The following is a 57,671-nucleotide window of genomic DNA, read 5'->3' as shown; positions in this document are numbered from 1 at the left end:
TTTGAAGGATCAATTTTATCCACAATATAGTTGGACGATATTTTAAAATCTGACTGTGGAGCTATTGATTCTCCTCCATTATCACTGTTGAGGTCCATGGCATTCTTTTTATTGTATCTGTAAAATAAAGAGACGCTGTAGGCACTGTCTTTTTTCGGACCTTTATTATGCGTGAATATCAGTTTTTCATTGGCTTCCTGCCCCACATTATCCTTTACAGCATCAAACCAGATTCTTACAGAGTCTGATTTCGGAGTATGGGTTATTTTGACATCTTTCAGTTTCTCATTCAGCGACTGAACTTTCACGTCATCAGGATTCCCTTCGAATGTCATTAAAATTCCTCCTGCAATCTCTTTCATTTCAAGATACTTTACAGCCTTTTTGGAAGGGTATACTTTTAAATTCAATCCTGAAATAGATTTCTCAAAATTGATCGGATCTTTCTGGAATCCAACTTTTTCTTTTCCGGGGTCATACATTGAATTTCCATTCTCATCTTCAAAAGCAATAATTTTATATTTTCCAGGAGTCAGATAATTTAATTCATAATATCCATCTTCATCTACCTTGGTGATATAGTATGGCTTTTTCTTGTAATCCATTGTATCCTTTACCTGATACAATCCTACCACCAGCTTATTTTCTGTTGTAGTTCCGGTTTTCTTTTTAGTATCGAGCGCATCTTTTACTTCCCCACTGATATACAAATCATCCAATTTGTCTCCTGTAGAAAAAGCAAAATTAAAATATCTTAAGATATTGGACTCGTTATTATCAACAATTGAGTTTCCAAAATTGAAGTTATAAGTCGTATTGGCCTGAAGCGTATCTGACCATTGGATCAGCACAAACTTGTTGGCAATATTGGAAGGAAGAATCCTCGTGATCCCTTTAATGGGAGGTGAAATAATAAGGTTTTTATTGATATCCTTCAGCGTCACATATTCATCAAAATCCAAACGGAGCTGGTGAATATCTCTTTTGACATTAATTCTTGTTGTATCAATGTTTGAACTTAAAAACTTCGGTGCCAGAGTATCTTTAGGTCCTCCGACAGGAGATCCTACTCTTGCACATGAATGTACAAGAAAACAGATAACGAGTAATAAAAGAAACCTTTTCATGAAAATGTTTAGGCAAAAGTAAACATTATTCTCCAAAAACTTCCTGTCCGGAATTCAAAGTATCTTTATTGTCATGCATCACCGTATGCAGCTTCTCTTTCTGTAAAGGGAAATCTTCGAATAATCCGGATAATGCAAGAGCTGTATATACTTTGTTTGAATATTTGTTTCCGATAGCTACGATGGTAACCTTAGATTTTAAAAGATGGGCAAATACCGAGTTGGTACCATGCCACCATCCATTGTGATAAGTAAGCTTTTCACCGTTATCAAATATTTTCATTCTGAATCCTAAACCATAATTATTCATTCCCGCTTTTTCATTGCTGTAAGGAGTGAATACCATCTGCATCAGCTCAGGCTTCAGGAAATTTTTCGAAAACATGGCTTTTGAGAAATTGTACAGATCTCTTGGTGTAGTGTAGACATTTTTATCTCCATAAATCAGATCAAGTCTGTCTAAAGGATACAGCTTATTTCCTCCATAATAAAAAGACTGTGCTGCTGTTGGAATATCTTTTTCCTGAAAGATATACGTATTATTCATTTTCAACGGTGTGAAAACCATTTCTTTCATCGCCTGAGGAAAAGGAGTTTTGGTCACTTTTTCAATTAATAAAGCCAATAAAGCAAAGTTTGTATTGCAATACATAAATCCTGTATCCGTATCTCTTGCCAGATCAGGTTTATATTTAATGATCATATTCAATACATCTTCATTTGTTATAAATGGCTTGGAAAGTTCTGCCGGAGCCGGCTGTATCTTGGTAATAAAATATTCATATTTCGGAAGACCGCTTCTTTGATCCAATAAAGTCTGAACAGTAACATTGGGATAGGGAAATCCCGGAAAAAACTGCGTAAGGTGATCCGTAAATTTTATTTTTCCTGCCTCTATCAGCTTCATCATCGCCATTGCCGTTAAAGTCTTCGAAACTGAAGCAACGTGTAAAGGTGTATTTTTATCGATTGGCATTTGATTTCCTTCTCTTCCGAAACCTCTGTAATTTTCATACAGGATTTCATCACCTTTGGCAACAAGAATTCCACCGCTAAGGTTTCCTCCTTCCCATATCTTCTTGTAATACTGATCGATATAACTTACGGTAGTTTGTCTATTCAAAAGCTGTCCGTCCCCTTTTGTAAAAACATCACCCAGATCTACATTTCCATAGTTGGGCAGATTGGTTGTATTTTCAGCCGAAACTTCTTTGGCTTCAGACTTTTTTTTACAGGAAAATATCGATAATAAAACAGTTAGGATAAGTACAAAATTACGCGTCTTCATGAGATTCAAAAATGAGCGGCAATTTAATAAAACTCAAAATAAATAATAAATATGAGGTGGATATTATGAATTATTTAACATAAATGAATAGAGAATTAAAACTTGCAAGCGAAAAATCATAAAAAAGCGGATTCACATTTCGTAAATCCGCTTCTTTTACATTTTATTTTTTTTAAAATAGCTTAACAATGTGAAGCTACAATTTTGTCTACAATAAACTGAGCCAGCTTTTCTTTGCTCTGATGCGTCCAGCCTGCAATATGAGGCGTCACAATCGCTTTTTCTGATTCCAGAAGATATTTTAGATCTTCATTTTCGGATTCAATATTCTCGAAAGAAGATTTTTCATACTCCAAAACATCCAGACAAGTTCCTTTCACCTTTCCTGATTTCAACCCTTCTACTAAACTTTTAGTTTCAACATTTTTTCCTCTTGCTGTATTCACGAAATAGAAATCATTTTTCATTTCCTGAATGAATGTTTTGTCAATAAGGTAATGGGTTTCTGAAGTTAAAGGAATATGTAAACTTATAACCTCCGCAGATTGTTTCAATTCTTCCAGTGAGACCTGTGTGGCATATTCATCTGAAAGGCCCGGAAGAATATCATGGAAAATCACCTTACATCCGAATCCTGAAAGTCTTTTCGCAGTAGCTTTTCCCATATTTCCATATCCGATAAGCCCTACAGTTTTTCCCAATAGCTCATCTCCTCGGTTTTCTTCACGCTTCCAGATCCCGTTTTTCACTTCCTGAGAAGCAATAAAAAGTCTGTTCATGATCACCAGCAGCATTCCCACTACGTGCTCCGCCACAGAATCTCTGTTTCCCTCCGGAGAATTGATCAGCTGAATTCCCAGTTTTTCAGCAACAGGAATATCAATATTTTCCATTCCGGCACCTACTCTTGCGATGAACTTCAGATTCTTCCCTTTTTCCAGAAAGTTTTTGTCCAGTGGAATACGGCTTCTGATAATAATTCCGTCGTAGTTCTCAATTTTATCACAAACCTCATCATAAGACGATGTAAAATCCTCTTCTAAAATAAAATTCTGAGCCAAAAGCTGTTCAGTAATAAGAGGATGGTTTTTATCTAAAAGAAGTATCTTCATTTTTTATTAATGATTTTAGAGATAGGAACAGATTCCTAAATGATTACAATTTTATTCTACCGCAAAGTTCGCAAATTTCTGAAAAAACAAATGCTTTTAAGCTCGCAAAGGCGTTAGCACTCAGCAAAGTTTAAAAGCATTTTTATTGATAAAGTATATAAGATTACTTTTTATCTTTCTTAGACTCCTGTGGTTCCTGGAATAGTTTTTTAAGTTCTACAGATTCCAGAGGCTTCATTCTTCCGGAAAGGATTAATGAAAGTTCTTTTCTACGGAAGGCTGCTGCAAATCTTTCTTTTTCCTCATCTGTTTCAGGAATCATTTCCGGAATAGGAATCGGACGATTGAATTCATCTACTGCAACGAAGGTATAAATCCCTGCATTGGTATGAATTTTCTTCTGGTTAATCGGGTCATCCAACCACACATCTACATACACTTCCATAGAAGTAGAGAATGCTCTGGAAACTTTAGATTCCAATACCACTACACCTCCTTCCGGAATCGGATGGTTGAAAGATACGTGGTTTACAGAAGCTGTTACTACTCTTCTTTCACAGTGTCTAGCTGCAGAAATAGACGCACAACGGTCCATTTTTGCCAGAAGTTCACCACCGAAAAGGTTTCTTAAAGAGTTGGTTTCGTTCGGAAGAACGATATTGGTCATAATGGTCAGAGATTCTGACGCTTTTTTTATTTTTGCCATCTAGTCTTAGTGTTGTTTGGGACAGCCGGAGCAGGTTTCATTTCTTTTCCGACAGGTTTTACTAATGAATCTTTTTTCAAAGAATCTGAAACAGGTGTTTCCGGGGTATGTACCATCACTTTCACCGTATCTTTTACAATTCTATGGGTAGAGGTTTGTACAGAAACATTTTTGAAAGATTTTTTTCCAAAAAGAAGTTCCTGTTGGGTAAACGCCAGGTATACAATTCCAAGAACCGGAATAGCCAGAAGGAAAATCCAAAGAATTGTTTTTTTGAATTTAAAATCCTTTTCACGATTCACTGTGGTATTTACTTTCTCCCCGTTATTGATATCGGAGAACCTAATCTCTTCCAATCCGTAAAAGTCCGGACGTCCGGATTCTATTCTTTTTCCCTTGAAATGAGTGTGCCCTTCTTCAATGAAGACTGTTCCAAGGTTTTGAATTTCAAGAACCTGTTCGGCCTGAAGTTTTTTCTTCCAAAAATCAGTCTGAATTTTAAGATCACTTTTGGAAGCTTCCAGAGACATCTGTTTTTGTTCTGCAATAAAAGCAGCAAGATCTTCAGTCTGTACTTCGTAATCTATTGTAAATTCAATCTGACTGGCCGGAGGCAGAATGCTTCCGTTTTCAGAATTAATAATTGCCTTAGAATTTTTCAGTGAAAACACCCCAAAGCCTGGAACTGTGGTAGTTCCAAATTGTTTTAAGTATTCTAAAATATATGCTGAAATATTCATTTGGCAGCAAATTTATAACTTTTTCGGGACTTTTTGTAATATTTAATGGATATAAAAAAGACTGCCGAAACAGTCTTTTGATTATTATGTACAAAAAAAGGAATACGACTATTTAAACTTCTTTTTTTAAGTCTAAAAAGGATAAAACTGCTAAAACTAATTTATAAATCTGTATCCCTGATCTTTTGCTATTGTATTTTCCAGCTTACTCCAAACATAAAGTTGGTTCCTGCCTGTGAAAAATAATAAGGCTGTCCTTCATATACAGATCCGTTGTTCACATATTTCTTGTTGAACAGGTTATTCACCAATAGTTTTAATGCAATTTCGTTATTAGCAATTTTAAACTGATATTGCGCATTGAAATCTGTCAGGAAATAATCTTTAAGCTGAAGATTAGCATCTTCGGTATTATCCAGATATTGTTTTCCAACATACTGATTCATTAAAGCAAACTGGAAATTCTTTGTAGGATTAAATTTCAGGCTTACATTGGCAATTACATTCGGAGAGAATGAAATCTGGGTATTTCCAAGGCTCTTAGGAACATCTCCATTTTGAATATTGAAATCCTGGTTTCTGTTCTGACTTAACGTTACATTTCCTGAAACCTCCCATTGTTTCGATAATTTTGCCAAAGCACCTACCTCAATACCTCTTCTATAGCTTTTCCCCGAATTTGTTCTGATAAATGCTCCTACATTATTCAATTCTCCATTCAACACCAGCTGGTTCACATAATACATGTAATAAACATTGGCCGTCAATGAAACAATCCCGAACTGTTTTTCAAAACCTGCTTCAATATCATGAAGTTTTTCGGCTTTCACATCGTTATTCGCCATCAGGTCATCTCTGTTGGGTTCACGGTGAGCATGAGCGTATGAAAGGAATATTTTACCTCCGTCAATTCTGTAATTCACTCCGGCTTTAGGATTAAAGAACAGCCAGTTTTTACTTAAATCTGCTCCTTCATCATCACCAGCCGTCAGAATCTTTGTGTTGTAATTGATTTTCCTAAGTTGTAAATCTCCAAAGAATTCAAAATTATCCACTCTTAATAAAGCTTTTGCAAAACCTGACACTTCATTCTTTACAGAGCGGTTTCTGTAATATTCGCTTTCATCAATCTGAGGAAAAAATACTCCTGTCACATTTCCATAATGCCTTCCGTAATACTGATTGACAACGGCACCAAAGTTCAGATCTAAATTTTCAAACTTTCCGTACAAGGTAGAAACCATTCCGTAGAAATCATTATTCAGCCATTTTTTTCTGATAAAGTCTGAAGCTTTTATCGTTTGTCCTCCTTCTGTTATATTAGGAAGGTTATATCTTGAAAAAGGGTCTCCCTGCTTGTAGTTTTCATAATATCCTTTTCCTTTTGTATAATGGAATGTGGTTTCAAGATTCCAGCGGTCGCTGAACTTCTGTTCCCAAAGCAACTGATAATGGTTCTGTCTGTAATTATCCGTTTCATTATCATAGAAACTTACAATATTCTCCCAGTTGGCATCATAAATGGCTCCTGAAATATTGAATTTAGGATCCGTTTCCCAGGTTTTACGATCAATACCATTCCATGCCTGATACGTTTTCTCTTTTCCCCCAAAAGCCATTAAACGTAATTTCGTATTTCCTTCTTCAAATAAAGCAGTGAAATTATAAGAATGTAAGTTGGATGAAGCTCTGTCGATATATCCGTCAGAATGAATATGGGTATATCTTCCCATCACGGAAAGTCGGTTTTTCCAGAATTTCCCTGAGCCTATTTCAGCTGAATATTTATAGGTATTAAATGATCCGTAGCTGTCATCTGTTTTAAAATAAAACTTCTCTTCAGGATCTTTAGAAAGTACATTAATACTTGCTCCGAAGGCAGAAACCCCGTTATTGGAAGTTCCTACTCCTCTCTGAATGACAATCTGTGAGGCAGAACTTGTTAAATCCGGTACGTTGACAAAGAACGTTCCCTGACTTTCAGAATCGTTGTATGGAACACCATTCATCATGACATTGATGGCACTTCCTGAAACTCCACGGATTCTAAAACCGGTATATCCTACACCATTTCCGGCATCGGAAGTAGAAATAATGGAGGTTTGATTTTTCAAAAGAATAGGAAGATCCTGTCCCAGATTTTTACTGTCCAGATCTTTCTGTACATTGATGATTTCCTTTGCTACCGGCAGCCTTTTGGTAAAGTTGACTGCTTCAATTTCCCTCACCTTTAGGGAATCTTTATTCTGAGCCTGTATAAAAGCTACTGAGCCTACACTAAGCCCTAAAAAAAATAATCCTTTCATTCTATAAATCTTTAACATTTAATGAATAAAAGGGGTGATTATGAGATAATTGACAAATCGCAAACGATGCTGATGCTTATCGAATATTTATCGCTAATCATCCATCAATTATTTAAATGGTTCCCTAAACAGCATTACCTGTTCCAGGTTCATTGGGTATAATCTCAGCCTGTTAAAGCACCCCTTTATTTCAGCCGCAAAATTACAAAAAATATATGAATTGGAATTGGGGTTGTGAGATGCGGGATAACGGGTTACGAGGTGCGGGATTCGGGGTATTGAGTTTCGGTATACGTGGATGCTATGGAATGAAAAATAGGAGTTATCAAATAAATCATTCATCATTCATCATTAATAATTATTTAGTACGTTTTGTTGTTGGCGTCGATATAGTAGTAATTCGAGCCGTCTTTGGTCACTTCAAACATCTTGCCCAGTTTCCAGCTGAAATTTCTTTTAATATTGGAATATTCAAATGGAATGATAATCTTATTATTAACATCAATAATTCCGAATTTATCATTATTGGAAGCTACAATCATCGGGTTAGCCACATCATCCCCTTCCAAAATGAACAGATACTGATATTGAGGATAGATCTGATATTGTCTGTAATCGGCAGCATTCACAAACTTTGACTTTTCAATGATTCCGTAAAAACCATTGAGGATATAAGCCTGAAATAGCTGTTGTTTATATTCTTCAAATTTACACTTTCCAAAATCGGCTTCTTTGAATTGATATACTCTCTTCCCAGACTGGTCTACACGGTAAGAAATCATGTTTTTTTCTACCGTGGCATAGTCTTTTGTTCCGAATTTTCTGACCTTTTCATTAGGAGAATTCAGAAGGTTGCAGTCTTCATAAAAAAATACAGCAATATGATATTCCGGCTGGATAATAAATTTCCCGTTCTGGTTGACATACCCGAACTGATCTCCTTTTTTCTTAGGAATCAGGACAGGAAGATCTTTGTTGATCACTACCAGATCAGCATTAGGTTTATTAGCTGCAGCAGCTTTTTTAACTGTGCTTTTTGTTCCTTTCTTCACGGGAATTTTCTTCACAGATTTGGTCTGCGAGAAAACGAAAATCGAAATAAAAACACATAAAACATTCAGGATATTTTTCATATTCTCCATTTGTTTACAAAAATACGACCAAAAATAGATATTATAAAATTCATATTTATAAAGAATCTAAATAATTTCATTCTTATAAAATTGTAAAATTTCGTAATTTTGGGAACATTTTGAATTGTTTGATAATTTTAAAAAACTTTTGAAAAAGTGTAGATTATGCTGACTTTATTCGGTTAATGTTGCATCAAAATGCGGGAACTCAAAATGTCATTAATTGTATTTATACACACCAGTAAAGAAAAAGCAGGCCTACCTTTAATTTTGAAAGACCTTCTATTATGAGTATTTATAAGGATTACATCAAAGAGATTGAAGAAAGAAAAACCCAGGGGCTTCATCCTAAGCCAATTGATGGTGCTGAATTACTAAGCGAAATCATTACACAAATTAAAGATTCAGGTAATGCTGACCGACCGGATTCTCTTCAATTTTTCATTTATAACACACTACCTGGTACGACAAGTGCAGCGGGAGTGAAAGCAAAATTTTTAAAAGAAATTATTCTGGGTGAATCCGTAGTAGAAGAAATTTCCCCGGCATTTGCCTTTGAACTGTTATCTCATATGAAAGGAGGACCTTCTATTGAGGTATTGCTGGATCTTGCTCTGGGTAATGACGCGGCTATTGCTAAAGAAGCTGCCAACGTTCTTAAAACTCAGGTTTTCCTTTATGAAGCAGATACCAATCGTCTGAAAGAAGCATTCAACAGCGGAAACGAAATTGCAAAAGAAATTTTAGAAAGCTACGCCAAAGCTGAATTCTTTACTAAACTTCCGGAAGTTGCAGAAGAAATCAAAGTAGTAACATTCATCGCAGGTGAAGGAGATATCTCAACAGATTTACTTTCTCCGGGTAACCAGGCGCACTCAAGATCAGACCGTGAACTTCACGGAAAATGTATGATTACTCCTGAAGCTCAGGAAGAAATCAAAGCTTTACAGGCAAAACATCCTGATGCAAGCGTTATGCTGATCGCTGAAAAAGGAACAATGGGTGTTGGATCATCCAGAATGTCCGGAGTAAACAACGTTGCTCTTTGGACTGGAAAACAGGCTAGCCCTTATGTACCATTCGTAAACATTGCTCCTATTGTAGGGGGAACAAACGGTATTTCCCCGATCTTCCTTACCACAGTAGACGTTACCGGAGGTATCGGTATCGACCTTAAAAACTGGGTGAAGAAAGTGGACGAAAACGGAAACCCTGTTCGTAACGAAAATGGAGATATCGTTCTTGAGGAAGCTTATTCAGTAGCAACAGGAACTGTTTTAACAATCAATACAAAAGAAAAGAAATTATATAACGGAGATCAGGAATTGATCGACCTTACCAAATCTTTCACTCCACAAAAGATGGAATTCATCAAAGCAGGAGGATCTTATGCTATCGTATTTGGTAAAAAGTTACAGACATTTGCCGCTCAGCTTTTAGGAGTTGAAGCTCCGGTTGTTTTTGCTCCATCAAAAGAAATTTCTCATGAAGGACAAGGGCTTACAGCGGTAGAAAAGATTTTCAACAGAAATGCTGTAGGAACTACACCAGGAAAAGTTTTACACGCTGGTTCAGACGTTCGTGTACAGGTAAATATCGTTGGATCTCAGGATACAACAGGTCTTATGACTTCTCAGGAGCTTGAATCTATGGCAGCAACTGTGATTTCTCCGATTGTTGATGGTGCTTACCAATCAGGATGTCACACTGCTTCTGTTTGGGATAAAAAAGCTCAGGCTAATATTCCTAAACTGATGAAATTCATGAACGAGTTCGGTTTGATTACAGCCCGTGACCCGAAAGGTGAATACCACGCGATGACTGACGTTATCCACAAAGTTCTTAACGACATCACTGTAGACGAATGGGCCATCATCATCGGTGGTGACTCTCACACAAGAATGTCCAAAGGAGTAGCTTTCGGAGCTGACTCAGGAACTGTGGCTCTTGCATTAGCTACTGGTGAAGCATCTATGCCAATTCCTGAATCTGTAAAAGTAACCTTCAAAGGAAACATGAAAGAACACATGGATTTCCGTGATGTGGTTCATGCTACACAAGCTCAGATGTTGAAGCAGTTTGGAGGAGAAAATGTATTCCAGGGTAGAATCATTGAGGTTCACATCGGAACACTTCCTGCTGACCAGGCATTTACATTTACAGACTGGACTGCTGAGATGAAGGCAAAAGCTTCTATCAACATTTCTGAAGATAATACTTTGATCGAATCACTGGAAATTGCAAAAGGCAGAATCCAGATCATGATCGACAAGGGTATGGATAATCACAATAAAGTTCTTCAGGGATTAATTGACAAAGCAAACAAGAGAATCGAAGAAATCAGATCAGGAGAAAAACCTGCTTTGACTCCGGATTCAAACGCTAAATATTACGCTGAAGTAGTGGTAGATCTTGACGTAATTGTTGAGCCAATGATTGCTGACCCGGATGTAAACAATGACGATGTTTCCAAGAGATATACTCACGATACCATCAGAGATCTTTCTTACTATGGTGGTGAGAAAAAAGTAGATCTTGGTTTCGTAGGATCTTGTATGGTTCACAAAGGTGACCTTAAGATTGTTTCTCAAATGCTTAGAAACATTGAAAAGCAGCAAGGTAAGGTAGAATTCAGTGCTCCTCTTGTAGTAGCAGCTCCTACTTACAACATCATTGATGAGCTTAAGGCAGAAGGAGACTGGGAATTATTAGAAAAATATTCAGCTTTTGAATTTGATGATAACGCTCCAAAAGGAGAAGCGCGTGTTGAATACAAAAACGTAATGTACCTTGAGCGTCCTGGATGTAACCTTTGTATGGGTAACCAGGAAAAAGCAGCGAAAGGAGATACTGTTTTAGCGACTTCTACCCGTCTTTTCCAGGGAAGAGTAGTAGAAGATTCTGAACGTAAAAAAGGGGAATCTCTATTGGCTTCAACTCCGGTTGTTGTTCTTTCTGCGATTATCGGAAGAATCCCAAGCATTGATGAGTATAAAACGGCAGTTGAAGGGATTGACCTTACTACTTTTGTTCCTTCTATCAAAGAATTAACAAGTACAAGCGCTCACTAAGAGATTATTAATACGTCGCAAGACTATTAAAAGCTATAGAAATGGAAGATTTGGTCCTTAAGGATTTAAAATCTTCCATTTTTTTGTTTAGAACGTTTCTATTTTAAGATAATTACGTTTTTTTTTCGATAAAATCAGGAAAATAAATTCTAATTTTTCTTAAATTGAAAGTTATAAAATCTATTGATTTTAAAGTCAAAAACACCCTATTGATAGATTATAGGAACGTTTTTTGATGTACAAAAGAGTAATTTTTCTTTTTCAGACTGTAGGAAAAGAAGCTTTAACGGAAAAAGAACAAAATTAAAATACGATATGACTTTTGATATTGATATGATCAAAAAGGTGTACGAGCGTTACCCGGAAAGAATTGCTGCAGCAAGACAAATTGTGGGAAAACCTCTTACGCTTTCAGAAAAAATTCTTTACACCCACCTTTGGGAAGGAAATGCTACACAAGCATATGAACGAGGAAACTCTTATGTAGACTTTGCACCAGACAGGGTAGCAATGCAGGATGCCACAGCACAGATGGCGCTTTTACAATTCATGCAGGCAGGGAAAGCTAAAGTAGCGGTTCCTTCTACCGCTCACGCGGATCACCTGATCCAGGCAAAAGTAGGTGCAGACAAAGATTTACAGGAAGGGATCAACAAAAACTCTGAGGTATTCAACTTCCTGAGCTCTGTATGTGATAAATACGGAATCGGGTTCTGGAAGCCTGGGGCGGGTATCATTCACCAGGTTGTACTGGAAAATTATGCCTTCCCTGGAGGAATGATGATTGGTACCGACTCGCATACGGTAAACGCAGGAGGATTAGGAATGGTTGCTATTGGTGTAGGAGGTGCCGACGCGGTAGATGTAATGGCAGGAATGGCCTGGGAGCTTAAAATGCCAAAACTTATCGGGGTCAAATTAACCGGTAAAATGAATGGCTGGACTTCTGCAAAAGATGTTATCTTAAAAGTAGCAGGAATTCTTACTGTAAAAGGAGGTACGGGATGTATTGTAGAATATTTCGGTGAAGGTGCAGAATCTCTTTCTGCAACCGGTAAAGGAACAATCTGTAATATGGGTGCTGAAATCGGTGCTACAACGTCTACTTTTGGGTATGATGATTCAATGAGAAGATATCTTTCCGCTACAGGAAGACAGGATGTAGTAGATGCTGCTGATAGAATTGCAGAACACTTAACAGGTGATGCTGAAGTATATGTTAATCCGGAACAATATTTCGACCAATTAATAGAAATCAACCTTTCTGAACTTACGCCTCACTTAAACGGACCTTTCACTCCGGATTTAGCGACTCCGGTTGCTGAGTTCAGAGCTAAAGCTGAAGCTAACGGATGGCCGTTAGAAGTGGAATGGGCACTTATCGGTTCTTGTACCAACTCTTCTTATGAAGATTTATCAAGAGCTGCTTCTATTGTAGAGGATGCAGTATCAAAAGGGGTAAAACCTAAAGCAATCTTAGGAATCAACCCTGGTTCTGAACAGGTGAAATTTACAGCGGAAAGAGACGGTTTCTTAGATTCTTTCAGAAAATTTGAAAACGCAAGAATCTTTACCAACGCTTGTGGACCATGTATCGGACAATGGGACAGAGAAGGTGCGGAAAAAGGAGAGAAAAACTCTATTATCCATTCTTTCAACAGAAACTTTGCGAAAAGAGCTGACGGTAACCCTAACACCCACGCATTTGTAGCTTCTCCAGAAATGGTAGCTGCTGTAGCGATCTCAGGAAGACTGGACTTTAACCCGATTACTGATACTTTAACGAACGAAGCTGGCGAACAGGTAAAACTTAACGAGCCTAGAGGCTTCGAGCTTCCTTCAAAAGGATTTGCTGTAGATGATAACGGATATCAGGCTCCATCAGAAGATGGTTCAAGCGTTGTTGTTAACGTAAGCCCAACTTCAGACAGACTTCAGTTATTGGAAGAATTCCCTGCATGGGATGGTAAAAACATTACCGGAGCAAGAGTATTGATCAAAGCGTTCGGAAAATGTACTACTGACCACATTTCAATGGCTGGACCATGGTTGAAATACAGAGGTCACCTTGACAATATTTCAAACAATATGTTGATTGGAGCGGTGAATGCTTACAACATGGAAACCAATAAAGTTAAAAACGAATTAACCGGTGAATACGGCGAAGTTCCGGCTGTACAAAGAGCTTATAAAGCTGCTGGTATTCCAACAATTGTTGTAGGAGACCAGAACTATGGCGAAGGTTCTTCAAGAGAACACGCTGCCATGGAACCAAGACATCTTGGTGTGAAAGCTGTACTGGTAAAATCATTCGCGAGAATCCACGAAACTAACCTTAAAAAACAGGGAATGCTTGGAATTACTTTCGCTAATGAGGCAGACTATGACAAGATCCTGGAAGATGATGTTGTTAATTTCTTAGATCTTGATCAGTTCGCTCCAGGAAAACAACTGACTTTGGAATTCATTCATACTGACGGAACCAAAGATATCATTATGGCCAACCATACTTACAACGATCAGCAAATTGATTGGTTTAAGGCAGGTTCAGCGCTAAACCTGATCAAACAACAGGAAAAATAAGATTAATTGTTAGAATAATTAATAGAAAGGCGGCTTCAGCAGAAGTCGTCTTTTTTATTTCAACTTTCTTGAAATGAACTTTGGTACTTATTCCAAACCTTACAGGTTTTAGAAACCTGTAAGGTTTAACTCTCAAATGAATATCCTGATATTCTATCACTTTAATCTATCCAAAAGCGCCGCTCTATAGCTTTCGCCGATAGGAATCTCATATTCAGGAAGAATCACTTTTTTAGCTCCAATACTTTTGACTTTATCAAGGTTGACAATAAAAGATTTATGAATCCGGACAAATGTTTCAGGAAGCTGGTTTTCCATGGATTTAAGGGTATCCAGAACGATAAACTCATCATTTTCCGTCCGGATATTGACATAGTCTTTGATACTTTCAATATAAAGAATCTCCTGAAAGCCGATACGATGCCTCTGTCCCGAAGATTTTACAAAGAAATGGGTATTTTCTTCGTGAGCAAAAGAAAACCGCTCCTGAGCCTTTAATACACTCTTTTGAAATCGATCAAATGAAACAGGTTTCAGCAGGTAATCCACTACATTATGCTCATATCCTTCCAGGGCATATTCTGAATAAGCCGTTGTCAGGATATACTTTTGATCAGCTCCTACAATCTTCATAAAATTGATTCCTGTAAGCTCAGGCATCTGAATATCCAGAAAGATGAGGTCGGAATCATTTTTTTGCAGATACTCCAAGGCCAGAATAGGATTTTCTGTAGAAAAAACCAGTTCAAGAAAAGGTATTTTTTCTACATAATGTTCAAGAAGTGAGAGAGCCAGTGGCTCGTCATCTACAATGATGCATTTTATCTTATTCATCCCTTAAATCAATTTTTAAGTCTACAATAAATCCCGTCTCCGAATCTTTGATCTCAAGCTGATGTTTAGGATATAATATTTCCAGTCTTTTTTTCACATTCTGAATCCCAATCCCTGAAACAGTATCTTTCATTTTCTTTGTTTTAAAATTCAAAAGATGAAAATGCAGCACTTTATTATGATCTGAAATTTTCATTTCAAAACCTTTATCACGGAAATCACCATGTTTGAAGGCATTCTCAACAAAAGGAACCAACAGCATGGGTGAGATCTTCAGATGAGGGTGTTGAATATCTTTTTGTATACTCAACAGTTCAGGATTTCTAATTCTAAGCTTCTCCAGCGCAATCAGACTATCAATATAACCAATTTCCTTATCCAGAGAAATGGAGTCTTTTTCAAGATCTTTCGTGCTGTACCTCAGCAATTGTCCAAGTTCTTCAATGGCAGGAAGTGCTTTATCTGACTTTTGATAGACAAGAGAATAGATATTATTTAATGAATTAAAAATAAAATGAGGATTGATCTGCGTCTTCAACGCTTGCAGTTCTGCCTGCTTTTTTTCAATCAAAAGTTGTTTTTTATCATTTTCAGCAACACCGTATTTCTCCACGATCCACAGAATTCCTGCAATGAAAACGGTCAATGATGCATTGTAGATATTATCTGTCAAATAATATAAAAGTCCGGTATCTTTATTATAATTTCTGAATCCAAGGGTAACAGGAAGCAGTACTTCTTCTATTCCATACCGAATGACACCAAAGCTTAATATAGAGATCAAAAAAACTAAAACAGCAGAATAAAGTTTCTCCAGATTTAAAACTTTCGGAATAATAACCAGATACAAAAGATAAAAAGTAGAGATTTCAGTAATAAAATAGGTAAAGTTCAGCACATAGGTTTCAAATCCCCTTCGCTCAGGGAAAAAGAAATAAGGCGTAATGTTGTTTCCTATAAAATTGAAACTCCAATAAAAAATCTGAAGCCAGATAATTTGCTTTTTATTCATATTCAAATATAAATCTATACGCACAAATTTCGTCAACCCTTTTCGATAAAAACCCGTTTTTTTCCGATGAAACTATTTTGAGATGTGTAATCCAGGGCTTCATCTAAATGCTATTTTCAATCAAGGACTCTCCTTATACTTTTGTCAGAGAAATTTAACATAAAGATCATTTAATCTGTCATTGATAACCTATGAAAAAGCAACTTCTATTAATAGCTACACTTGTTTGTTCTACTATAACAGCACAAACAAAGGACACTGCTAACGTCAACAAAATTGAAGCAGTAACGGTGAATGGTAAAAAAGCTCTGGTAGAACGTAAAGTGGACCGCCTTGTTTACAACGTTCAGAACTCGATGCTTTCACAGGGAAGTTCAGGGACTGAAGTTTTGGCGGGGACTCCTTTATTGCAGGTGGATGAAAATAAAGGACTTCTTTCAATTGCCGGAAAAAACGGGGTTTCTGTAATGGTGAACGACCGGATGCTTAATCTTTCCGGATCAGAACTCATTAATTATCTGAGAAATATTCGTTCTGAAAATATTTTGAAAATAGAAGTGATCACGACTCCACCTGCTAAATATGAAGCCCAGGGAAACAGTGGAATTATCAATATCATTCTTAAAAAGAATCAGAATCTTGGATGGAGTGGCTATCTGAATACTAATTACACCCAGAGAACCTATGCCGGTTTCAGCAGTGTGGCAGGAGTAAATTATCAAAACGAGAAGATAAAAGCTTCTGTAAAGGTGACGGGCTATGACGGAGATAAAAGATCGGTAGAAAAATATAATATTATCGGCCAGAATTCTTCTGTCAGCAAGGATGATAGAAGAGATATGAATGACGGACTTGGTTTGAATGCCAATTTCGACTATTCTCTTTCTAAAAGTTCCCATATCGGACTGGTATACGATATTACAAAAGGACACACCAATATGGATATCAATTCGACACAAAGTTACTTTACAGAAGGTACATCTACTTTGCAAACAGAAACGGATTCAAAGCATCGTTCTCCTTTCACCACCCAAATGCTTAATCTCTATTTTGATCAAAAACTGGGCGAGCATACACTTAGTTTCGGAGTTAATTATTATGGAAATTTACCCGATACTGAAGTTAATTTTACAACAAAAAATCTTGCCAGTAATATCACGCAGATCGTTAGAAATCTCTCTTCGGTAGGTTATAAAATATATTCCGGGCAGGCTGACTTAACTTTAAATTTCAAAAAAATCCAGTTGGAAACGGGTGCAAAATACAGCCAGTTTTCTAATAATTCGGATATTGGATATTTTAATTTCACCAATGGGAATTATACCATAGATCCGGCAAAGAGTAATCTTTTTGATTATCATGAAAAGAATTATGCAGGTTATATCAGTGCCAGTAAGGACCTTGGTGAAAAATGGTCTGTAAAGGCCGGACTTCGTTATGAATATACCCAAACCAGCGGCTTTTCTCCTACTACCCAAGCAAAATCGGAGAATAATTACGGAAAGTTTTTCCCAACAGCTTATATATCTTATAAAGCCAATGAAAACAATCAGTTCAGTATTAATTATTCACGAAGAATCAACCGTCCTTACTTCCGGGCATTAGATCCGTTCCGATGGTATTCAAACCCTAATACCTATTATACAGGAAACCCAAGCCTGCAGCCATCTTTCAATCATAATATCGAATTCAATTATATTTTTAAAAGTAAATTTTCTGCCAACCTTTACTACCAGCGGACTACAAATAATTTTGACCAGATTTCCTTTCTGAATGGGATCAACCTTGTCAGCACCTATGAAAACTATTATAATCAGGATGTTTTCGGAATCAATCTCAATTACACGGACACCTATTTCAAAATCTGGGAAAGTAATATCTCTACCTCCTTCAGTTATAATGAAACTCAGATTACAAGATTCAATCTGGTTGCTAAAAACGGACAGTCATTGTATTTTTCTTTGAACAATACCTTCCAGCTGAATAAGGCAAAAACATTGATGCTATTTGCCAACTACAGGAACAATCTTCCTTCCAGAGACGGATATTTTTCTGCGAAAAACAGGGCAAGTCTGGATGCAGGAGTAAAGATGAGCTTTGCAGAAAAGGCTCTTCAGGTCAATCTTTCTGTAAGTGATATTTTCAGACAGTCCGGATTGAGGGCTGATATGTATTTTACCGACAACACGCAGTCATTCAACAACTATTGGGATGCCAGAAGAATGACACTCAGCATTACTTATAATTTTGGAAATCAGAAAGTAAAATCAAATAACAGGGCTGTTAATTTTGAAGAGAAAAACCGTGCACAATAATTTTATCCAACAACAATCATATTTTTTGAGATCATAAAATAGCCATAAAGAGAGATTGCAAAAAGCTTTCACTCCTTTACCTGACAGAGTTTCTATTCCTTTCTTTCTTTTTACAACATTAAAATTATTGCAACGGTTGTAACAAAATTCATTTTTTGTTGTCTAACAGAGTATTAGTAAAAAACAATATGAAAAAAACTATTTTCGCTTTATCGCTGGTAAGTTCTGTTTTTGTTTTCTCACAGGAAAAGAATACTACGGGTGCTAAAGAAAAACAAATTGAAGGTGTAGTGATCACCAAAACTAAAAAAGCCGTTGAACAAAAGGCAGACCGTACTATTTTTGACTTTTCTGAACAACCTCAGCTGAATAACGGAAACGTTCTGGAAGGAATTAAAAAACTTCCGGGACTTGTATCTACCGATATTGCAGGGATGATGTATCAGGGAAAAATGCTTGAAGTGTATCTTAACGGAAGACCTCTGAACATTACCTCCAATGAACTGAACTCTTTCCTTGAAGGAATGCCTGCCAACTCTGTAGAAAGAATTGAAGTGATCACTCAACCTGGTGCTGAGTTTCCAGCTACTTCCGGAGGTGCGATTATGAATATTATCACTAACAAAAACGCTAATAAATATTTAACCGCTACCTATTCCGGAAATTATTCTTTCACAAATTATGACAAATATAGAAGCAGAACGACTAATTCTGTTAATTTAAATGCCAGAAATAAATACTTCGGGTGGCAGCTGAATGTGGGGCAAAATTACCGTGAAAGTATGCTGAATGGCCAGCAGGATGAACTTTTGAACAGCCATACCGATCGATACGCACGCGGATATTTTGCCAAATCCGGATTGACTTTTGATTTGGGACAGGACAGATTATTATTAAACTACGATATTTATCACAATAATAACGACAATTACACTCTAAGTGACGGACATGGAGATTTACCTTTTAAGAGAAACCTAAAGGATCTAAGAGAAGCTTTTTATACTTCTTCGGATGTGGCTCATACCAATAATTGGAGACAGGAAGCTGTGGTAACCTATCAGAAACGTTTTGCTGATAAATCTCAAAAACTGGACTTCCAGTTTGGATATACAAGATCAGACAGCAAGTTTGCTCAGGATAATTATTTTCAGGATGGAACATTTGTAGACTATCCCACTGAACCTCTCGATAGCCCCACCAATGGATTAAAAGATATTCTGAACAATAAATCGGTTATGAATATTGCCAACTTCAAAGTAGATTACGCTCAACCTATCCAACTTCTTGATGGCGGAAAAGTAAGTTTTGGAGGATTATATGAAAGACAGGATTATGATACAGAAAGTTTTGGACTGACCAATCTGGAATATCAAAGGCAAACCGCTTCTACGTATCTAGAATTTCAGGCTAAACTGAAAAAGTTTGACTTTACATTGGGTTCCCGCGCTGAAAACTATGATATTTCAGGGATAACAAGATATTTTGATAAAGATGCAAAACTGGTAGAGGCTAATTTAATTCCCTTCAATAAGTTTAAATTTTTCCCAAATGCAAGCGTGCAGTATAACATGATGAATCAGGTTTATATTGCCGCCAATTATAACAGAAAAATCAGCTTACCTAGTATTTCTGCCCTGAACCCGAACAACGTAACATTCTCCGGACCCAGCACGGAAGTAAACGGTAACCCTAATCTGCAGCCTACTATTTTTGATAATTATGAATTGAAAATTTCAGCTTTTGATTATGCATTTATCGGATATAGTGTAAGTTCGGCAAGCAATCAGGTAGCGCAAATCATCCGAAAAGACGGAAGAAAGCTCTTCAACGAGCAGGTGAATATTTCGAATATGAAAATCCACAATTTCAACGTGGGATTACCGGTTCCTTTTATGATTTTCAGTAAGCCGTTTAGTGAGATCATGAAATTCAATTTCAATCCGGATAAAATTAATTTCATGTACCTATATGCAGGATATCAGAAACATGAAATCGATAACCTGAATAATAAAGGATTCTGGATTTTCAATATTATGACCCAGATTATTTTACCTAAGGACATCAAACTGACAGCCAACTACAGCTATCTGACTCCAAAGGCAGGATATTTTTATTTTACGGCAGAGAAACCATTCAGCAACTCGTTTGATCTTACGCTGACGAAGAAGTTTATGAACAACCGTCTTACCCTTTCTGTTTTTGCGAATGATATTTTCAACGGACAGGTAATGCAGGTACGTTCTAATCCACCATCAGGAAATCCGGTGATGATCTACAGTAAATATGACACGAGAAACTTCGGGCTTTCCATCAATTATAAAATTCCGACAAGAAATAAACTGGCAAAAGAGGATCCAAATATCCTGAACCAGACTAAAAAAGAAGATAATGGAGGCGTGATGCAGCAGGCACAATAATTCTTCCTTGTAATAAAATAAAAATAGGCGGTAAATAATTACCGCCTATTTTTTGTAAGGTAAGTTTTGGCTAAAGCCGATGGATCGTTTTATACAAGTAAGACGGGCTAAAGCCCGTTTCTATTGATAGTAAAATCGTGTTATTTGTGAAAACATTTGTGACATTCGTGTTTACATTTACATCAGAAATTTACCGTCTGAAATCTCCAGTTCAGCGTGTCTACCAATGTCAACTGATTTAAACTTACCGGAAGATCTGTTATGATTTTTAATACCTGAAGTGCCATCATACTGCCTATCATTCCGGGAAGAGCTCCCAAAACGCCAAGACTGTCACAATCCGGAAGATCTTCATCAAAGGGCGGTTCGGGGAAAATATCCCGTAAGTTTTTGCTTCCATTATGATTAAACACAGCAACTTGTCCTGAAAACCCTAAAATACTCCCGTAAACCAGAGTTTTATTCAGTTTCACGCAGGTATCATTCAACAGATATCTTGTTGAAAAATTGTCAGAACCGTCAACAATAATATCATACTGAGAAAGGAGTTCTTCAACATTTTCTTCATTGATTTTTTCTTCAATTCCTATCAAGTTAACCTGATGATTGAGTTCTTTCACAAAGGTCTCTGCACTTTTTACTTTGGATAGTCCTACCCTATTTTCAGTATGAATGATCTGTCTGTTAAGATTATGAAGTTCAACCTCATCAAAATCTGCAACGCCTAAAGTTCCTACTCCTGCAGCAGCCAGATACTGGATAACCGGACTTCCTAAACCTCCTGCACCGATGACAAGAACTTTGGAAGACCTTATTTTCTTTTGTCCTTCCAATCCTATCTCTTCAATAAATACCTGTCGGCTGTACCGCGAAAAATGATCTTCTTTTTTCATGCTTTATGATAATTGAACCATTAAGGTTTTTTAAGTTTTTAAGGAAAGTTAAGGTGAGCTTCGCTTGGAAAAGATACTGTCTTAAAAATCTAAGATTTTTCTTAATTCAACTTCACTTCTTCAAAATCCTTAATGATTTTAAAATTTTAAAATCCACTGTAAACGGAATCCCAATCCTTCATTACAGGATCATAGCCTGCTTTTTTGATCATGATTTTAATTTCATCCATACTTCGCTCGTCACTGGTTTCAAACTGTTCCAAAGATTCTTTATCCACCGCATATCCTCCGGGGTTTGTCTTTGATCCTGCACTCATAGCAGTTGCTCCCAGAGAGACAATATTATTTCTGAAGACTTCATTTTCTCTGGTAGATATGGAGATTTCAAGGTCTTCATTCCAGATTCTGTAGGCGCAGATCAATTGAAGAAGGTCTTTATCTTCCATAATAAAATTAGGTTCAATAATTCCTTCGGCAGGTCTGAGCCTTGGAAAGGAAACAGAAAATTTACTTTTCCAATAGTGCTTCTGAAGATAATCGATGTGTAACGCATTGAAAAAACTGTCTACTCTCCAGTCTTCAAGCCCAAGGAGAACTCCGAGTCCAATTTTATGAATGCCTGCTCTCCCTATCCTGTCCGGAGTTTCCAGACGGAAATGGAAATTCGATTTTTTACCTTTCGGATGGTATTCTCTATAGACATCCTGATGATAAGTTTCCTGATATACCAAAACGGAATGCACTCCCTCTTCATGAAGCAGTTTATATTCTTCTTCCAATAATGGCTGAACTTCAATAGAAATGTTGGAAAAATGAGGTTTTAACTTACGCACCGCATTCTGAAAATAAGGAACTCCTACTATTTTATTGGCTTCTCCACTTACCAGCAATACGTGATTCACTCCCATTGATTTCAATACTGACGCTTCAATCATCAGTTCCATATCAGAGAGTGTTTTCCTTTTCAGATTATTATCGAGGCTGAATCCGCAGTAGGTACAGATATTCTGACATTCATTACTGAGATACAGCGGTGCATACAACTGAATGGTTTTTCCAAATCGTTTTTGGGTGAGCATCTGCGTCATTCTTGCCATCAGCTCCAGTTCCTGAGAAGCGGCTGGTGACAGGAGATTCAGAAAATCGTCCAGAGTTTTATTCTTTTTTTGAAGACTGTATCTTACATCGGCCAGACTTACTTTTTCAAGCTTATTCTTTACCTCATCCCACTGATAGTTTTCAAAAACATCTTTAAAGCTTTTCATGAGTCTGATTTATTCAAATAAAAACGAAGTAAGCGGACTTGAAGCTTCAGCATGGTTGGCAATCGCCCCCAATCCGGATTCGAATGCTCTTCTTCCGGCAATCACACCTTCTTTAAAAGCAACAGCCATATTCAATGGATTTCCGGCAACCGCAATGGCAGTATTCACCAAAACAGCATCTGCTCCCATTTCCATTGCTTTTGCTGCATCTGATGGCGCCCCGATTCCTGCATCTACCACTACAGGAACATTACTCTGGCTGATAATTATTTCCAGAAAATCCTGTGTTCTTAATCCTTTATTCGTTCCGATAGGTGCCCCCAAAGGCATGACTACAGCTGTTCCTGCATCTTCAAGACGTTTACATAAAACAGGATCGGCATGAATGTAAGGCATTACAATAAATCCCAGTTTGGCCAATTCTTCAGTGGCATATAATGTTTCAATAGGATCTGGCAGTAAATATTTCGGGTCCGGATGAATTTCCAGTTTTACCCAGTTCGTTTCCAGTGCTTCTCTGGCTAATTGGGCTGCCAATACAGCTTCTTTAGCAGTTCTTGCTCCAGAAGTATTGGGTAAAAGGTGAACGTTGGTTTCTTTTAATGAATCAAGCAGATCGTCTTCCCTGGATTGGGCATCAATTCTTTTGAGCGCCATGGTTACCATATTGCTTTCTGATGCGATGACAGATTGTACCATATCTCTCATACTTCCGAATTTTCCTGTTCCTAAAAACAGTCTTGATTCAAAAATTCTTCCCGCTATTTCTAATTTCTGATTGTTCATATCATTACTTTTTTTAGTTCATTAATTAAGGTCGGTTGCTTGGTAATGAGCCCTGATACAGCAACACCATAAATCCCGATTTCCTGTAACGGTAAAATATCTTCAAGGGTAACGCTTCCGATGGCAAATATTTTAGGAATATCAATCGATTTTTCTCTTAATCCATCAATGATCGCCTGATAGCCTGCAAATCCAAGAACAGGACTTAGTTTTTCTTTGGTTGTGGTAAATCTCAATGGTCCTAAACCGATATAATCACAAGATTCTTCGATTCTTCGGATGACATCTGAAAGGGTATTCGCTGTTCCACCAATAATCTTATTTTCGCCTAATATTCGTCTGGCATCTTCTACAGCCAGGTCATTTAATCCTACATGCACACCATCTGCGTCAATTTCTTTAGCCAGATATACATGGTCATTGATGATACAAACCGCGTGATATTCTGAACAAAATTGTTTTGAAATTTCACAGAGGTTGATTAATTCGTTTTCAGAAGCATTTTTCCATCGAACCTGTACCCATTTGATCCCGTTGTCTAGGGCTTTCCGGATACAAAGTTCCTGTTCCTGAAGGGTATTTCCTTGTGAAATGTATTGTAATTTTTCCATGTTTCTATAAATGCGTCCCCAATAAAGAGGCATTGCTTTTTAAAAATTTTTCGATGTATAATTTCCCATTCCGGCAGGCCGTTTCCCTATTTTCTCCTTTCGCCAGTTCTGCTGTGATGGCTGATGATAACACACAACCGGAACCATGTTTAGGAAAATAGTTTGCACTACTTTCGGTTGGAGCTAAAAGAATCTCTTTTCCGTTTTCAACTAAAATATCCGTTCCTAAATGATCTTCCCGATGTCCTCCTTTGATGAGTAATGAGCATTGATTTGTATCTGGCAACAGAAGTTTTTCTTTTAAAACACTATATTCGTTATAATTAGGAGTTATTAAACTAAGCTTATTAACCGTACTTTTTAATTGATGAAGAGTTTCAATATCAAAAAAAGTGAATTCAGAAGTACTTTTCAGAACGGGATCCCACACGATTTTCACTTCAGGATTCCCTTTTTGAACTGTTCTTACAATCTTACCCAGAAATTCGGCATCCTTCACGAGCCCGATTTTAACGGCTGAAACGGGATAATTTTCCATCAGCACCTTAATCGCTTCAGTTACTTCATCTATAGGCCGCCATTCTAAACTCAGGCATTTCGAAGCAGTTTGCAAGGTTAAGGCGGTACAAACTCCAAGCCCCATCACTTTCAATTGCTCAAAAGTTTTACTATCTGATAATAAGCCTGCTCCCCCACTGGGATCGAAGCCTGCGATACTTATGACATAAGGACGTTCCTGCATTTTTTGAATACTTTTAAGGATTCTTCACTTTCCCAGATCGCACCTAATAAGGCTGCTCCATCTACATCTGATTCGAAAACTTTGGGAATATTATTCTGATCAATTCCTCCAAGGGCAATTAATTTGACATCCGGATTATTCCGGTATTTTATTTCTTCCTTTATAGTAGAATCCAGTCCATATCCTTTTTTAGAGATACTTGGAAAGAACGGGCTTATGAAAGCATATTCCCATTCTTTATCCAAAGTATTGTATGTTCCGATATTATGTACTGAAGTTGAAATTGTATTTTCTTTCATAAAAGATTTATACACTTTTTCCTTTCTATCAATCTCTCTGAAATGAAATCTTGAAATACTAAATTCCTTCCCAAGATCGTAATGCGTATGCAAAACCAGCTGTGAATGAAAGGTTTCATCAATCTGAGTGAGGAATTCAATCATTTCATTCCGGCTGATCCATGGTTTACGGATGTGAAGCAGATTAAGCCCTTCCTGAAACATTTGATTAATAAAATATGTTTCGTTCGGGACCATCAATTCAGGAGTGATGACCAGGATCATATATAAATTTCTTTTCCTTTTTCGATGAACTCCTGCGATTTATCCAGCATTCCCTGTTCGGCAGATTCACGAATTTCCTGAGTAATTTTCATAGAACAGAATTTCGGTCCGCACATGGAACAGAAATGGGCAATTTTTGCTCCTTCTGCAGGAAGTGTTTCATCGTGATAAGCTCTCGCCGTTTCAGGATCTAATGAAAGATTGAACTGATCTTCCCATCTGAATTCAAATCTTGCTTTACTTAATGCATTGTCTCTATATTGTGCTCCCGGATGACCTTTTGCCAAATCTGCTGCGTGAGCTGCAAGCTTATACGTAATCACCCCTACTTTTACATCATCTTTATTTGGAAGACCTAAATGTTCTTTTGGTGTTACATAGCAAAGCATTGCACAACCAAACCATCCGATCATTGCTGCACCGATTCCGGAGGTAATGTGATCATAACCCGGCGCAATATCAGTAGTCAAAGGACCTAAGGTATAAAATGGAGCCTCATGGCATTCTTCCAGCTGCTTTTCCATGTTTTCTTTGATCATATGCATCGGAACGTGACCTGGGCCTTCGATCATCACCTGTACATTGTGTTTCCAGGCAATTTTGGTCAGTTCACCTAAAGTTTCCAGTTCTGCAAACTGAGCCGCATCATTGGCATCTGCAATAGATCCAGGACGAAGACCATCTCCCAGAGAGAAAGCAACATCATATTTTTTCATAATCTCACAGATCTCTTCAAAATGCGTATACAGAAAGCTTTCTTTATGATGGAATAAGCACCATTTTGCCATGATAGATCCTCCTCTGGATACAATTCCGGTGACTCTTTTTGCTGTTAAATGAATGTATCTTAGTAAAACTCCTGCGTGAATGGTGAAATAGGAAACTCCCTGTTCAGCCTGTTCAATCAGGGTATCTCTGAAAATTTCCCATGTCAGATCTTCCGGAACTCCTTTTACTTTTTCCAATGCCTGATAGATCGGAACAGTACCAATCGGAACCGGACTGTTTCTGATGATCCATTCTCTTGTTTCGTGAATATTTTTCCCGGTGGAAAGATCCATAATAGTATCTCCTCCCCATCGGCAGGCCCATACTGCTTTTTCTACTTCTTCTTCAATACTGGATGAAACGGCACTGTTTCCAATATTGGCATTGATTTTCACTAAGAAATTTCTTCCAATAATCATCGGTTCACTTTCCGGGTGGTTGATATTATTGGGAATGATCGCTCTTCCCGCAGCAATTTCATCTCTTACAAACTCCGGAGTGATCTTACTTTTTGGAGTATTGGCACCAAAACTGTGTCCCGGATGTTGAAAAGCCATTTCTTTAGACACAGAATCTAGCTGTTCTATTCTTTGATTTTCCCTGATGGCTACATATTCCATTTCCGGAGTAATGATTCCCTGTTTGGCATAGTAAAGCTGTGTAACTTCTTTTCCTTCCTGTGCTACTTTAGGTTTATGATCATAGGAAAACCTTAGTTCATCCAGACGAGGATCGGCTAAACGGGCTTTGCCGTATTCAGATGTAATTCCGTCTAAGATATTCACATCATTTCTATCCAGAATCCATTGTTCTCTGATTCTTGGAAGCCCTTTCTGAATATCAATAACTGCATTTTCATCGGTATAAGGACCTGAAGTGTCATAAATGGTTACCGGAGCATTATGTTCAAAGCCGCCATTGGTTAATTTTGTGGGGCTAAGCTGTATTTCACGCATGGCTACATTGATAGGATGTATTTTCCCTTCAACATAGATTTTCTTTGAGTTCGGAAATGGCGAACATGTAATGGAGTGAGCCATAAGTATTGGTATTAAATATGAGAATTAACCGCCCTGAGTGGCAGTGATGATTAAAACTGAATCGTTGTTGTTAAGGATGGTTTCCGCCCAGACAGACAGGGGAATAATGCGGTTGTTGACAGCTACAGCAATACCTTTCTTTTTTCCAGGCAGCTCTATAGCCAGTAATGCTTCCAGATTTTCAGGAAGTACATCAAATGTTTTTCGGGTGTGGTTGATTATAAGTTCCATTCCTAATATTTTACATATACTTTAGGAATGGCCATTATTGTACAATAGAATGTACAGCAAAAGTCATCTACTTTTCCCTACGCTGGTATGATCCAGATCAGGTTCAAAGGGTAAAGTCTCAGTCTGTTGGTAACAGACACCCCTAAAGTCGGGAACGAAGTTAGACATTTTTTTAGAATGGGCAAAATCTGAAATAACTTTAAAGAAAAAAGACCATCTCAATTTTGAGACAGTCTTCATTTTTATTTTAAATAGTTCTTTAGTAAAAAAGCTTCAGGCTTCCATCAGAATTATATTGATTAGTCCAGTTTGATTGACTGAGAAAAAATTCGGAGCTATAAGGCTTAAACTCTTTTGAAATTTTTCTCTGAGGGTTATTTTTTGATAATGAAAAGTAGAAATACTCTTCAAAAATACCCAAATTCTTAAATGGATTTTGTACAGAATCAAAGTTATCAAATGTAATTTCATTCGTAATATAAGCATCAATGTTATTATGCTTTTCAGTTTTAACTGCCTTTTCTAAATTTCCTGAGTTATTATAAACAAACTTTTCTACGTAAGTCAAAATATAATCTTGCGGATCAGTTGGATCATACGGAACATTAGGATATTGTGTTAAAATTTCAGTTAACTTTCCTGAAGCATCATATGTATAGGTGAGATACTTATCCATATATGAATTATTAACCTGTGGAATAACTACTTTAATAACTCTACCTTGATTATCAAATTCAAACCTTCTTTCCTTCAACTGAACATTGAAACCAGGGTCAGAGCTGTAATCTTTCATAATTGCTGTATTTCCTGTGTAGGTTACCGCTGTATAAACAGATTTTGAATAAGCATAAGGAAACCCGGTACTTCCGGAAAGTTCCAACTTTCCTCCTATTTTTTTTATAATTCTTCCCTGAGCATCATATTCGAATATATAATTTTGCTCCGATCCATTAAAAACAGGTGACAAAACAGGATAATTCCACGATATTTTACTTGTATTTTCAGTAATCGTCTGTTGTGAATGATCAGGTGGCAATTCATCATTGTCTGAACAAGATGCCATAACCAGCAACGTGGTTAATAAAAGTGATTTGAATTTCATGGTATAGTTTTTTATGATATGCTTATTCTTCACAAGCTCTCCATATGGCATCATTCTGCGGAACAGGAGCTATGATTTCAATGTTTTCTTTGGTAACGGGATGAATAAACTCCAGTTTTCTTGCATGAAGGTTGATTCCCCCATCAGGATTGGAGCGCGGTGCTCCATATTTCAGATCACCCTTAATCGGAACTCCGGTCTTGGATAGCTGTGCTCTGATCTGATGATGTCTTCCGGTTTCAAGATCAATTTCAAGAAGGAGATAATTATCCAGTGTTTTGATCACATGATAGGTAAGAATAGCTTCTTTCGCCCCTTCAGTAGCTTTCGGAAAGACAATAGCCTTATTATTTTTTTCGTTTTTCTTTAAATAATGCACCAGTCTCTGGCTTTGCGGGATCATTTCTTTTCCAACAACTGCCCAATATGTTTTTTTCACTTCACGGTTTTTCACCATCTGCGTCAAACGGGAAAGCGCTTTGGAAGTCTTTGCATAGATCACCAGCCCGGATGTGGGACGGTCTATACGATGAACCAAGCCGAGAAAAACATTTCCCGGCTTAGCATCTCTTATTTTTATAAAATTCTTGATGGATTCTAATAGTGATTCATCTCCGGTCTTATCGCCCTGTACAAGCTGACCTACCTTTTTATTAATCACCAGAAGATGGTTGTCTTCATATATAATCTGCTCCTTCATACTTCTTCCGTCTATCTTCTTCTATTGGATAAAGACAGGATAATCCCTGCCAGAAGGCCTACCGTTTTAACCGCTGAAAGTTTTGACCCTTCCGGAATAAATGCTCCGAATACACAGATTGCTGCAGCAGCGTACATTGCATATACAAAGTTTTTATTCGTAAGCAATGGAGCCTGAATAAAGAAACTCGCTCCTATCAGCACATAGAATACTTTTCTTGAAAGCAATTGATTAATTTCCGGGGAGAACAGATTAAACCATCCCACAGCAAGACAAATTAATGCTGCGATAGATAATATTCCCTGGATAGATTGTTGGTTTTGCATAGATTAATAGCTTTCGTTTTCGTTTGGAAACTCTACACTTTTCACATCTTTTACATATTGAGAAACAGCTCCTGTAATTTCTGTGTAAAGGTCAAGGTATCTTCTCAGGAATTTCGGGCTGAAACCTTTGTTCATTCCAACCATATCATGATACACCAAAACCTGTCCGTCACAATGAGCTCCGGCACCGATTCCGATGGTAGGGATAGAAATACTGTCAGTAACTTTCTTCGCTAGATCCGCAGGAATTTTTTCCAATACGATAGAGAAACATCCTAGTTCTTCCAAAAGCTGTGCATCGGCGATCAGTTTTTCAGCTTCTGCCTCTTCCTTAGCTCTTACTTTATACGTTCCGAATTTATAGATAGACTGTGGTGTTAATCCCAAATGTCCCATTACCGGAATTCCGGCATTGATGATCTTTTTGATAGACTTGGAAATTTCTTTTCCGCCTTCAATTTTCACAGCATGTGCCCCACCTTCCTTCATCATTCTTACCGCAGACTCCAGTGCTTTTTCAGGATTACTCTGATAAGTTCCGAAAGGTAAATCTGCTACCACCAAAGCTCTGTCGGTTCCTCTTACCACACTTTGAGCATGATAGATCATTTGATCCAGCGTAATGGGTAATGTGGTTTCAAAACCAGCCATTACATTCGCTGCAGAGTCTCCAATCAAAATAGCATCTACTCCTCCTGCGTCAACCATCTTTGCCGTGGTAAAATCATAGGCAGTAAGCATTGTTATTTTTTCCTTGTCGAATTTCATTTTACGCAAGGTTTCAGTTGTAACTTTTTTAATTTCAGAGTGAACAGACATAATTTATCTATTTTTAAAAGTTAAAAAGTCGGCCTTGAGCCGACTTAAGTTTTTGTATGATTTATAAAACTACGTGACCGAGTTTCATGAGTTTGTCGTGATTTAAAATCTTGATATTTCTTCCATCTACTTCAATCAGGCTATCCTGTTTGAATTCCGAGATCAGACGGATGGCACTTTCTGTAGCAGTACCGATGATATTGGCAATTTCTTCTCTCGTTAAGGAAATCTTGATAAAGCCTTCAGGATCTACTCCCAGTTTCTGTTCCAAAAGCAAAAGAATTTCTGCCAGTCTTTCTCTTACGGTTTTTTGTGCAAGGAAAGTGATGGTATTGGAAGATTCTCCTAATTCGTATGAGATTTTCTGAAGCATTACGAAAGACAACTGTGGATCTACTTCCAGAAGATACATAAAGATATCTGCAGGTAAGAATACACATTCAATATCTGTCATTGCTTCCGCTTTGGCCTGGAAATTTTCCCCGCAAAGCAAAGAACGATAGCCGATGATATCTCCTTCTTTGATAAATCTTAAAATCTGATCTTTACCGAACGCTCCTGATTTCGAAAGTTTGGCAGCCCCTTTTTCCAGAACAAACACTCCTTTTGGAGTTTCGCCATCCTCGAAAATGGTATCATGTTTCTGAAAACTCAGTTTCTTTTTGCCATTAATGTATTTTTCAAAATCTGCGCTAGAAAGTCTTTCTTTAAATGATTTATCATTAAAAACTCTGGCGAACCTCTCTTCAATTGCTATCTGTTGTTCCTGCGGCATTTTATATGATATTTATCACAAAAATAGAACTTTTTAACGCGATAAACAAAAAAATTTGTTATAATTTTGTAGTTCAATATTTTATGGGGTGAGCGAGAACTGTTTTCATTGTGGTCAAGGGATAGAAAAAGAGAGAATTTTATTTGATGAAAAGACTTTCTGTTGTAATGGATGTAAGTCTGTTTACGAGATTCTAAATTTAAATCATTTAGGCAATTTCTACGAGCTTAATAAAGGAGCAGGGATTCGTCCGAATGATGAAAATTCTTCTCAATTTGATTATCTGGACACACCGGAAATCTTTGAAAAAGTCACTGATTTTTCTGAAGGAAGCACTAGTCTTGTGACTTTCAAAATCCCTGTCATTCATTGTTCTTCATGTATCTGGCTATTGGAAAGCCTTCATACATTAAACAAACATATTAAATATTCACAGGTTAACTTCACAAGAAAGACCTTACAGATCTCCTTCAACCATAACGATCTGAAATTAAGCGAACTCGCTAAATTCTTAACCAATCTTGGGTACAAACCTGTTATCAGCTTAGAAACCGCTGATAAAAATGAAGATCACCTTGACAAATCTTTACTGGTAAAGTTTGCCATTGCAGCGTTTGCTTTTGGAAACGGAATGTTCCTTGCCTTTCCCGAATATATAGGAGGGGAAGATTATTGGATGGAACATTACAGAGGCTTATTCAGAACTTTAATATTCCTCCTGGCAACTCCTGTTGTATTTTATTCAGCTTCAGACTATTATAAATCCGCCTGGTACGGTCTAAAAAATAAAATCGTCAACATTGATGTTCCGATTGTCTTAGGAATTTTTGTTCTCTACGGAAGAAGTATCTACGAAGTCGTAACAGATTATGGGCCAGGATATTTCGACACTCTTTGCGGGTTGTTATTCTTTATGCTTCTCGGGAAAATTTTCCAGAAAAGAACATACAGTGCTCTTTCCTACGACAGAGATTACAAATCTTTCTACCCGATTGCTGTAACGAAAGTAGACTTCGAAGGAAAACAGGATAACATTCTTCTTTCAGAGGTAAAAGTAGGAGACCGAATTCTGGTTAGAAACCAGGAAATCATTCCGGTAGATGCTATTCTGATCAACGGAGAAGGAAATATTGACAACAGTTTCATTACAGGAGAAAGTGAAAGTATCAGCAAACAGCCTGGTGATAAAATTTTTGCAGGAGGTAAGCAGATAGGATCATCTCTGGAACTGGAAGTTATCAAAGATGTAGACCAGAGTTACCTTACTCAGCTTTGGAACAAGGAAGCATTCAAGAAACATGAAACCGGACTTGATACGTTAACCAACAACATCAGTAAATACTTCACATTCATCATTTTAGGTATTGCTCTTGTTGCTGGAACTTATTGGGCATTTATTGATCTGGAGAAGATGTTCCAGGTTATTTCAGCCATTCTGATCATTGCATGTCCTTGTGCGCTTGCGTTATCTGCACCGTTCACTTTCGGTCACATTATGAGGATTTTAGGTCGAAATAAGTTCTATGTAAAAGATACTTTAACGATTGAAAAAATTGCTAAGCTGGACACGATTGTTTTTGATAAAACAGGAACCATTACCCACAGAAAAAAATCAAATATAAAATACGAAGGTTCCGAGATCAATGAATTTGATTCTCTGAATATTAAAACATTATTAAAGAACTCCAACCACCCGCTTTCAAAATCATTGTACGAATTCATTGAAGTGAACGATGAGTATTTCCCGGTAGAGAAATTTGTTGAAATTTCAGGAAAAGGATATGAGGCCAGTGTAAGAGGAAATCTGTATAAAATTGGTTCTGCCCGCTACAACAACCAGGAGCCTAAAAACCTTGAAACAGCGGTTTATATCAGCAAAAACGGAGAATATTTAGGAAAATTCATCTTTAAGAATGAATACCGTCCGAAGCTGAAAGAACTTTTCACTAAACTTACCAATTATAAAATATTTATTCTGAGCGGAGACAATTCCTCAGAAGAAAATCAGCTTAAAGAGCTTATCCCTAATTACAAAGGAATGGCCTTTAACCAGAGCCCGGAAGATAAGTTAAACTACATCAAATCCCTTCAGGATCAACACTTAAAAGTTGCAATGCTTGGAGACGGTCTTAATGATGCAGGTGCTTTAAAACAAAGTAATGTAGGAATTGCTATTGCTGACGATACGAACAGTTTTACCCCATCTTCTGATGTGATTATGAATGGAGATAAAGTGGTTACTCTGGACAATTACCTGAACGTTTGTAAGGGTTCTATTACCATTGTGAAAATGACATTTATAATCAGTTTTCTGTACAATATTGTTGGTTTAAGTTACGCTGTTACAGGGCATATGCATCCGCTCTTCGCTGCAATCATCATGCCAATCAGTTCGATTACGGTGGTTACCTTTACTACACTTTCAACCTGGATATTAGGTCGTAAACATTTCAAAAAACAGGCGTAAAAGCCCTTATTTAGACTGATTTTAAATTAGCTGAAATCGGCATTTCGTGATGAATGTCATTATTTTTCACTAAATTTGAACCCCGAAAATAGGTTAATTTTGTTGTCCAATGGATATTCTATATTTAATGATCCTCTGCAGTGTTTCTTTAGCTGCGATTTTCTTGGTCGTATTTATAGTGTATGCCCGAAAAGGACAGTTTGAGGATGATGAATCTCCTGCTGTCAGAATTCTTTTCGATGATGAAAAAGTCAAAGAAAATGATGAAACAGGCGACAAAAATAAAGACGAGAAAGAAATAGGAGAAAATAATAAAAATTGAGAAAAATAGTGAATAGTTGATATGGAAACACAGAAGTTTAGTTATGACAATAGTATTGTCCGTGCGTTCCTTTATGCGACCTTAGTTTTCGGTCTCATTGGATTTACGTTCGGGCTTACGGCGGCATTAATGCTTTTCTACCCGGAATTACCTGAATTCTTTTTCGGGACGGATGACACAACCATTAAAAGTTTGGCATCTGGTAATATTGAGGGGTTAATAAACACTCATGGTGCATTTGGTTTTGGTAGAATCAGAATGCTGCACACCAACACCGTAATCTTTGCATTCGTTTGTAACATTGTTTACACGGGTATTTATTACTCATTACAGAGATTATTAAAAACAAGAATGTACAGTGACACCTTGTCTTGGTTACATTTCTGGACCTGGCAGTTTATGATCGTTGCTACGTTCGTTACCTTCTTTATGGGGATCAATACCTCTAAGGAATATGCTGAACACGAGTGGCCGATCGACATATTGATCGCATTCTCATGGATCATTTTTGGTATCAATATGTTCCTGACTATTTCTAAGAGAAGAGTAAGACACCTTTACGTAGCTATCTGGTTCTATATCGGTACCTGGATTGCAGTAGCAATGCTTCACATCTTCAACAACCTTGAAGTACCTTTATCTTTCACAGGCTGGAAATCTTATTCAGCATATGCAGGGGTAAAAGATGCGATTGTACAGTGGTGGTATGGACACAATGCGGTTGCATTCGTATTGACAACTCCGGTTCTAGGTTTAATGTATTACTTCCTTCCGAAGGCTGCAGACAGACCGGTATTCTCTTATAAGCTGTCTATTATTCACTTCTGGTCATTAATTTTCGTATATATCTGGGCTGGTCCTCACCACCTTCAGTATACAGCTCTTCCAGCTTGGGCTCAGGCGGTAGGAACAGGGTTCTCTATCATGCTTATTGCACCATCTTGGGGAGGTATGTTAAATGGTCTTCTTACGCTGAGAGGAGCTTGGGATAAAGTAAGAGAAAATCCTATCCTTAAGTTCTTCGTAGTAGCTGTTACCTGTTATGGTATGGCAACGTTTGAAGGACCGCTTTTGGCAACTAAAAACATCAACAAAATTGGTCACTTTACAGACTGGGTTATCGGTCACGTACACTTAGGAGCTCTTGGATGGAATGGTTTCATGGCATTCGGGGTTATCTATTATCTGGTACCAATTATGTGGAGAACAAAACTTTGGTCTGTAAAATTAGCTAACTGGCATTTCTGGTTAGGTACTTTAGGAATTATCTTCTATGCAGTTCCAATGTATATTTCAGGATTTACACAAGGATTAATGTGGAAACAATTCAACCCGGATGGAACCTTATTATGGAAAAACTGGTTGGATACGGTAACGGCAATTATTCCTTACTTCAAAATGAGATTCGTAGGAGGTTTATTCTATATCTCAGGATCTATCCTGATGATTGTAAACATAATCGCTACAGTAAGAAAAGGATCATTCCAGAAAGAAGTTCCTGCTGAAGCTCCAGCGTTGGCAAACATCAGTAAAAACAGAAAAGAAGGAGAAGGTACTCACCTTTGGCTGGAAAGAACTCCGGTATTATTAGGTATCTTATCTTTCATCACGATATCAATCGGTAGTTCAATTGAAATCATCCCTACACTATCGCTTAAGAAAAGTGTACCTACGATTTCTGCTGTGAAGCCTTATTCACCGCTGGAACTTGAAGGTAGAGATATCTATATCCGTGAAGGATGTAACGCTTGTCACTCTCAGATGATCAGACCGTTCAGAGATGAGATTACAAGATTCAACGGTAAAAACGGACAATACTCCAAAGCTGGAGAATTCGTATACGACAGACCATTCCTATGGGGTTCTAAGAGAACAGGGCCGGATTTACATAGAGAAGGTGGTAAAAACCCAAGTTCTTGGCACTACAAGCACATGTACAACCCAAGATCTACTTCTGCAGGTTCTATCATGCCTCGTTACCCATGGTTAATTGCTACTGACTTAGACAGAACTAAGATGGTAGACAAAATGAAGCTGATGAAGAATGTATTCGATGTACCTTATACTAAGGCTGAAATCGATTCTGCGGATAAATGGGCTAACAACCAATCGGCAAAAATTGTGAAAGATATCTTCTCTGAAGCTAATGACCTTAAGCAGGCGTATGCTAAGAGACCTCAGGGAGAACTAGAGAAAAAAGAAATTGTAGCTCTTATTTCTTATCTTCAGAGATTAGGTACTGATATCAAAACAACTGAAATCAAAACAGCAAGTAATAACTAAAAAACATTAAAAGGTTCATACTATGATTCCTCAGAATTTTAAAGATATATTATCCAATACAGAAAACGCTGGTTTCTACCAGACGCTGGCTCTGATTTTCTTTATGCTGTTCTTCATCGCTTTGGTAATCTATGTTTTTAGCAGACCTAAAAAATATTACAAAGAAGAAGAAGAGGCACCTCTTGGGGATGATGAAGATGACGATTTTAATTTAAAAAATTAAACTATTTTTTATGAAACAAAGAACACCTGTTGTTATAAACATCTTAATAATAATCGGACTTTTAATAGTTTTTTATTATTTATTTGTACAGAGCTACGCGTTCCTTTCTTCACCTTACTTCTGGGGAACTGTTGTAATCGCCGGGATCCTTGCTTACATTCATGGAGCAATCGGAGACCTTATCGAGAACAACAAATTCAAGAAATTATCTCCTGAAGAAAAGGCAGCTTATTTAGCCGAAAAGAAAGTTCCTTATTTCAAAAGATTGTACCAAAGTGCATTCAAAAAGCAATCTGCTTCTGAAGAAAAGGATATCCTTATCGACCACGGTTTCGATGGAATCATGGAGTTGGATAACCAATTACCGAAATGGTGGGTAGGTTTATTCTATTTTGGGACCGCTTTTTGTATTGTATATATTGCAGCATACTCTTTCACAGACTTCGCTCACCCGTTAACCGAATATGAAAAAGAATATAAAGAACAGTTGGCAAGTATTGAAGAATATCAGAAATCTCAGCCTCCTGTAACTATTGAAACCGCTAAGTATTCAGCGGATAATATTGCAGAAGGTAAAGAATTATTCAAAACAAACTGTGCATCTTGTCACAAAGAAGACGGTAGTGGAGGTATCGGACCTAACCTTACTGATAACTACTGGATCAACCAGCCTGAGAAAACGTTATTCAAAAACGTATTCCATATGGACTGGAATGGTTCTCCTACTAACCCTGCGATGAGAGCATTCGGTAAAAACGGAGAAGTTTCAGGTGCAGAGATTGAGAAGATTGCAGCGTATGTATATCACATCAACCAGGAACAACCACCAGTGACTCCAGCTCAGGGAGGAGCAGCTCCTCAAGGAACTGAAGCACATTGGGAAAAAGAATAATTTAAAAAAATTAGAAAATATATGAAGAAACATAATTTGTTATTAGATTAAAATAGTAACGAATTATGTTTTTTCTTTTTTAAAACCTATTACATATGTCAGACATAGAAGAAATAGAAGTACGCGGCGGACAGGGACAGGTTCTGGACCCTGAGACTTATAGAGATTCTATAGGGACAATGGAGCAATCCGGAAAAAGAAGATGGGTATTTCCAAGGAAACCAAAAGGGAAATATACCAACTACAGAAACATTGTAAGTTACCTTTTATTAATTGTTTATTTTACATTACCATTCATTAAAATCAATGGCAACCCATTGTTGATGTTTAATGTAATAGACAGGGAGTTTTTCATCTTTGGACAGCCTTTCTATCCACAGGACTTCTTTATCCTTACTTTGGGTGCTATCGCCTCTTTAATCTTTATTATTGTTTTTACGATTGCGTTCGGAAGAATTTTCTGCGGGTGGATTTGCCCTCAGACAATTTTTATGGAATCGATCTTCCGTAAAATCGAATATCTGATTGAAGGAGACCGAAATAAGCAGATGAAGCTGGACAGACAGGAGTGGAACAGTGAAAAGATCTGGAAAAGAAGTTTGAAATGGACTGTTTATATTATCATTTCATTGGTGATCACTCACTTCATGTTCATGTATATTGTAGGATATGAAGAAGTATTTAAAATTGTTGGTGAAGGACCATTTGCACATCCTACCAATTTTATTGTAATGATTCTTCTTACCGCTGCATTTTACTTTGTATTTGCATGGTTCAGAGAGCAGGTTTGTACATTGGTTTGTCCTTACGGAAGACTTCAGGGTGTCTTGATCGATAAGGATACCATCAATGTATTCTATGATTTCAAAAGAGGAGAAAACAGATCTAAATGGAGAAAAGGTGAAGACAGAAAAGCTGCCGGAAAAGGAGATTGTATCGATTGCCACCAGTGTGTAGTGGTATGCCCTACCGGAATTGACATCAGAGACGGACAACAGCTGGAATGTATCAACTGTACAGCATGTATTGATGCCTGTGATGAAGTAATGGAAAAAGTAGGTCTTCCAAAAGGATTGATCCGCTATGCTTCTGAAAACGAAATTGAAAAAGAAACTCAGTTCAAGTTTACAGGAAGAATGAAAGGTTTCTCAGTATTCCTGTTCCTTCTTGTAGGATTCTTAGGATATCTTCTTTACAGCCGTGGTGAGATGGAGGCTAAATTCATCAAACCTGCGGGAAGTACATTCTTTGTGAGAGACGGTAAAATTACCAACACTTATAATTATACATTCCTTAATAAAACGAACGAGAAAAAAATCGTTACCATCAAAGTGATAGATCCGGCACATGGTGAAATTACCTATAGTGCATCGAGTAAGATTCAGGTAGACAGAGATAAAATTTCCAAGGGAACCATCAATATCAGCTTCCCGGAAAATGATATGAAACTCTCTAAACAGAATATTACTATCGGTGTTTATGATATGAAAGGTAAACTGATTGATTCATACCAGACTTATTTTGAAGGACCTTTTAAACTGCAATTTTAATTAGAAAAGAATGAAGAACTTTAGTTGGGGACACGGTGTTGTAATTGCATTATTAGCATTTATAGTTTTTATATTATCCATGATGTTTCTTTTCCCGAACGGGCAGAAGAACTCTGAAATGGTAACCGATAATTATTACGAAGAAGAGTTGAAGTACCAGGACGTGATTGATGCTAAGAAAAAAGCAGATGATCTTCAGGAAAAACCTGCATACAGCCAGGATACCAAAGGCATTACAATCACTTTTCCAAAAGAATATAATAACTCCAATACTACGGTAAAATTTGTTTTAAACAGAACCGACGACCAGAATTTAGACATTAAAAAATCTGTTCAGCTTGATGCCAGCCAGTCTTTCACAATTCCTGCACAGGTATTGAAAGTAGGAAACTACACCTTAAGATTAAGCTGGACAAAAGATAAAACAGACTACCGAATGGATTATGATGTGATATGGAAATAGGACTTATTGTATCGGCTATTGCTTTAGGCTTTGCTTCCGGATTTCACTGTATCGGAATGTGCGGACCTATTGCATTATCGATGGGATTAACCAAAAAACAGGCTGCCAATTTCTATCTTCAGAACCTTACTTATCAATTCGGAAGAATTTTCACCTATTCATTATTGGGTGCACTTCTCGGAATTATCGGACAGGGATTTGAAATGGCAGGCTTCCAGAAATATCTGACCATTACTGCAGGAGTTCTCCTGATTATTATGGCTGTATTTTCATTTGGCGGAAAGGATTTTGCTTCAAAAATTCCTTTTCTCTCCAAATTTCTGTACAGCGTAAAAATGAACCTGGGAAAACTTCTTCAGAAAGCAGATTACCGTTCAAGATTTACAACAGGCTTATTAAATGGTTTTTTACCATGCGGAATGGTGTATATGGCGCTTACCGCCAGCCTCGCAGGTGGAGGAATATGGCAGGGAGCTTTGTATATGGCTTTATTTGGTTTGGGAACCCTTCCGTTCATGTTTGCTATCGTTCTGGCCGGAAATCTGATGAATCAGGCCTTCAGAGTAAAAGTTTTAAAAGCCGTTCCGGTAATCATGATTATTTTGGGAGGATTATTCATTCTGAGGGGTCTTGAGCTGGGAATACCGTATGTTTCTCCGAAAGCGGAAGCTATGACAATTATTAAAGATCCGAACGGAGCTGTTAACTGCCATTAATTTGTATTTAAATTTATCATGAAGAAAACCATCATCTTATTTCTGATCAGTCTTTTTATACTGCAATCCTGCAGTATCAATTCTGAAATTGTCTATCATAAAGATGCGGCCTCCTCTTCTGTCACCGATATTGATACAAGAGAGTTTATGGCTGAAATGATGGCGATGACACCGGATTCATTAAAGCAGAAGGAATTTGGGGAAATGGACAGGCTTCCGACTACCTGGACAAGCATGTATGATCTTGCCAAAAAGGAAGGAAAGTTAAAAACCGAAAATCCGGACTCCATCAGAATCATGAAAAAAGTTTTCATGAAATCCACAAAGGAGGATAACAAGCTGGCAGGATTTTCTTTTAAAATGGAACATTTTACTCCCGAAGATTATTTGGTTTTGAAAAGTTTTACAAAGACTGAAAAAATCCCTTTAGATCAAAATATTTACAATAACTGGGATGGAAAAACGCTCACTATTGATACAGAAAATTTTAATCTTAGAAGTATTGAAGAGGCTGTAAAGACCAAAAGTTCAAAGGAAGAAGCTGAGAAAGTAGCCGGTATGATGGTAATGTTTTTCAAAAATATTGGTACAACCTTAAAATTTGAAAATAAAATAAAATCCATTTCAGGTAAACATGACTGGGTAAAACAGATTGACGACCATTCCATAAGAATAGACTATGATCTGAAAGCCATTTATGATAAAGATACAAAACTCAAAAACGAAGATAAAAAGATTACCATCGTTACAGAATAAAAAACAAAAACCACCGGAGATCGGTGGTTTTTTATATACTTAATCAAAAGATTCTCTTAGTTAATAACATCAAATCTCGCATATTCTGCAATCTTCTTAGGAAGCTTAATTCCTTCTGTAGTCTGGTTATTCTCCAGCAATGCGGCCATAATTCTTGGTAATGCCATTGCTGATCCGTTTAAGGTATGAACCAACTGAGATTTACCATCTCCCTTATAACGGCATTTCAGTCTATTGGCCTGGAATGTTTCATAATTCGAAACAGAGCTTACTTCCAGCCACATTTCCTGAGCGGCACTCCAAACTTCAAAATCATAAGTCATTGCAGATCCAAAACCTGTATCACCACCGCAAAGCCTTAAAACTCTGAACGGAAGTTCAAGATCGGTAAGGATTTCTTTGATATGCTCTACCATTTCTTCCAAAACAGCGTAAGAATTTTCCGGTTTTTCAATTCTTACGATTTCTACTTTTTCAAACTGGTGAAGGCGGTTCAATCCTCTTACGTGAGCACCATAGCTTCCCGCTTCTCTTCTGTAGCACTGAGAGAAGGCTGTATTCTTAATCGGAAGATCTTTCTCGTCAAATAATACATCGCGGTAAAGGTTTGTTACAGGCACTTCAGCAGTAGGAATCAGGTATAATTTATCTTCATTGATATAATACATCTGTCCTTCTTTATCCGGCAGCTGCCCGGTTCCAAAACCAGATGCTTCGTTGACAACGTGAGGAGGATTTACTTCTGTATATCCTTTTTCTACGTTTTTATCTAAGAAATACTGAACCAAAGCTCTTTGTAATCTTGCCCCTTTCCCTAAATACACAGGGAAACCTGCACCGGCAATTTTAACCCCTAATTCAAAATCAATAAGGTTGTACTTTTTCGCCAGTTCCCAGTGAGGAATAGCTCCTTCACCAAGACCTTCTACCGGATGAGACTGGAAAATGATTTCGTTATCATCAGCAGAAGCTCCGCTTTTTACCAATTCATTCGGAATATTGGGAAGCAGGTACAGAATATTCAGTAAGTCGTTTTCTTTGCATTCTAACTGGGATTTCAATTCTGAGCTCGACTCTTTGTATTGTGCTGTTTTAGACTTTGCAGATTCCGCTTCTTCTTTTTTCCCTTCTTTCATCAAAAGTCCGATTTCTTTCGAAATTTTGTTGATTTCGGAAAGCTGGGAATCTAGTTCAAACTGGATTCTTTTTCTTTCGTCGTCGGCAGCGATAGCCTCGTCTACCAACTCAAGATTTTTGAATTGTCTTTTCTTAAGACCTTCTAAAACGCGTTCTTTATTGTCGCGCAAAAAATTGACTTGTAACATTTTATTTAGATGTTAAATATTAGATGTTTAGCTCATAATAAGCTAACAATTATACAAATTTAAAAATTATTTTGTGATCGTAACGGTATTTATTGAAGTAGGTGCATCAGCATCTTTTGAAAACACTTCATTTCCGTCATACAAAACCTTTGAAACCTGAAAAGCCGTAGGAGTATTACGATATTGAACTTCCAATGTCCCTGTAACATTATCACTAACATTGGTACTCTTTGTAAAAGTAATTAACATTTTGGAATGGTAAGAAGTTCCTGTACCTGGTTGATCCGGGCTGATAGAATCCAGTCTCCTTCTTTTTGCTCCTGCAAGATATTCCATATAGTATAATGACTCGGGAGACGTTTTTAATGAAATACTTACCGGAGAAATATCTTTCGTTCCAAAAATATCATTCACGGAATATCCCGTATAAGATCCTGTAAGTTTACTGTTCAGAAGATCCTGACCCGCACTGTTTTTCATATAAATATTCAGCTCCTGATCTATTCTCTGCAAAGAATCATCATCATTTTTACAACTGATAAGTGCGAAAACTGCAACCAATATGCCCCAAAAATATTTCATCATAATACAAAGGTAAAATATTAATCTTTAGACTGCTTCTTTATTCTTCAAAATATTTCTGATACCATAGCTCAAAGGTAACCAGCTGCCATATTTTCACCCAATCATACTCATGTTCCTGATGATTCCACCACTCATCAATCACTGCAGCGTTAAAGAAATTTCTCTTTTTTAAGCTTTCAAGATTTTCAACGATAAAGTCTCTTACTCTTTTTTCGTTTTTAATGAAATGACTGACAGGAAATGAAAATCCTTTTTTAGGCATATTCAAAACTGCCTGAGGAAGATATTTTTCAGCGGTTTTACGTAATAGAGGTTTATTCTGAACTCCATTAAATCTAATATTCTGTGGAAGTGCAGATACATAATCTATCAGGCTATTACTCAGATAAGGATAACGGAATTCCACGCTGTATTTCATGGCACTGAGGTCATCCCGGAAAACATGGTGGGAGGAAAGTGAATATTTCATGTCATATTCAAAATACCCGGCATAGTTTTTTGCTTCTGAAAGGTGGTATTTTGAAAGATGTAAATCTATTTTACTATAGATATCCGGGTTTATAAGACTTTTAACTTCCAACGGTCTCATACTGATCTGACTTTGTCTGAAAAAATCAAACATGTGATCTTGGGAAAAATAGTTTTTAACCCGCTGTGAAAATTTATCTTTTGTAAAAATAAAAGGATTTACAAAATTGAAATTCCTCATCATAAGCCATTTATTCAGCTTCAGCGTATGGGAATAGCCGGCAAAAAGTTCATCAGCTCCATTTCCGCTTAATACAACTTTAAAGTTTTTATCATGAGCGTATTTTGCAGCGTTGATCAACACTTCAAAACTGCTGTAAGGCTCTTCAAAATGCTGGATATTTTCTTTAAGGTGTTCCAGTGCTTCTTCATCACTCACCTCTTTTATCTCATGCAAAACATCAAAATGTCTGGCGGCTATAGAGGCATTTGTAACTTCTTCTTCAGAAAACGGATAAGAGATTGTGTATGTATTAACATCAGCATTAAAAGGTTTTGATTTTGAAGCAATTAACGTCGAATCAATTCCACCACTCATCATAATAGCCACAGGAACATCCGCATATAATTGTTCAGAAATACTTTCAGAAAGAAGTTCATCTAATTTTTTTACCGCTTCTTCTTCGGAAATATCGTTTGAAAGTGGTGAAGGTAATTTCCAGAATTTTTCTTTGGAGATCTTATAATCCTTTAAATCAATAGTCATAAAAGAAGCAGGTTCCAGGGAAAAAATATGCTGAAAACAGGTTTGCGGAGCCAATGTTGTCTGAAAAAGAAAATTGGTATAGACTCCATTCCAGTTGATTTCAGCTTTTACCAGTTCATTTTTCAGTAATGCTTTTATTTCTGATCCCCAAACCAGTCCATCCTTACTGTGATGATAAAAAAGAGGTTTCATCCCCACTCTATCTCTTACCAATATCAGTTTTTGTGAGATAAGATCTACGATACAGATTGCAAACATTCCATCCAGTTTTGCAAAAGCAGAGTTTCCCCACTCCTGATAGGCTTTGAGAATTACTTCAGTGTCTGAAGTACTGTGGAAAGAATACCCTAAAGATTCAAGTTCTTTCCTTAATTTTTTAAAATTATAGATCTCTCCGTTAAAGGTAATGATGATCTGCTCATTTTCTGAGAGCATAGGCTGATGCCCTTTTTCAGACAGATCAATAATGGATAATCTACGGAAACCCAAGGCAATATTAGAATTTCCGTCTTTTAAAACCGGAAACTGTTCTTTAATTTTTTGCGTGGAATCATTCCCTGAAAAAGAAATTCCCTGATCAGCACTGTATAACCAGAATCCTTCATCATCCGGCCCGCGATGTTTGATCGCCTGACTCATTTCCAGAATATTTGTTGAGGAAATACTTTTATGAAATGAATAATAACCGGTGATTCCGCACATAGTAAAGGATTAATAGATATGTAAAAATAGGAAAAATGACATTATGGTAAGGGGAGCTCTGAAGTAATTATTTCTTTAAAAGTTTTTGCCTTAAAAGCTGTATTTCTTCTTTTGTAATCATATAGTCTTTCAAAGTAAACGGAGTAGAATTATAAAACTTTCTGAACAACAGAAAAGCAGAAACAAAATAGGACGATGTAGTAGCAACACAAGCGCCTATAATTCCCCATCTTGGTATTGCAATGAAAGAAAATACAACGGTAACCACAAGGCCTACAATTGATTTGACATTAAGAATTTTCAGTTCTCTCATTCCTGAAAAGTAGTGTCCCACCATATCACTTAGCGCAATAGCAAAAATTCCCGGTGATAAAAGGAGCATGATTTCTTTGGTATCTCTGAATTCTTTTCCGAAAATCATCTCATAAACCTGAGAGGGTATAATAATGATTCCCAGCACAAAACCAATCATCAGAAAAAAGGTCAGCTTTAAAGATTGTTTGGTTTTCTCAATAGATTCTTCCCTGCTTTTACTATTGACAACATCCGAGTATAGAATCACTGCAATACTGCGGGTAATAGTCCATATAGCTTCCGAAAAAGTAACTCCGATAGAGAATATTCCAACACTGGCGATGCCTTCAAAATATTCTAAGAAATAAAACGAAAGCCTGTAATTCAAAAACTGAACAAAAGCACTCAATTGAGTTTTCCAGCCATATTCAAACATATTTCTTCCTACCTCTTTACAGAATGATATTTCAGAAATATTGCATTTTTTGATAATCTGAAAGAAACTAGTGAGGAAAAGAAGCGCCAGACAGCCAATCTGTGCAAGAAAATACACAGTAACATCTTTCTTTCCAAACCCATACACCAATATTCCTATAAAGATAATATGGACCAGTTGCTGTAAAACAGTATACACATTAAATCTTTTAATGTTCTGTGTTCCAATAAACAAGCTGATATTGGTAGATAAAAGTGAAGAAAAAACAGATATTCCGATCAGATACAACAGATATTCACCCTGGATAGAAGCTATACTGAATAAAAACGGGATCAAAAGCCCTGTCAAAAGAGACCACAGATAGGCATACAATAAAACCTTTTCTATTTTGAATCTTGAGGCGAAATAAGACGCACTGCTTCCGGAAAAGATACTGCTGAAAAAGCTTACTGCTGCAGCATTCGCCACCACAATAGAAATGGTTCCCTTACCCTCACTTCCCCACATATTCGTAGAATAGATCACCAGGCCGAAACTCAGGATCAGAATAAGAAAGCGTGAGACAAATGTTTTAACGATAGTAAGCTGCATGGTGATTATTTATCAATAGATTTTTTTACAAAATCAACGAAGGAATCTTTTATGAGTTCCCAATTATATTTTTCTTTAAATTCTTTTCGTGCATTGAGTGCGTGGGAATGATACAATTTAGGATTCCTGATATAATTAATGATCACTTCTGAGACTTCTTCAGCATTATGAGGCTCTACCAGGCTACCAAACGAAAGCTCTCCCATATGCTTCCGGATTCCTTTCAAATTTGAATAAATGACGGGTTTTCCTGCTCCCATAAAATAAAACAATTTTATCGGCAGAGAATGGTTATTTTCAAAGTTAATTTCCCTGAGATCAAAACATAGATCCGCATCAGCAAATGCTTCTGTAAATGTTTCAAAACTTGTTGGTTTTCTGATCTCAATATCATCAAAAGAATAGCTCTTCAATAATGATGAAAAGTAGAATTCATCGCTTTTCTGTACCGTTGAGCCAATAATCAGAATCCTGATATGGAGTGCAGGCAGTTTTTGACGAAGCCTGTCTATTGCCTTAAAGAAATTTTCAATTCCTTTATCTTTAGAAATCTGACCGGTATAGCATAACTTGATGACGTTCGGATCGAGTTGCTTTATACTTTCATTGATGTAAATAGAATCCGGATAATAAGGAACAACAATCTGTTTTTTAAAGCCAAAAAAATGAGCTAAAGGAAACTTTTTTGTGGTTTCTCCAAAAATGAAATGAGTACTTAAAAATCCAGCATATAGCTGAATAAGAGAAAACTTTATGGCCTGAAAAATGCTAGCCGGAAATCTGTACTTTTGAAGCATTGACATGGAAGGATACCATTCTGTAACGTCATAGATACAACTTATCTTATGCTCTTTTACAAATTTCTTTACTGCTACAACAGCCAATGGTTCAGAACAAATGATACATTCGGGATGAAAAGTATTGCAAACTTTACTGAAAGTTTCCATTTTAGTTTCTATACTTTCTTCCAGAATGGCAAAAGATTCTATTTCAATCCCTTCTATATAGCCTTTATACTCTGCATATAAACTGCATATTTTCACTTCATACCCATTATCTCTAAGAGCTTTCGCCTGATGATAAAAAATACGGTCATCATTATAGCTGTGGGAAGTCGTTAAAAAAAGTACTTTAGGCATTAGTCACTGCTCGAATCTATACAAATATACATTAAAACAAAAAAGTGGAAATATATTTTCCACTTTATGATTATTCTTTTGTATCAGCTTTACAGCGATTATTTTATAGAAGCCGCCCAACTCTTCTCCAAAGGAAGAAGGAAGTGGCTTAAAAAGTCAAGATACGTATTTTTAGAGAAGTCAAAAACCTGGATATCTTCTGCAAGTTCTCCGTTTCTCAACTTTGTTTTAAAATCAATTAATTTTAAAGTCTTCACTTCACCATTCTCCACAAAGCTTGCTTTCATCCTATCAAAAAGGCCTAATTGATATTCTTCATCAATTTCTCTCATCACCTTTCCTAAAGCATCAATGCTGCATCCTGAAGCCATTTCCTTTTCTTCATCCACACACACGATGATAAACTGATTCTTCTCAATTTTAAAGGAAGAAGAAAGGGGTTTTCCATGAGCAGCCCACGTTGCAAGGAAATCAAATAGTTTCTCCGTAATGGCTTTTGCTTCTTTTGTTTCGAAAGGTCTTGAAGCCGGGTATATAATGACTCTGTAGTCGTTGGTTTCTACAATATTAGATTCTTCGATTTTCATAATGTAAATATTTATTTTTCAAGGACTTATCAAGTATAATAAATTCTGATCACTGACCAGAACATCAATTTAACGCTGATTGAATATCCTTATCATCTTAAATACAAAATTACGCAATTTTCCCGAGTTTAAGATCATTGTATTTTTTACTCAACACATAGAGCGTCATAATGAAAAGGGGAAAAATGAATGGAAAGAAAAACCTTAATGCAGCAGACTGCGGAAAGAAGAAGAACTTGATATAGACATTCACCACGAAAAGAATGGAAATCATTCTTACCCATGCATCTTTGGAACGCCAGAAGATAATTCCAATCATAATGGCTAAGGATAAAGTTACCTTTTTGAAATAAATAATCTTGATGTAAATGATACTGAGATAGTCCATTAGACTAACGTCTATCGGGTGTGTTGAAATAATAGGTCTTCTATCGATAAAAGTGTCATAAAAGAGATCTTTCCATCCCGGATAATGATAAAACTTAATGATGGCCAGATACATGACCAGAAGAACTATTCCCTGTACAATAAAAGACACATCAATTTTCTTTTCCTGAAAATAATGGAAAAAGAAAACAGCGATAATATATGTCAGGGTGAATGTAATATAATCCGGCCGTATAAAGGTAATAACGAATAGAAGTACAAACATGGCCCATTTGCTCCATTTTTTAAGTAAACCGATAATAAAGATCAGCATAAACTGAAAAATAAACATATCCGGCGTAGAGACCCTTGACATGTACGTCATTGGTGGTAAAAGCATTGCTGCAATGGTTAATACGATAGCAAGCCAGTATTTTTTCGGGAACAGGAGTTTTAGAATATAAAATAATAATATTCCTGAAAAAAAGTAAGAAATAAGACTGGTAAACAATACGGCCATTGGCGATGATAGTCCAAGCTTATAAAACAGGGTGATCACAAGAATATACCCTACTTTGATCTGAAAATAGGGTAATTGTTCTGTAAAAGATTGTGTATTTTTTACGAAAAACTGCCTGGGAATGTCCCATTGCTTTATTCCGATAATGTCCGTATAATGTTCTGCAGGAGCCTCTTTTTTTATTTCCTCATACGTAAGGATCCGAACTTTATCAGGAGAATCCGGGAACTCGGAAGTATACATACATCCCATATAGCCCGGCATGTCCCAATCATATACTCTGTTTTGATAATTCCAGAATGTAAGAAGAGCAAGTATCGAAAGGATAAACAAAAAGGAGAGTCTCCATTTCAGCTTCATAAACCTGTATAAGATGTCAGTTATAAATCTTCTGCTTCAGCAAGAAGTTCAACGATATCTTTTACGGCAACTTCTGTATTTTTGTTAAAGTGTTTTACACCATCCGTCATCATGGTATTACAGAAAGGGCACCCTGTAGCAATTACCTTAGGTTCAAAAGATAAAGCTTCTTCCGTTCTTTCAATATTGATGTCTTTCTTTCCTTTTTCAGGTTCTTTAAACATCTGTGCACCACCTGCTCCACAGCAAAGACCATTGGTCTTGCAGCGTTTCATTTCTACAAGCTCAGCGTCCAGTTTCTCCAGAAGCATTCTTGGAGCTTCATATTCGTCATTGGCACGTCCCAGATAACATGGATCATGGAAAGTAATTTTTTTCCCTCTGAATGCACCTCCTTCAATCTTCAGTCTTCCTTCTTCCATTAAGGTTTTAAGGAACTGAGTATGGTGTACCACATCAAAGTGTCCGCCAAGGCTTGGATATTCATTTTTAAGGGTATTAAAACAGTGCGGACAAGCCGTTACGATTTTCTTTACTTCGTAAGCATTCAATACTTCAATATTGGTAAGTGCCATCATCTGGAATACAAATTCGTTTCCGGCTCTTTTTGCAGGATCTCCGGTACAGCTTTCTTCCTGTCCCAGAACTGCAAATTCAACTCCTATTTTATTTAATATCTTGCAAAATGCTTTCGTAATTTTTTTAGCACGGTCATCAAAACTTCCCGCACATCCAACCCAAAATAAAACTTCAGGGGCTTTTCCTTCGGCAGCATATTCTGCCATTGTTTTTATAGTGAAATCCATTCTAAATCAAATTTATCAATATACCAATGTAACAGTTTACCAATGATTGTTACATCGTTACATTATTTACATTGTTACATTAATTTTCGTTTGCCCAGTTCAGACGGTCAGCCTGGTTGTACTGCCATGGAGCGGCATTGTTTTCCACGTTTGTCATCATCAGATTCAGTTCCTGTGGAGCAGCAGACTGTTCCATCACCAGGAATCTTCTCATTTCAAAAATAATGGAAAGCGGATCAAGCAATACCGGACAGGCTTCCGTACATGCATTACATGTGGTACAAGCCCAAAGTTCTTCTTTTGTAATATAATCGTTCAACAGTTTTTTACCGTCATCAACGAATTTTCCGTTTTGATCAATGTTTCGTCCTACTTCTTCCAATCGGTCTCTGGTTTTCATCAGGATCAATCTCGGAGAAAGTTTTTTACCGGTAATATTAGCCGGACAAACAGAAGTACAACGTCCGCATTCTGTACATGAATAAGCATTCAGCAATTGTACCTGATTCAGATCAAAAATATCTTCGGCTCCAAATTTAGAAGGGACATCAGCCTCAGCTCCTTCAGCCGGAGCAGCATACGGATCTGCATTAGGATCCATCATTAATTTGATCTCCTTTGTTACAGACTCAAGGTTGTTGAATTTTCCTTTTTTATCAAGATTGGCATACCATGTACTTGGAAATGCCAGGATAATATGTAAATGTTTTGAATAATAAAGATAGTTCATGAAGAAAAGAATCCCTACAAAGTGGAACCACCATGCAGCTTTTTCTGTGAACATTAAAAATCCGCTATCAAAGTTGAAAATTTCTAAGAACGGAACAAACGTCATCTCACTGATCGGGAAACTTCCGTGCTCCGGTAAAACACCTCTTGATTGTAAAATAAAATCTGAAGCATTCATCATAAAGAAAGCCATCATTAAGGCGAATTCAATAATCAAAATCCAATTGGCATCATTTTTTGGCCAACCGAAAAGTTCTTTCATCGTCAATCTCTTCACTCCGTAAAAATTTCTACGGATAAAGAAAATGACAACCCCAACCACCACTAAAAGTGCCAGCACTTCTAATGTTGCAGTAAAGAAACTATAGAAGGTATGCCCGAAAATGCTTGATAAAAAGCGGTGGGTCCCAAATATTCCATCAACAACAATTTCTATTAATTCAATATTAATAATCACAAAACCTACATATACAAAAAGGTGTAAAATTCCTGCAACAGGACGTGCTGTCATTTTACTCTGTCCCATGGCTACACGGGCCATCGTTTCCCAGCGCTCTCCTTTTCTGTCGTTTCTATTGATTTCGTGACCTAACCTGATATTTCTGTAGATCTTCTGGAGACTTTTGGCAAACAGCCCAAATCCCGCCACTAATAAAATCAGGAAAATAATGTTATCGATGTACTGCATAAGGCGTATTAGTCTTTGTTATTTTTACCGAAAACCGAGAAGTTGATATATCTCTTCGGATTCGCTTTCATATCTTCGATTAATGTATTCAGATTGGAAGAAGCTGAATTCAGGTTGTTGTACAGTTGATCGTCCTTCATCAGTTTACCTAAACTTCCTTCTCCTTTATCAATACCTCCAATCACCTGATTCAATTTTCCAACGGTAGCATCCAAATTGGCAATTGTAGCATTCAACTGTTTCGTATCAATGCTCTGAGCCAGATTTCCATACTTATCTAAAGTTACTTTTCCACTCTGCATCGTAAGACTTGCGTCATCTAGCACTTTTTGAAGTTTTGGATCATTGTGCCCTACCAGTGTATTTACACTTCCTGCTGTAGACTGCAACGCTCCTACTGTTTTGTTAAGGTTGGCTAATAAAGCTTTTATTTCAGCTCTGTTTTGAGCATCAAAAACCTGATTGGCATTGGCCATTAAAGAGTCTACTCTATGCAAAACCACCTGTAGCTGATCTTTTACCGGACCAACCTGAGAAGAAAGACTTCCCAACGTTCCCAGTTTAAAAGCTCCTTTTAAGGTATCTCCGTCTTTTGCAGTCGGTCCTCCATACATAAGGTTTACTCTCATTTCTTTACCGGACATTAATCCCGGTTCAAAGATCTCCAATGATGAGTTTTTTGAAAATTCGAATTTGTTGTCAACGGTAATTTTTACGACAAAATTAATCTTTCCATCTTTTGAGGTGATAGGAATAATCTTATCTACCTGCCCTACTTTCAGACCATTAATAGACACTGCCGCAGACTGCGCCAGACCTTCTACATTGTCATATTTTGCGTAAAATATATTGTCGGTAGTAAAAAGGCTTTTCCCTTTCATAAACTGAAACAACACCACAAAGCCTACGATAGCTAGAAGTGCAATCACACCAGCTTTTAATTCTTTACTGAACTTCACTTGCTAATTTTTTTCTAATAAGCAAATATAATACATTTTAAATAAATCTTTTCCTTTATTATTCTGCCATAAATACAAAAAAAGCGACAAAAAATTTTGCCGCTTTTTATATCATTGAAATGAATTTCTTATTGTTGCTGATTTCCCAGCTTGTTCCAGATCTCGATTCTGTAATCTTCGATATCTGCATTGTCCTGAAGACTCTTCATCCAGGCCTGTCCGAACATTCCTGCATTTCTCTGAGTAAGAGATTCTGTAAACTGCTTAAGATCTCCAGGCTGTTTGTTTACAGTTTCTGACTTCTTGATCAAAACATAAACTCCTGTTCCACCTTCAACCGGGTTGGAAAGTTTACCTTTTGCAACACCGAATGCTGCACCGGCAACTTTAGGTTCCATAGCACCTGCTACTGAAGGATTCAATAGGTTCACCTGAGCTGATTGTTTTGGAGCGGCAAACAATTTAGCAATCTGATCTAAGCTTGAAGCTTTTGCTGCTGCTATTTTATCAGAAATTTGTTTGGCTGCCAGTTTATTTTTAACGATAACTTCGATCTGATCTCTTACAGATTCAGGATCTGCAAGACCAGCGTCCTGTTTTCCATTCAGATACACTACAATTTTATCACCTGTTCCGTCTACTGTAAATAATTCAGTATCTCCTTTCGATCTTTTCTTATCAAAAGCCCATGTAAGGATATCAGCATCTTTTTCAGTACCTAAGCCCTGAAGCTGACCTTCAAATCTTTTTGCTGCTTTTGGATTAGAGAACTGGTAGTTTCCTTTCTTAGCAATGTTCACGAAATCGTTGAAAGATTTCCCCTGAACCTGCTGAATGAATTTTCTTGAGTTTTTGTCTGTTTCAGCCTCAGTAGCATCTGAAGGTTTGATTGCTTTCACAAGGTTAGCAACTTTATACCCCATTGATCCTGATTTTTTATCTTCAATATTGATGATATGGTAACCGAACTGTGTTTCTACTACTCCAGTAGCTCCTTTAGGATTGTTTGCAAGATAAGCAAGGAATTCCGGAACGAAAGGTGTCTCTGGTGTTGTCCAACCAAGGCTACCTCCCTGAGCTGCAGAATTCGGGTCGCTTGAAAGCTTAAGGAATTCTGTAAATTTAGCAGGAGTAGCTTTTACAATTGCACCAATTGAGTCTGCCAATTTCTTAGCCTGCTCTTTGGTTCTAGTAACTCCTTCACCTGCAGGGCTTCCTTTGAATGCAATAAGGATATGTCTGGATAAAGTAGAATCTGAAGGTCTTTTACCTACCAGTTTAGAAACTACATATACATCTTGTTCTTTATAAGGACCAAAAGTCTGACCTACTGCTGCTGCAGTGATCTGATCTTTGATTGTTGGAGGCAATTGAGCAGGATTCAAATACTGAGGATTGAATGGTGCATCAGAATTTGCTGCTACAAACATAGAATCGTTTTTAGTATTCTGGAAGTTTTCAGTTCCTCCACTAGCATCTGTACCTCCTGAATATAATTTTGTAATTTCTTTCAGAGCTGCTGCATCATCTGCTGCACTTGGTTTAGATGGGAAAAATACGATACCGATATTTCTGCTTGGCTCAGCTTTGAACATTACAGGGTGCTTCTTGATGTAATCAGCAAGATCCTGTGTGGTAACATTGATCTTTGTTTTTTGAAGATAAGCCGTATAATCTACTTTTACAAAGTCGATATCTGCAAGCTGATCTCTCTGCTTCATCAATTCTTCAGCTTCTTTCTTACCTGTGGTAATCCCTGCTGAAAGATTAGTAAACACCTGTCTTGCCATTAGTCTGTACTCGATAGTCTTTCTTGTTTTCAACCACTGAGTATATCCCTGAGGATTGGTGTTTTGTAATGTTTCAATTTCTTTTTTAAGCTCTTGAGTTTTAAAATTACCTTTCTCATCAAAGAACTGTTGATTCTGAGCAAACATCTGATCGTACTGGATCTGATTCCAGAAATAATCATCAGTCATTTCAAAGCCAAGCTTCTCAAACTGTTGTTTGATAAGTTTAGATTGTACAAGTAACTGCCACGCCTGCTCTTCAAGACCGTTTTTCGGACGACCTTGCTGTTCAGCCTGCTGCTGCAACACGAAAAGCTGATCATTGAACTCTTCGCGGGTGATTTTCTCACCATTTACTTTTCCTAAAACGTCAGGATTCTTACCAAAAACCTTGTCGATACTATCGGGGTTCACCAGGAACGCCAAAAGCGCTAAGGCTATTACTCCCATTAAAAGCCAAGGCTTACTCCTAATCTGTCCTAAAATTGCCATTTTATAAATTATAGTTTTTTATCAGTTTGCGAAAATACACATTTTTAAGAAATTACAGAAACAGAACTGCTTTATTTTGATTTTTAATGCAAAGATTATCTAAAAAAGGAAATTTTGACCGTATTTTTAAGTAAAAAACAAATGGCATAAGTATTGTGCATTTTTAGAATATTATAATATGCCACACGTTTTCAGAGTATATTATAAAAATTTCCTTTAACGATAAAAAACGAAAATGACAATTTGTCATTCGATTGACTATGACAGAATTTGAAGATATAAGTTTAGAAGAAATGATCAGTGACGGATTTGATATCGTAACTGAAGAAATCAATCTTTCCGACTTCGCAGAGACTGATAAAAATTCCGAACAGAAAATATTCCCTATACTTCCCGTAAGAAATATGGTGATGTTCCCCAATGTGGTAATTCCTATTACTGCAGGGAGAAAAACGTCTATTCAGCTTCTTGAAGAGGCACAGAAAAACGGTGATTTTATTGGCATTGTAAGCCAGAAAAATTCGGAGCTGGAACAGCCGACCGAAAAAGACATATACACTACCGGTACACTGGCAAAGATTATTAAGATCATTAAGCTGCCGGAAGGTAATATTACAGCTATTACCAAAGGGTTTCACAGATTTAAGATAAAAAAAATCATTGATAACCAACCCTATTTCAAAGCTGAAATATCAAAATTAAAAGATACACGACCTAAAGATCAGGAGGAGTATGAAGCATTACTGGAGAACATCAAAGATCTTGCTTTAAAGATTATTGAACTGGATCCTAATATTCCTAATGCCGCCAACTTTGCGATCAAAAATATAAACAATAATGATGATCTTCTGAATTTCATCTGTACCAATGCTAATTTTTCTTCGATTGCAAAACAAAAGCTGCTTGAAGAGAAAAGTCTGATGACGAGAGCCAACCAATGCTACGAGCTGATGCACGAGGATTTCAGAAAACTGGAACTGAGAAATCAGATTCATCAGAAAACTTCAAAAGATTTAGACAAGCAACAGAGAGAATACTTCCTGAATCAACAAATCAGAACAATCCAGGAAGAACTGGGCGGCGGACCTGAAAGTGATGTGGAAGATCTGATTGCCAAGGCTAAAACAAAAAAATGGAGCAAGGAGGTAGAAGAGCATTTCCAAAAGGAAATTAGCAGGCTTCAACGTCAGAATCCTAATTCTCCGGACTATAATGTTCAGAGAAACTATCTGGATTTCTTTACCGATCTTCCCTGGGAAACTTATACAAAAGATATTTTTGATATTGCAAAAGCTGAAAAAGTACTTGATAAAGCACATTTCGGTCTGGAAGATATCAAGAAAAGAATTCTGGAGCACATGGCTGTTTTAAAATTAAAAAACAACATGAAGTCTCCTATTCTACTATTGGTGGGACCTCCGGGTGTGGGTAAAACCTCTTTAGGAAAATCTATTGCTGATGCTTTAGGAAGAAAATATGTAAGATTATCACTAGGTGGTCTTCATGACGAGAGTGAAATCCGCGGACATAGAAAAACATATATCGGAGCTATGGCGGGAAGAATTTTACAGTCTATCAAAAAATCAGGTACTTCAAATCCTGTAATTGTTCTTGATGAGATTGATAAAATCGGACAGGGTCTTCATGGGGACCCAAGCTCAGCACTCTTAGAAGTTCTTGATCCAGAGCAAAATAAGTCTTTCTATGATAATTTCCTGGAGATGGGTTATGACCTTTCAAAAGTAATGTTCATTGCGACTGCCAACTCACTTTCAACCATACAGACGCCTCTTTTAGACAGAACCGAAATTATTCAGATTGCCGGTTATACTTTGGAGGAAAAGATTGAGATAGCCAAAAGACATCTGATCAGGAAACAACAGGAGGAAAATGGTCTGGATGCGAAATCATTCAAACTTGGAAATGCAGAACTCAAACATATTATAGAAGCTCACACTTCTGAAAGCGGAGTGAGAACCCTGGAAAAAAGAATTGCAGCCATCGGAAGATGGGTAGCACTACAGACAGCTTTGGTAAAGGAGTACGATCCAAAAATTTCAGTGGAAAAAGTAGATGAGATCCTTGGAGTTCCAAGACCGAAAAGCTTATCTGAAATCACTGGAGTTCCGGGTGTGGTAACCGGTCTTGCATGGACAAGTGTAGGAGGAGATATCCTTTATATTGAAAGTATTTTAAGCAATGGTAAAGGAGCGTTAACCATGACCGGAAACCTGGGAACGGTAATGAAAGAATCTGCGACTATTGCTTTGGAATATATTAAAGCTAAGCATGATGAACTGGGTATTCCTCAGGAAGATATTGAAAAGAAAAACATCCACGTACACGTTCCTGAAGGCGCAACGCCAAAAGACGGGCCGTCTGCTGGTATTGCGATGCTGACATCAATGGTTTCTTCGTTTAAAAACAAGAAAGTAAAACCTCACCTTGCCATGACAGGAGAAATTACCTTAAGAGGGAAAGTATTACCTGTAGGCGGAATCAAAGAAAAGCTTCTTGCCGCAACAAGAGCAGGAATCAAAGATGTTATTCTTTGTGAGGCCAACAGAAAAGATGTGGAGGAAATCAAAAAAGATTATCTGAAAAATCTGAGAGTACATTACGTCAACAGAATGGAAGAAGTTATTGACATCGCCATTGAAGAATAAAACAACTTATAACATATTAACTTCTCAATAAAGAAACACGTTCTGATATTCAGGGCGTGTTTCTGTTTTAGATAAAAAATCACAATCAACCTGACTGGGTGGAATAAAATTTGATACAATCCAAGAGAATCCTGAAGGTTTGAATAAAAAATTTTTCAATTTGGAAGGGTTTTCTTATTTTTATTCCACACCGCATATTTTTAGATTATGAATTTTCTTAGACTTCCTTTCCTTGTCAAGCTTACGCTTGTGGTGGTTTCCATCATTGGACTTGGCTATCTTCTGGCATTGGGACAGAGTATTTTAGCTCCGTTTTTCCTGGCATTCCTTATGGCAATGCTGTTTCTGCCTGCAGCTACTTTTATGGAAAGAAGACTAAGATTTCCAAGGTCTATATCGACCATGACTTCAGTATTCATTATGCTGATGATTTTAGGCGGTATTATTTATTTCTTTACCAATCAG

48 protein-coding genes and 2 riboswitches (2 of these 50 running past the window's edge) are annotated in these 57,671 nt (G+C 37.1%); of the genes, 15 read left to right on the top strand and 33 right to left on the bottom strand.

Going from position 1 to position 57,671, the window contains the following annotated elements; translation table 11 throughout:
- The 7 genes from RAH34_RS15530 to RAH34_RS15500 all read right to left on the bottom strand — a co-directional run.
- A protein-coding gene (locus tag RAH34_RS15530) for an Ig-like domain-containing protein (RefSeq protein ID WP_306596715.1) crosses the window boundary here: on the bottom strand, positions 1–1,127 show its 5' portion. 652 nt of this gene lie to the left of the window's left edge; the window shows 1,127 of its 1,779 coding nt (coding positions 1–1,127); it begins with the start codon at positions 1,125–1,127; its stop codon lies off the left edge, out of view.
- A 25-nt stretch (positions 1,128–1,152) separates the two neighbouring features.
- Positions 1,153–2,415, bottom strand: a complete 1,263-nt coding sequence (locus RAH34_RS15525; protein WP_306596714.1) for a serine hydrolase — start codon at positions 2,413–2,415, stop codon at positions 1,153–1,155.
- Between the two features lie 182 nt (positions 2,416–2,597).
- A complete protein-coding gene (locus RAH34_RS15520; RefSeq protein ID WP_306596713.1) occupies positions 2,598–3,527 on the bottom strand; it encodes a 2-hydroxyacid dehydrogenase in 930 nt (309 codons plus the stop codon).
- A 163-nt stretch (positions 3,528–3,690) separates the two neighbouring features.
- Positions 3,691–4,233: an acyl-CoA thioesterase gene (locus tag RAH34_RS15515; protein ID WP_105702355.1), complete on the bottom strand. Its 543-nt coding sequence runs from the start codon at positions 4,231–4,233 to the stop codon at positions 3,691–3,693.
- On the bottom strand, positions 4,221–4,973 hold the full coding sequence (locus tag RAH34_RS15510; RefSeq protein WP_306596712.1) for a hypothetical protein: 753 nt from the start codon (positions 4,971–4,973) through the stop codon (positions 4,221–4,223). Before RAH34_RS15510 ends, RAH34_RS15515 begins: the two co-directional genes overlap by 13 nt.
- Positions 4,974–5,161: 188 nt before the next feature.
- Positions 5,162–7,279, bottom strand: coding sequence for a TonB-dependent receptor (locus RAH34_RS15505; protein ID WP_306596711.1), 2,118 nt, complete (start codon positions 7,277–7,279; stop codon positions 5,162–5,164).
- A gap of 103 nt (positions 7,280–7,382) precedes the next feature.
- A riboswitch (TPP riboswitch) is annotated at positions 7,383–7,474 on the bottom strand.
- Positions 7,475–7,641: 167 nt separating this feature from the next.
- Entirely contained in the window at positions 7,642–8,412 is a 771-nt protein-coding gene (locus RAH34_RS15500; protein ID WP_228412018.1) for a WG repeat-containing protein, read from the bottom strand.
- Positions 8,413–8,699: 287 nt separating this feature from the next.
- Between RAH34_RS15500 and RAH34_RS15495 the strand changes: the two genes are divergently transcribed.
- Both RAH34_RS15495 and RAH34_RS15490 read left to right on the top strand, forming a co-directional pair.
- Positions 8,700–11,483, top strand: coding sequence for a bifunctional aconitate hydratase 2/2-methylisocitrate dehydratase (locus tag RAH34_RS15495; protein ID WP_306596710.1), 2,784 nt, complete (start codon positions 8,700–8,702; stop codon positions 11,481–11,483).
- 315 nt (positions 11,484–11,798) lie between these two features.
- Positions 11,799–14,066, top strand: coding sequence for an aconitate hydratase (locus RAH34_RS15490; protein ID WP_306596709.1), 2,268 nt, complete (start codon positions 11,799–11,801; stop codon positions 14,064–14,066).
- Between the two features lie 156 nt (positions 14,067–14,222).
- Here the strand turns inward: RAH34_RS15490 and RAH34_RS15485 are convergent, their stop codons facing one another.
- Together RAH34_RS15485 and RAH34_RS15480 are read right to left on the bottom strand one after the other, a co-directional pair.
- The gene (locus RAH34_RS15485) at positions 14,223–14,900 is read right to left on the bottom strand and encodes a LytTR family DNA-binding domain-containing protein (RefSeq protein ID WP_306596708.1); all 678 of its coding nucleotides are present in this window, start codon (positions 14,898–14,900) and stop codon (positions 14,223–14,225) included.
- On the bottom strand, positions 14,893–15,912 hold the full coding sequence (locus tag RAH34_RS15480) for a sensor histidine kinase (protein WP_306596707.1): 1,020 nt from the start codon (positions 15,910–15,912) through the stop codon (positions 14,893–14,895). Before RAH34_RS15480 ends, RAH34_RS15485 begins: the two co-directional genes overlap by 8 nt.
- Before the next feature lie 191 nt (positions 15,913–16,103).
- Here RAH34_RS15480 and RAH34_RS15475 point away from each other — a divergent pair, with 191 nt between their 5' ends.
- Together RAH34_RS15475 and RAH34_RS15470 are read left to right on the top strand one after the other, a co-directional pair.
- Positions 16,104–18,227, top strand: coding sequence for an outer membrane beta-barrel family protein (locus RAH34_RS15475; protein ID WP_306596706.1), 2,124 nt, complete (start codon positions 16,104–16,106; stop codon positions 18,225–18,227).
- A gap of 188 nt (positions 18,228–18,415) precedes the next feature.
- Positions 18,416–20,644, top strand: coding sequence for an outer membrane beta-barrel protein (locus tag RAH34_RS15470; protein WP_306596705.1), 2,229 nt, complete (start codon positions 18,416–18,418; stop codon positions 20,642–20,644).
- A gap of 182 nt (positions 20,645–20,826) precedes the next feature.
- Here the strand turns inward: RAH34_RS15470 and RAH34_RS15465 are convergent, their stop codons facing one another.
- From RAH34_RS15465 to RAH34_RS15405, 13 genes are all read right to left on the bottom strand, one after another.
- Entirely contained in the window at positions 20,827–21,537 is a 711-nt protein-coding gene (locus RAH34_RS15465) for a HesA/MoeB/ThiF family protein (RefSeq protein WP_306596704.1), read from the bottom strand.
- Between the two features lie 146 nt (positions 21,538–21,683).
- Positions 21,684–22,802: a 2-iminoacetate synthase ThiH gene (gene thiH, locus RAH34_RS15460; protein WP_306596703.1), complete on the bottom strand. Its 1,119-nt coding sequence runs from the start codon at positions 22,800–22,802 to the stop codon at positions 21,684–21,686.
- A gap of 9 nt (positions 22,803–22,811) precedes the next feature.
- A complete protein-coding gene (locus RAH34_RS15455; RefSeq protein WP_306596702.1) occupies positions 22,812–23,588 on the bottom strand; it encodes a thiazole synthase in 777 nt (258 codons plus the stop codon).
- Positions 23,585–24,199 carry a thiamine phosphate synthase gene (locus tag RAH34_RS15450; protein WP_306596701.1) on the bottom strand — a complete coding sequence of 205 codons (615 nt, stop codon included), beginning with the start codon at positions 24,197–24,199 and terminating at the stop codon, positions 23,585–23,587. Before RAH34_RS15450 ends, RAH34_RS15455 begins: the two co-directional genes overlap by 4 nt.
- Positions 24,200–24,203: 4 nt before the next feature.
- Positions 24,204–24,941, bottom strand: a complete 738-nt coding sequence (locus tag RAH34_RS15445) for a hydroxymethylpyrimidine/phosphomethylpyrimidine kinase (protein ID WP_306596700.1) — start codon at positions 24,939–24,941, stop codon at positions 24,204–24,206.
- Positions 24,917–25,504, bottom strand: a complete 588-nt coding sequence (locus tag RAH34_RS15440; RefSeq protein ID WP_306596699.1) for a thiamine phosphate synthase — start codon at positions 25,502–25,504, stop codon at positions 24,917–24,919. Before RAH34_RS15440 ends, RAH34_RS15445 begins: the two co-directional genes overlap by 25 nt.
- The gene (gene thiC / locus RAH34_RS15435; protein ID WP_114821653.1) at positions 25,501–27,312 is read right to left on the bottom strand and encodes a phosphomethylpyrimidine synthase ThiC; all 1,812 of its coding nucleotides are present in this window, start codon (positions 27,310–27,312) and stop codon (positions 25,501–25,503) included. The genes RAH34_RS15440 and thiC overlap by 4 nt, the downstream gene beginning before the upstream one ends.
- Before the next feature lie 24 nt (positions 27,313–27,336).
- The gene (gene thiS, locus RAH34_RS15430; protein WP_129040755.1) at positions 27,337–27,543 is read right to left on the bottom strand and encodes a sulfur carrier protein ThiS; all 207 of its coding nucleotides are present in this window, start codon (positions 27,541–27,543) and stop codon (positions 27,337–27,339) included.
- 57 nt (positions 27,544–27,600) lie between these two features.
- A riboswitch (TPP riboswitch) is annotated at positions 27,601–27,697 on the bottom strand.
- A gap of 105 nt (positions 27,698–27,802) precedes the next feature.
- Positions 27,803–28,645 (bottom strand): hypothetical protein, encoded by an 843-nt coding sequence (locus tag RAH34_RS15425; RefSeq protein WP_306596698.1) that lies wholly within the window; start codon positions 28,643–28,645, stop codon positions 27,803–27,805.
- Positions 28,646–28,667: 22 nt separating this feature from the next.
- Positions 28,668–29,345 carry an RluA family pseudouridine synthase gene (locus tag RAH34_RS15420; protein ID WP_114821650.1) on the bottom strand — a complete coding sequence of 226 codons (678 nt, stop codon included), beginning with the start codon at positions 29,343–29,345 and terminating at the stop codon, positions 28,668–28,670.
- An 11-nt stretch (positions 29,346–29,356) separates the two neighbouring features.
- Positions 29,357–29,671, bottom strand: coding sequence for a hypothetical protein (locus RAH34_RS15415; RefSeq protein WP_114821649.1), 315 nt, complete (start codon positions 29,669–29,671; stop codon positions 29,357–29,359).
- Between the two features lie 3 nt (positions 29,672–29,674).
- Entirely contained in the window at positions 29,675–30,490 is an 816-nt protein-coding gene (gene panB / locus RAH34_RS15410) for a 3-methyl-2-oxobutanoate hydroxymethyltransferase (protein WP_114821648.1), read from the bottom strand.
- Positions 30,491–30,551: 61 nt separating this feature from the next.
- Positions 30,552–31,265 (bottom strand): Crp/Fnr family transcriptional regulator, encoded by a 714-nt coding sequence (locus RAH34_RS15405; protein ID WP_034692595.1) that lies wholly within the window; start codon positions 31,263–31,265, stop codon positions 30,552–30,554.
- Positions 31,266–31,353: 88 nt separating this feature from the next.
- Here RAH34_RS15405 and RAH34_RS15400 point away from each other — a divergent pair, with 88 nt between their 5' ends.
- The 9 genes from RAH34_RS15400 to RAH34_RS15360 all read left to right on the top strand — a co-directional run bounded on the left by RAH34_RS15400 (position 31,354) and on the right by RAH34_RS15360 (position 40,937).
- Complete coding sequence (locus tag RAH34_RS15400; protein ID WP_306596697.1) at positions 31,354–33,732, top strand: heavy metal translocating P-type ATPase metal-binding domain-containing protein; 2,379 nt, start codon at positions 31,354–31,356, stop codon at positions 33,730–33,732.
- Positions 33,733–33,841: 109 nt separating this feature from the next.
- Positions 33,842–34,054: a cbb3-type cytochrome oxidase assembly protein CcoS gene (ccoS, locus tag RAH34_RS15395; RefSeq protein ID WP_034692599.1), complete on the top strand. Its 213-nt coding sequence runs from the start codon at positions 33,842–33,844 to the stop codon at positions 34,052–34,054.
- A 21-nt stretch (positions 34,055–34,075) separates the two neighbouring features.
- Positions 34,076–36,337 (top strand): cytochrome-c oxidase, cbb3-type subunit I, encoded by a 2,262-nt coding sequence (gene ccoN / locus RAH34_RS15390; protein WP_306596696.1) that lies wholly within the window; start codon positions 34,076–34,078, stop codon positions 36,335–36,337.
- 22 nt (positions 36,338–36,359) lie between these two features.
- Positions 36,360–36,560, top strand: a complete 201-nt coding sequence (locus RAH34_RS15385) for a cbb3-type cytochrome c oxidase subunit 3 (RefSeq protein WP_002983870.1) — start codon at positions 36,360–36,362, stop codon at positions 36,558–36,560.
- Positions 36,561–36,570: 10 nt separating this feature from the next.
- Complete coding sequence (locus RAH34_RS15380; RefSeq protein WP_306596695.1) at positions 36,571–37,452, top strand: cbb3-type cytochrome c oxidase N-terminal domain-containing protein; 882 nt, start codon at positions 36,571–36,573, stop codon at positions 37,450–37,452.
- Positions 37,453–37,547: 95 nt separating this feature from the next.
- On the top strand, positions 37,548–39,002 hold the full coding sequence (gene ccoG, locus RAH34_RS15375) for a cytochrome c oxidase accessory protein CcoG (RefSeq protein WP_306596694.1): 1,455 nt from the start codon (positions 37,548–37,550) through the stop codon (positions 39,000–39,002).
- Between the two features lie 10 nt (positions 39,003–39,012).
- Positions 39,013–39,465: a FixH family protein gene (locus RAH34_RS15370; RefSeq protein WP_114821645.1), complete on the top strand. Its 453-nt coding sequence runs from the start codon at positions 39,013–39,015 to the stop codon at positions 39,463–39,465.
- Entirely contained in the window at positions 39,456–40,181 is a 726-nt protein-coding gene (locus RAH34_RS15365; RefSeq protein WP_034692613.1) for a sulfite exporter TauE/SafE family protein, read from the top strand. Before RAH34_RS15370 ends, RAH34_RS15365 begins: the two co-directional genes overlap by 10 nt.
- A gap of 18 nt (positions 40,182–40,199) precedes the next feature.
- Positions 40,200–40,937: a hypothetical protein gene (locus RAH34_RS15360; protein WP_114821643.1), complete on the top strand. Its 738-nt coding sequence runs from the start codon at positions 40,200–40,202 to the stop codon at positions 40,935–40,937.
- 56 nt (positions 40,938–40,993) lie between these two features.
- Here RAH34_RS15360 and serS read toward each other — a convergent pair whose 3' ends face one another.
- The 11 genes from serS to RAH34_RS15305 all read right to left on the bottom strand — a co-directional run bounded on the left by serS (position 40,994) and on the right by RAH34_RS15305 (position 54,540).
- Positions 40,994–42,262: a serine--tRNA ligase gene (gene serS / locus RAH34_RS15355; RefSeq protein WP_306596693.1), complete on the bottom strand. Its 1,269-nt coding sequence runs from the start codon at positions 42,260–42,262 to the stop codon at positions 40,994–40,996.
- A gap of 66 nt (positions 42,263–42,328) precedes the next feature.
- On the bottom strand, positions 42,329–42,847 hold the full coding sequence (locus tag RAH34_RS15350; protein ID WP_114821641.1) for a hypothetical protein: 519 nt from the start codon (positions 42,845–42,847) through the stop codon (positions 42,329–42,331).
- Between the two features lie 37 nt (positions 42,848–42,884).
- Positions 42,885–44,783: an asparagine synthase (glutamine-hydrolyzing) gene (gene asnB, locus RAH34_RS15345; protein ID WP_306596692.1), complete on the bottom strand. Its 1,899-nt coding sequence runs from the start codon at positions 44,781–44,783 to the stop codon at positions 42,885–42,887.
- 67 nt (positions 44,784–44,850) lie between these two features.
- On the bottom strand, positions 44,851–46,104 hold the full coding sequence (locus RAH34_RS15340; protein ID WP_306596691.1) for a lipopolysaccharide biosynthesis protein: 1,254 nt from the start codon (positions 46,102–46,104) through the stop codon (positions 44,851–44,853).
- Between the two features lie 5 nt (positions 46,105–46,109).
- Complete coding sequence (locus RAH34_RS15335) at positions 46,110–47,243, bottom strand: glycosyltransferase (protein WP_306596690.1); 1,134 nt, start codon at positions 47,241–47,243, stop codon at positions 46,110–46,112.
- Between the two features lie 98 nt (positions 47,244–47,341).
- Complete coding sequence (locus RAH34_RS15330; protein ID WP_034692627.1) at positions 47,342–47,830, bottom strand: hypothetical protein; 489 nt, start codon at positions 47,828–47,830, stop codon at positions 47,342–47,344.
- Positions 47,831–47,939: 109 nt separating this feature from the next.
- Complete coding sequence (locus tag RAH34_RS15325) at positions 47,940–49,076, bottom strand: hypothetical protein (RefSeq protein WP_306596689.1); 1,137 nt, start codon at positions 49,074–49,076, stop codon at positions 47,940–47,942.
- Positions 49,077–49,096: 20 nt separating this feature from the next.
- A complete protein-coding gene (locus RAH34_RS15320; RefSeq protein ID WP_034692631.1) occupies positions 49,097–49,882 on the bottom strand; it encodes a (Fe-S)-binding protein in 786 nt (261 codons plus the stop codon).
- Between the two features lie 79 nt (positions 49,883–49,961).
- A complete protein-coding gene (locus RAH34_RS15315) occupies positions 49,962–51,299 on the bottom strand; it encodes a (Fe-S)-binding protein (RefSeq protein ID WP_306596688.1) in 1,338 nt (445 codons plus the stop codon).
- An 8-nt stretch (positions 51,300–51,307) separates the two neighbouring features.
- Complete coding sequence (locus RAH34_RS15310; RefSeq protein WP_306596687.1) at positions 51,308–52,258, bottom strand: MlaD family protein; 951 nt, start codon at positions 52,256–52,258, stop codon at positions 51,308–51,310.
- Between the two features lie 128 nt (positions 52,259–52,386).
- Positions 52,387–54,540, bottom strand: a complete 2,154-nt coding sequence (locus tag RAH34_RS15305; protein WP_306596686.1) for a SurA N-terminal domain-containing protein — start codon at positions 54,538–54,540, stop codon at positions 52,387–52,389.
- 260 nt (positions 54,541–54,800) lie between these two features.
- Between RAH34_RS15305 and lon the strand changes: the two genes are divergently transcribed.
- Entirely contained in the window at positions 54,801–57,206 is a 2,406-nt protein-coding gene (gene lon / locus RAH34_RS15300; protein WP_306596685.1) for an endopeptidase La, read from the top strand.
- Between the two features lie 207 nt (positions 57,207–57,413).
- Positions 57,414–57,671, top strand: partial view of an AI-2E family transporter gene (locus tag RAH34_RS15295; RefSeq protein ID WP_114821632.1) — the start only. The gene runs 855 nt beyond the window's last position; only the first 258 of its 1,113 coding nucleotides appear in the window; the start codon lies at positions 57,414–57,416; the stop codon falls past the right edge of the window.

It is taken from the genome of Chryseobacterium sp. WLY505, assembly GCF_030846215.1.
Classification (GTDB): domain Bacteria; phylum Bacteroidota; class Bacteroidia; order Flavobacteriales; family Weeksellaceae; genus Chryseobacterium.
Note: the sequence above shows the minus strand (reverse complement) of the source record. Positions and strands in the feature narration are given on the sequence as shown.

Coding starts and splice junctions, on each gene's coding strand:
- RAH34_RS15445 (WP_306596700.1), bottom strand. CDS start 24,941: ATGCAGGAACGTCCTTATGTCATAAGTATCGCAGGCTTCGATCCCAGT.
- RAH34_RS15320 (WP_034692631.1), bottom strand. CDS start 49,882: ATGGATTTCACTATAAAAACAATGGCAGAATATGCTGCCGAAGGAAAA.
- RAH34_RS15455 (WP_306596702.1), bottom strand. CDS start 23,588: ATGAACAATCAGAAATTAGAAATAGCGGGAAGAATTTTTGAATCAAGA.
- ccoS (WP_034692599.1), top strand. CDS start 33,842: ATGGATATTCTATATTTAATGATCCTCTGCAGTGTTTCTTTAGCTGCG.
- RAH34_RS15465 (WP_306596704.1), bottom strand. CDS start 21,537: ATGAAAAAAGAAGATCATTTTTCGCGGTACAGCCGACAGGTATTTATT.
- RAH34_RS15305 (WP_306596686.1), bottom strand. CDS start 54,540: ATGGCAATTTTAGGACAGATTAGGAGTAAGCCTTGGCTTTTAATGGGA.
- RAH34_RS15370 (WP_114821645.1), top strand. CDS start 39,013: ATGAAGAACTTTAGTTGGGGACACGGTGTTGTAATTGCATTATTAGCA.
- RAH34_RS15475 (WP_306596706.1), top strand. CDS start 16,104: ATGAAAAAGCAACTTCTATTAATAGCTACACTTGTTTGTTCTACTATA.
- RAH34_RS15480 (WP_306596707.1), bottom strand. CDS start 15,912: ATGAATAAAAAGCAAATTATCTGGCTTCAGATTTTTTATTGGAGTTTC.
- RAH34_RS15505 (WP_306596711.1), bottom strand. CDS start 7,279: ATGAAAGGATTATTTTTTTTAGGGCTTAGTGTAGGCTCAGTAGCTTTT.
- thiH (WP_306596703.1), bottom strand. CDS start 22,802: ATGAAAAGCTTTAAAGATGTTTTTGAAAACTATCAGTGGGATGAGGTA.
- RAH34_RS15495 (WP_306596710.1), top strand. CDS start 8,700: ATGAGTATTTATAAGGATTACATCAAAGAGATTGAAGAAAGAAAAACC.
- RAH34_RS15510 (WP_306596712.1), bottom strand. CDS start 4,973: ATGAATATTTCAGCATATATTTTAGAATACTTAAAACAATTTGGAACT.
- RAH34_RS15440 (WP_306596699.1), bottom strand. CDS start 25,504: ATGATCCTGGTCATCACTCCTGAATTGATGGTCCCGAACGAAACATAT.
- RAH34_RS15385 (WP_002983870.1), top strand. CDS start 36,360: ATGATTCCTCAGAATTTTAAAGATATATTATCCAATACAGAAAACGCT.
- RAH34_RS15525 (WP_306596714.1), bottom strand. CDS start 2,415: ATGAAGACGCGTAATTTTGTACTTATCCTAACTGTTTTATTATCGATA.
- RAH34_RS15365 (WP_034692613.1), top strand. CDS start 39,456: ATGGAAATAGGACTTATTGTATCGGCTATTGCTTTAGGCTTTGCTTCC.
- asnB (WP_306596692.1), bottom strand. CDS start 44,783: ATGTGCGGAATCACCGGTTATTATTCATTTCATAAAAGTATTTCCTCA.
- ccoG (WP_306596694.1), top strand. CDS start 37,548: ATGTCAGACATAGAAGAAATAGAAGTACGCGGCGGACAGGGACAGGTT.
- RAH34_RS15485 (WP_306596708.1), bottom strand. CDS start 14,900: ATGAATAAGATAAAATGCATCATTGTAGATGACGAGCCACTGGCTCTC.
- serS (WP_306596693.1), bottom strand. CDS start 42,262: ATGTTACAAGTCAATTTTTTGCGCGACAATAAAGAACGCGTTTTAGAA.
- RAH34_RS15420 (WP_114821650.1), bottom strand. CDS start 29,345: ATGAAGGAGCAGATTATATATGAAGACAACCATCTTCTGGTGATTAAT.
- lon (WP_306596685.1), top strand. CDS start 54,801: ATGACAGAATTTGAAGATATAAGTTTAGAAGAAATGATCAGTGACGGA.
- RAH34_RS15380 (WP_306596695.1), top strand. CDS start 36,571: ATGAAACAAAGAACACCTGTTGTTATAAACATCTTAATAATAATCGGA.
- RAH34_RS15325 (WP_306596689.1), bottom strand. CDS start 49,076: ATGAAGCTGAAATGGAGACTCTCCTTTTTGTTTATCCTTTCGATACTT.
- thiS (WP_129040755.1), bottom strand. CDS start 27,543: ATGGAACTTATAATCAACCACACCCGAAAAACATTTGATGTACTTCCT.
- RAH34_RS15450 (WP_306596701.1), bottom strand. CDS start 24,199: ATGGAAAAATTACAATACATTTCACAAGGAAATACCCTTCAGGAACAG.
- RAH34_RS15415 (WP_114821649.1), bottom strand. CDS start 29,671: ATGCAAAACCAACAATCTATCCAGGGAATATTATCTATCGCAGCATTA.
- RAH34_RS15405 (WP_034692595.1), bottom strand. CDS start 31,265: ATGCCGCAGGAACAACAGATAGCAATTGAAGAGAGGTTCGCCAGAGTT.
- RAH34_RS15425 (WP_306596698.1), bottom strand. CDS start 28,645: ATGAAATTCAAATCACTTTTATTAACCACGTTGCTGGTTATGGCATCT.
- RAH34_RS15515 (WP_105702355.1), bottom strand. CDS start 4,233: ATGGCAAAAATAAAAAAAGCGTCAGAATCTCTGACCATTATGACCAAT.
- RAH34_RS15360 (WP_114821643.1), top strand. CDS start 40,200: ATGAAGAAAACCATCATCTTATTTCTGATCAGTCTTTTTATACTGCAA.
- RAH34_RS15330 (WP_034692627.1), bottom strand. CDS start 47,830: ATGAAAATCGAAGAATCTAATATTGTAGAAACCAACGACTACAGAGTC.
- RAH34_RS15350 (WP_114821641.1), bottom strand. CDS start 42,847: ATGATGAAATATTTTTGGGGCATATTGGTTGCAGTTTTCGCACTTATC.
- RAH34_RS15490 (WP_306596709.1), top strand. CDS start 11,799: ATGACTTTTGATATTGATATGATCAAAAAGGTGTACGAGCGTTACCCG.
- RAH34_RS15340 (WP_306596691.1), bottom strand. CDS start 46,104: ATGCAGCTTACTATCGTTAAAACATTTGTCTCACGCTTTCTTATTCTG.
- ccoN (WP_306596696.1), top strand. CDS start 34,076: ATGGAAACACAGAAGTTTAGTTATGACAATAGTATTGTCCGTGCGTTC.
- RAH34_RS15315 (WP_306596688.1), bottom strand. CDS start 51,299: ATGCAGTACATCGATAACATTATTTTCCTGATTTTATTAGTGGCGGGA.
- RAH34_RS15335 (WP_306596690.1), bottom strand. CDS start 47,243: ATGCCTAAAGTACTTTTTTTAACGACTTCCCACAGCTATAATGATGAC.
- RAH34_RS15520 (WP_306596713.1), bottom strand. CDS start 3,527: ATGAAGATACTTCTTTTAGATAAAAACCATCCTCTTATTACTGAACAG.
- RAH34_RS15500 (WP_228412018.1), bottom strand. CDS start 8,412: ATGAAAAATATCCTGAATGTTTTATGTGTTTTTATTTCGATTTTCGTT.
- RAH34_RS15470 (WP_306596705.1), top strand. CDS start 18,416: ATGAAAAAAACTATTTTCGCTTTATCGCTGGTAAGTTCTGTTTTTGTT.
- thiC (WP_114821653.1), bottom strand. CDS start 27,312: ATGGCTCACTCCATTACATGTTCGCCATTTCCGAACTCAAAGAAAATC.
- panB (WP_114821648.1), bottom strand. CDS start 30,490: ATGTCTGTTCACTCTGAAATTAAAAAAGTTACAACTGAAACCTTGCGT.